This window comes from Pseudomonas sp. SZ57 (assembly GCF_009495975.1).
Lineage (GTDB): Bacteria > Pseudomonadota > Gammaproteobacteria > Pseudomonadales > Pseudomonadaceae > Aquipseudomonas > Aquipseudomonas syringae.
Map to the genome: position 1 here is coordinate 288,358 of NZ_WIBD01000007.1, position 56,806 is coordinate 345,163.

A 56,806-nucleotide genomic window follows, 5' to 3' on the forward strand; every position below is an offset into this window, starting at 1 on the left:
GTACCGAGTTGGTCGCCGATTTACGCGAGGAACCGGTACCGACCACGTCACCGACGTAGGCAATCGGGAAGCCCTGACCGCGCATTTCTTCGATCTGCTTCATCGGGCCGATGGCGCCCTGAACGTCAGGAACGATGCCGTCACGTGCCATTTTCAGCATGGCCAGTGCGTGCAGCGGGATGTCTGGACGCGACCAGGCATCAGGGGCAGGGGACAGGTCGTCGGTGTTGGTTTCGCCGGTAACCTTGAAGACGCGCAGGCTGATCTTGTCGGCCAGCGTCGGGCGCTTCTTGAACCACTCGCCGTCAGCCCAGGACTGCAGAACAGCCTTGGCGTGGGCATTGCCGCTCTTGGCTTTTTCGGCCACATCGTGGAAGGCGTCGAACATCAGCAGGGTGTGCTTGAGTTGTTCGGCAGCGACCGGCGCGAGGGTGGCGTCGTCGAGCAGTTCAACCAGGGTGACGATGTTGTAGCCACCTTGCATGGTGCCGAGCAGTTCGGTGGCGCGTTTTCTGTCGATCAGGGGAGAAGTGGCTTCGCCCTTGGCCAGGGCAGACAGGAAACCGGCCTTGACGTAGGCAGCTTCGTCAACGCCTGGCGGAACGCGATTGGTGATCAGATCGACAAGGAAAGCTTCTTCGCCAGCCGGGGGATTCTTCAGCAGCTCGACCAAGCCTGCAGTTTGTTCGGCGTTAAGCGGCTGGGGCACGATGCCCTGGGCGGCACGCTCTTCGATATGTTTACGGTAGGCTTCAAGCACAGTATTAACCCTCATCAGTGGTCCCAAATGGGTGTCCGGGACGCTCATCCAGAAATCGCCCGTACCCACGCAAGGCTTATTGAGCCTTGTTGGCAGGGTGTCGGTGATTCCTAACAGAAGCTGTTTTCAAAGTTTTACGCCTGCAGAGCGGGAGGGAGTGGCGGTCGACACGGCCATTCGTGATGAGGGAATGGCCTGTCGACGCCGCACTGCGGGATTAACTTGACTGTGCTCGTGACGCTTTGAAAACAGCTTCCAACGGACATTGGCGCCTTAAAAGGCTCGCTGATTCTACGCCAAAACTTTGCCAAAGGTAAGTTAGCCCCTACATCTTCGGGGGTGAACTTGCTTAGACAAAGGGCTAACATGAGCCCTTGTTTCGCCTTCCCCAGTCCTGCCTGACATGCCCGATTACATTATCAAAACCCCCTGCGTCGGCCTTTGCTCCACTGTTTACGGGGATCTGGTGTGCCGTGGCTGCAAGCGCTTCCACCACGAGGTCATCCACTGGAACGGCTATAACGAAGACGAAAAAAGAGCCGTCTGGCTGCGTCTGGAGCAACTGCTGGTCCAGGTGATGACTGCCAAGCTCGAAGTCTTCGATGCTGACAAGCTGCGTGCGCAGCTCACCCAGCGCAAGATCCGCTTCGTGCCGCACCAGTCCGAATATTGCTGGGCTTACCAGTTGATCGCCCGTGGCGCGCGGGTCATCAGCCAGGTCGAGGCCTACGGCTTCGTGCTGTTGCCGGAGTTTCGCGACTGGACGCTGCCGGAACTGCGCGATGCGATCGACCGCGAGTTTTTCCTGCTGTCCGAGGCGCACTATCAGCGCTATATCGCGCCAGGCTTTCTGCGCGACGCATTCGGCGCCTGACAAACCCGGCATGCTTTTGTGTCGCGAGGCATCGTTGCTGCTCGTATAATGCGCGGCCGTGCCTCTCCGTCATTCTGTGAGCCTATGTACCCGATCCCTGAAATCGAAGCCTTTCTGCTTTGCCGCACACCCGACAGCTGGGTCCAGGCCGCGCTGCGCAATCTGGACATCCTGCTGATCGACCATGCGAACAACGAGAAGAAGGCCGCCGGGGCTGCGTTCCAGTTCATGTTTCAGTACAACGACAAGTTTGACCTGTTGAGCAAGATGTCGCGTCTGGCCCGGGAAGAGCTGCGCCATTTCGAGCAAGTCATCAGCATCATCAGAAAGCGCCAGATCCCCATGGCCAACATCAGCTCGGCCCGTTATGCCGGAGCGCTGCGCAAGCTGGTGCGCAATCACAACCCTTACCGGCTGACCGATGCGCTGATCGTCGGTGCCATAGTCGAAGCTCGTTCCTGTGAGCGCTTTGCCGCGCTGGTGCCGCATCTGGACGAAGAGCTGGCCAAATTCTATGGCGGTTTGCTGAAGTCCGAAGCGCGGCACTTTCAGGACTACCTCAAGCTGGCTTACAGCTACGGCGACAAGGCTGATGTCGATGCCAAGATCGAGGAGATCCGTCTGGCCGAGCGTGAGCTGATCGAAAGCCCTGACGAAGAGTTCCGCTTTCACAGTGGTGTACCTGTCGCCGCCTGATTGCTCTCGCGTTCCCTCCAAAAACGACCGTCTTGCCAGCGGTCGTTTTTTTATGGGGATTTAGTAAGCACGCTAATAAATGCTTTGACAACGGCTGCCTAGGCAGTAATATTTTGCAATCACTGCCTAGGCAGCTATCTGGGTCAATCCGTGAAACATTTCAGCCCCGAAAATTTCGAATCCAGCCTCATCGGTCTGCTGGTCGGTCGTACCAATGCGCTCAAAGACCGCATGCTCGACAAGTACCTGCTGCCCTATGACGTGACGTTCGCGCAGTTCAAGGTGCTGATCATCATTGCCCAGTTTTCTACCGATACCCCCGTGGAATTGTGTCGGCACCTGTCACTGGACAGTGGTTCGATGACCCGCATGCTCGATCGCCTGGAACAGAAAGGGCTGGTGGTGCGCCAGCGCTCCGCGACCGATCGTCGTCAGGTGCGTCTGGCACTGACCGAGCAGGGGCAGGCGCTCTCCGATCTACTGCCGCAGATTGGCGCGGACGCGATGAACGACACGTTCGCGGCGCTCGACAGTGACGAGGTCGAGAGCCTGAAAAGAATTCTCACCAAGGTGCTGGTGGCGGCTGATGACCACATTACCCTGACTCGTTTGAGCTTCAACCCCAAAGCTAAAAGCTGAGCGGCCGACGTGCTGGCAGGCGTGAGCCTGATCGCCGTCGTTCCGTCGCTTCGCTGATAAAAGGTAACTGCCATGGCCACTGCTGCCGCTGAAAACACATCTGCCCAAGCTACTGAACAGCCGCCGAAGTCCGGCAAGCGCAAGTTCATGCTGATCGGGCTTGCCATTGTCGTGGTGATCCTCGCACTGGGCATCTGGGCCTGGTACGAGATCTACGGCCAATGGAGCGAAGAGACCGACGACGCCTATGTCAATGGCAACGTGGTCGAAATCACCCCGCTGGTCACCGGAACCGTCATCAGTATTGGTGCGGACGATGGTGATCTGGTGCACGCAGGGCAGGTTCTGCTCAAGTTCGACCCGAGCGATGCCGAAGTCTCGCTGCAAAGCGCCGAGGCCAATCTGGGCAAGGTTGTGCGCCAGGTGCGCGGCCTGTACAGCAATGTCGATGGCATGAAAGCGCAACTGGCCGCACAGCGTGCTGCCGTGCAGACCGCTCAGGACAACTACAACCGTCGTCGCAGCCTTGCAGCCGGCGGGGCGATTTCCCAGGAAGAGCTGTCGCACGCCAGAGACAGCCTGACCAGCGCGCAGAGCGCCCTGAACAACATTCAGCAGCAACTCAGCACCAGTGTGGCGCTGGTCGATGACACCGTGGTGTCCTCGCACCCGGACGTCAAGGCCGCGGCTGCGCAGCTGCGTCAGGCGTACCTGGCCAACGCTCGTTCGACGCTGGTGGCACCGGTCACCGGTTACGTCGCCAAGCGCACCGTGCAGTTGGGGCAGCGCATTCAGCCGGGCACCGCAACGATGGCGGTCATCCCGCTGGATCAGTTGTGGATCGATGCCAACTTCAAGGAAACCCAGCTGGGCAAGATGCGCATCGGTCAGCCGGTGGAGATCAGCTCCGACCTGTATGGCAGCGATGTGAAGTACAGCGGCACCATCGACAGCCTGGGGGCCGGCACCGGCAGTGCCTTTGCGTTGCTGCCTGCGCAGAACGCGACCGGCAACTGGATCAAGATTGTCCAGCGTGTGCCAGTGCGGGTGCACATCAACCCTGAAGAGCTGGCGAAGTACCCGTTGCGCATCGGCCTGTCGACCACGGTTGAGGTCAACCTGCACGACCAGAGCGGCCCGGTCCTGGCGCAACAGCCGCGCAAGCAGGCCGCTTTCAGCACTCAGGTGTACACCGAGCAACTGGCTGACGCCGACGCGCTGATCGCCCGCCTGATTCACGAGAACAGTGCGCCCGGTGGCAAGACTGCCGTTCAGCGCTGAACCGCCAATCCGTGAGCCCCGGCCTGCCGGTCGGGGTGTCGCATTCGTCTTCAGGGATTCGCGATGAGCAACAACGCCCCCGCTTCTTTTACCCCGCCAAGCCTGTTGCTGTGCACCATCGGTCTGTCGCTGGCGACCTTCATGCAGGTGCTCGATACCACGATTGCCAACGTGGCGCTGCCGACCATCGCCGGCAACCTGGGGGTCAGCTCGGAGCAGAGCACCTGGGTGATCACCTCGTTTGCGGTCAGCAACGCGATTGCCTTGCCGCTGACCGGCTGGCTCAGTCGCCGCTTCGGTGAGGTCAAGCTGTTCCTGTGGGCCACCATTCTGTTCGTGATCGCTTCGTTTCTGTGCGGTATTTCCCAGTCCATGCCGGAACTGGTGGGCTTCCGCGCGCTGCAGGGGATGGTCGCCGGCCCGCTGTACCCGATGAGCCAGACCCTGCTGATTGCGGTGTACCCGCCCGCCAAAAGGGGCATGGCCTTGGCATTGCTGGCGATGGTGACGGTGGTGGCGCCCATTGCCGGGCCGATCCTTGGTGGCTGGATCACCGACAGCTATAGCTGGCCGTGGATCTTCTTCATCAACATCCCCATTGGCCTGTTCGCTGTGCTGGTGGTGCGTAGCCAGATGGCCAAAAGGCCGGTCAGCACAGCCCGTCAGCCGCTGGACTACATTGGCCTGCTGGCGCTGATTATCGGTGTGGGCGCGCTGCAGATAGTGCTCGACAAGGGTAATGATCTGGACTGGTTCGAGTCGAACTTCATCATCTTTGGCTCGCTGATTTCGCTGGTCGCGCTGGTCTTCTTCGTCATCTGGGAAATGACCGACAAGCACCCGATCGTCAACCTGCGCCTGTTTGCCTACCGCAATTTCCGCATTGGCACGCTGGTCATGATCGGCGGCTATTCCGGCTTCTTCGGCATCAACCTGATCTTGCCGCAGTGGTTGCAGACCCAGATGGGCTACACGGCGACCTGGGCGGGGCTGGCCGTCGCGCCGATTGGCATCCTGCCGGTACTGATGTCGCCCTTTGTCGGCAAGTACGCGCACAAGTTCGACTTGCGTCTACTGGCCGGGCTGGCGTTCCTGGCGATGGGGCTGAGCTGCTTCATGCGTGCAGGCTTCAACACTGACGTGGATTTCGAACACGTGGCGATGGTGCAACTGTTCATGGGCATCGGCGTGGCGCTGTTCTTCATGCCCACCCTGAGTATTCTGCTGTCCGACCTGCCGCCCAATCAGATCGCCGATGGCTCCGGGCTGGCAACGTTCCTGCGCACCCTGGGCGGCAGCTTCGCAGCCTCGCTCACCACCTGGATCTGGATCCGCCGCGCCAACCAGCATCACGCCTACCTGAGCGAAAACATCAGCACCTTCGACCCCGCCACCCGCCACGCCCTCGACAGCCTGGGCGGTGCCAGTCCTCAGGCCTATGCGCAACTGGAGCAGACCCTCAACGCCCAGGCCTACATGATGTCCACCGTGGATTACTTCTACCTGCTGGGCTGGATATTCGCCGGACTCATCCTGCTCGTCTGGCTGGCCAAACCCCCATTCGCCGCCAAGGCCGGGCCTGCGGCAGGGGGCGGGCATTGAGATGGGTTTCTCGTGCCAATGGGATGGCATGCAGTTCGTGACTGCTTCAACTGCTTCAACTGCTTTAGATGTGCTTTTCTATCACGATGGCACTGACGACGCAGAGTGCGACGTAAGTGACGGCTGAGCCCTGGCGCTGATCCGGGGGTAACTCGGCAGGACGCCGAGTTAGCCGCACCGGGCCATGGAGGGCCCGTTGCGGCGACCCCCGGATCAGTGACAGGGCGAAGGAACCCGACGAAGTCGGGCCGGAAACGGAGCTGGGGGCTTTGGTCACTTTGGCCCCTTCAAAGTGACTCGCCGAGGGGCGAAAAGGTGACCTGAGCCGGACCCTAATCTACCTGACAAAGAAAACCCGCCGTGTGACGCAGAGCGTCACGAACTGCATTACCACGCGGAGCGTGGGAACGAGAATCCGATTCGACCTAAATCCACCTGAAGTCGCAGAACCCTCGTGTGACGCGGAGCGTGGTAATGAGAATCTGAGTCGAACCCCATCCACCTGATGTCGCAGAACAGCCGCATTCCCGCGCCATCAGTTCAGCAACGCAACCGTCTCCGGCACAAAGTCGAACGAACTCAGATTGAAACCCTGCTCATCCACCTGCAACACCCAGCCCTGACGATCCCAGTCACCCAGCACAATGCGTCTGGCCGCCTGATCGCCAATCTGCAACTTATGAATCGCCGGACGATGAGTGTGGCCGTGGACCAACGTACGCACACCGAACTGCTGCATGATCCGCGGCACCTCGTCCGGCGTCACATCGACAATATCATTGGCCTTCATACGGGTTTGCGCACGGCTCTCATTGCGCAACTTGCGCGCCAGCTTGTGGCGGGTGCCCAGCGGCAAATGGCGCAGAATGAACAGCGTCAGCGGATGGCGCAGATAGCGGCGCATCCGGATATAACCTTCATCGCGGGTGCACAGACTGTCGCCGTGCATCAGCAGCACCGGCTCACCGTTCAACTGCACGACACTGGGGTCGCCCAGCAGCGTGCAGCCCGCTGCCTTGCAGAAACCCTTGCCAAGCATGAAATCACGGTTGCCGTGCATCAGAAAAATTCGTGTGCCGCTGTCGCTCAATTCGCGCAGGGCCTTGCAGATCGAAAGCTGGAACGGCGACATCGCGTCGTCACCGATCCAGACTTCAAAAAAATCCCCGAGGATATACAGCGACTCGGCGTCGCGAGCGCGTCCTGCGAGCAGATCCAGAAACGCCCGGGTAATGTCCGGGCGCTCCTGTTCAAGGTGCAGATCGGAGATCAGCAGTATCACTCAACGATCTCGGCTTTCTCGATGATCACGTCTTCTACCGGGACGTCCTGATGGCCGGCCTTGCTGGAAGTCGCCACGCCTTTGATCTTGTCGACGACCTCAGTGCCTTCGATCACTTTAGCGAATACGGCGTAACCCCAGCCCTGGACGGTCTTGGCGCTGTGGTTCAGGAAGGCGTTGTCAGCGACGTTGATGAAGAACTGCGCAGAGGCCGAATGCGGCTCCATGGTGCGGGCCATGGCGACGCTGTACTTCACGTTCGGCAGACCGTTGTCGGCTTCGTTCTGGATGCTCGGGCGCTTGTCTTTCTTTTCTTTCATGCCAGGCTCGAAACCGCCGCCCTGAACCATGAAATTGCCGATCACACGGTGGAAAACCGTGTTTTCGTAGTGGCCGGCTTTAACGTATTCGATGAAGTTGGCAACGGTCAGCGGCGCTTTTTCTTCGTTCAGTTGCAGCACGATGTCGCCGTGGTTGGTAGTCAGCTTTACATTAGGCATTTGGGAAGTCGCTCTCTAGTCATGCATGAATGGGCAGATTATGACCCTGACGCGCAGTTTACAGACGAGGTTACATTTTTCAGCGCTTTTGCAGCTTTTATGCCTTCAAATACGCAGTCTGTTGTCAGGGACTTGACAGCTTCGGCTATGATAAGCGCTTTGATTTAGTCGGCCTACCCTGGCCGCGCACGTATGTCCAAGGATCCTATGAGCAAGCCCACTCCAGAACCCGCTGCCCATTCAAAGGCAGGTCCAGCCGTACCGACCAATTTCCTGCGTCCTATCGTGCAGGCAGACCTGGACTCGGGCAAGCACAGCAAAATCGTGACCCGCTTTCCGCCGGAGCCCAACGGCTACCTGCACATCGGTCACGCCAAATCGATCTGCGTGAACTTCGGTCTGGCCAAGGAGTTCGGTGGCGATACGCACCTGCGTTTCGATGACACCAACCCGGCCAAGGAAGACCAGGAATACATCGACGCCATCATGAGTGATGTCAAGTGGCTGGGCTTCGAGTGGGCGGGCGAAGTGCGCTACGCCTCGCAGTATTTCGACCAGTTGCACGACTGGGCGGTCGAGCTGATCAAGGCAGGCAAGGCCTACGTGGACGATCTGACCCCCGAGCAGGCGCGCGAATATCGCGGCACCCTGACCGAGCCGGGCAAGAACAGTCCGTTCCGCGAGCGTGGCGTCGAGGAAAACCTCGACCTGTTCGCGCGCATGAAAGCCGGCGAGTTCGAGGATGGCGCGCGTGTACTGCGCGCCAAAATCGACATGGCCTCGCCGAACATGAACCTGCGTGACCCGATCATCTACCGCATTCGTCATGCGCATCACCATCAGACGGGTGACAAGTGGTGCATCTATCCGATCTATGACTTCACCCACGGTCAGTCGGATGCCCTCGAAGGCATCACCCACTCGATCTGCACCCTGGAGTTCGAGAGCCATCGTCCGCTGTACGACTGGTTCCTCGACAACCTGCCGGTGCCGTGCAAGCCTCGTCAGTATGAGTTCTCGCGCCTGAACCTGAACTACACCATCACCAGCAAGCGCAAGCTCAAGCAACTGGTTGACGAGAAACACGTCAGTGGCTGGGATGACCCGCGCATGTCGACGCTGTCGGGCTTCCGTCGCCGTGGCTACACGCCGAAATCGATTCGCAATTTCTGCGAAATGATCGGCACCAACCGCTCTGACGGCGTGGTCGATTTCGGCATGCTCGAATTCAGCATCCGCGACGACCTGGACCACAGCGCGCCGCGCGCAATGTGCGTGCTGCGTCCGCTGAAAGTGGTCATCACCAACTACCCGGAAGGCCAGGTCGAGAAGCTGGAACTGCCGCGCCACCCGAAAGAAGACCTGGGCATGCGCGAGCTGCCGTTCTCGCGGGAACTGTACATCGACCGCGACGATTACATGGAAGAGCCGCCAAAGGGCTACAAGCGTCTTGAGCCCAATGGCGAAGTGCGTTTGCGTGGCAGCTATGTGATCCGTGCTGATGAAGCGATCAAGGATGCCGACGGCAACATCGTCGAGCTGCGTTGCTCCTACGACCCGGAAACGTTGGGCAAGAACCCTGAAGGTCGCAAGGTCAAGGGCGTCGTGCACTGGGTGCCGGCAGCCGAGAGCGTAGAGTGCGAAGTGCGTCTTTACGATCGTCTGTTCCGTTCGCCGAACCCTGAAAAAGCCGAGGAGGGCGCAAGCTTTCTGGACAACATCAACCCGGACTCCCTGCAAGTACTGACCGGTTGTCGCGCCGAGCCTTCGTTGGGCCAAGCGCAACCGGAAGACCGTTTCCAGTTCGAACGCGAAGGTTATTTCTGCGCGGACATCAAGGACTCCAAACCTGGTCGACCTGTCTTCAACCGCACCGTGACGTTGCGGGATTCCTGGACCTGATGCTGTACGTTTGAGGGGGAGCACGTGCTTTCTATCTACAACACGCTCACCAAGAGCAAAGAAGTTTTCAAGCCGCTGGATGGCAACAAGGTACGCATGTATGTCTGCGGGATGACCGTTTACGACTACTGCCACCTGGGCCATGGCCGCAGCATGGTTGCGTTCGATCTGGTGACGCGCTGGCTGCGTTTCAGTGGTTATGAACTGACCTATGTGCGCAACATCACCGACATCGACGACAAGATCATCAACCGGGCGCGGGAAAACGGTGAGTCTTTCGACGCACTGACCGCGCGCATGATCGATGCCATGCACGAGGACGAGGCGCGCCTCAACATCCTCAAGCCGGACATGGAGCCGCGTGCCACCGATCATATCCCTGGCATGCACGCCATGATCCAGACCCTGATCGACAAGGGTTATGCCTACGCTCCGGGTAACGGCGATGTGTATTACCGGGTCGGCAAGTTTCAGGGTTACGGCAAACTGTCGCGCAAGAAGATCGAAGACCTGCGCATCGGTGCTCGCATCGAAGTGGACGAGTCCAAGGAGGATCCGCTGGACTTCGTCCTCTGGAAAGGCGTCAAGCCGGGCGAGCCGAGCTGGGAATCGCCCTGGGGGGCAGGACGTCCAGGCTGGCATATCGAGTGCTCGGTGATGTCGACCTGCTGCCTGGGCGAGACCTTCGATATTCATGGTGGCGGCAGCGACCTCGAGTTTCCGCACCATGAAAACGAAATCGCCCAGAGCGAAGCGGCCACCGGCAAGACCTACGCCAATGCCTGGTTACACTGCGGCATGATTCGCATCAATGGCGAGAAGATGTCCAAGTCCTTGAACAACTTCTTCACCATCCGCGACGTGCTGGAGAAATACCACCCTGAAGTGGTGCGTTACCTGCTGGTGTCGAGCCACTACCGAAGCGCGATCAACTATTCCGAAGACAGCCTGCGTGAGTCGAAGGCGGCACTGGAGCGGTTCTATCACGCGCTCAAGGGCCTGCCGGTCGCCGAACCTGCGGGTGGCGAGGCGTTCGTCGAGCGTTTCAGCACGGCGATGAACGATGACTTCGGTACGCCTGAAGCCTGTGCGGTGCTGTTCGAGATGGTTCGCGAGATCAATCGTCTGCGCGAATCCGATATCGCAGCAGCGGCGAGTCTGGCGGCGCGCTTGAAGCAACTGGCCAGCGTGCTGGGTGTCCTGCAACTCGAAGCCGACGACTTTTTGCGCGCTGGCGCGGAAGGGCGAGTCGATGCAGCTGAAGTGGAGGCGCTGATTCAGGCGCGTCTGGCTGCGCGTGCCGCGAAAGACTGGGCCGAGTCCGACCGTATCCGCGACCAGATCACCGCCATGGGCGTGCTGCTGGAAGACGGCAAGGGCGGCACGACCTGGCGTCTGGCGGACTGATCAAGGACTGTTCCTGAAACACTATTGTGCCCATGCTCCGCGTGGGCATGCTGTTCTGGACGCTCCGCGTCCTGTCCTCGATGTTCCGCCTGACGAGCGTCGAACACTAAACGATCCGCTGCTCCCGCAACCGCTTGTACAGCGTGTTGCGGCTGACGCCCAGACGTTTGGCCAGCTGTGAAATATTCCCGCCTGCCGCTTGAAACAATTGGCCGAGGTCTTCGCTGGAGTGAAGGCGCGTGGCCGATTCCTGAGTCCTGACCGGGGCACGGCATTCCTCATCCGCGTGAGCATCGAGCAGAAAGTCCTCGGGCAGATGGTCAGTGCCGATCGGCTGTTCGTCGGCCAGTGCCAGCGCCACCTGAATCACACTGTTGAGCTGGCGCAGGTTGCCCGGCCAGGGGTGACGCTCGAACAACTCAAGCACTTCTCTGGAGAAGCCCGCGCGCTGATGAGCATCACGGTGCCGCTCCCAGATTCGCTGGACAAGCGCATGCTTGTCCGTCCGCTCGCGCAGGGGCGGGAGTTCAATGCTCAGCCCGCTGATCCGGTAATAAAGATCCTGGCGAAAAAGCCCCGCCTGGACCTGATCGCGCAGACCTCGGTTGGTGGCTGAAATCAGGCGTATATCGACCGGATACAGCTCGCTGCTGCCCAATGGCTGAACGCAGCGCTCTTGCAGCACGCGCAGCAGTCGCGCCTGTACCGGCATCGGCATGTCGCCCACCTCATCCAGAAACAGCGTGCCTTTGTCGGCCTTGCGGATCAGGCCGATGCTGCCTTTCTGGTTGGCCCCGGTGAAGGCACCTCTTTCATAGCCAAACAGCTCGGCCTCGACCAGTTCGGCCGGGATCGCTGCGCAGTTGACCGCGATCAGCTGCTGGCTGGCGCGCGCACTGGCCTGATGCAGGGCTTTGACAAAGACTTCCTTGCCGACCCCGGTTTCACCATGAATGAGCAGCGGGATGTCTTTTTCCAGCAGCCGCTGCGCCTGACGCACAGCCTTCTCGACCTTCGCATCGCCCAGACTGATGGCCTGCAGATCAAGGTTTCGTGGTGGTGCAGCAGGCACTTGCGCAGCCTGCACGCAATGCAGCTTCAGTGGTTTGCGAGTCGGGCGCTTGAGCAGGCATTGAAAGCGATTGTTGCCAAATGCATGCAGCGCAAACGGACGCGCTTCGGTTTCGCTGAGCAATTGCAGGATCGGACATTTGAATAGCGTCTCGATGCTGGCGCCGGCTGGAGTCTTCCCCAGCAGGGCGTCGGCACGCCGATTGGCGCACAGGATCTGGCCGCTTTCGTCAAAAATCAGCAGGCCGGCCCACTGGCTGTCGAGGTTGTTCAGACCGGTATTGAAGATCAGCTGGAAGTGGGAGTCGCGAAACTGGTCGAGGATCAGGCGGTTTTCCACCGACTGGCTCATCATTTTGACCATGCCCAGCGTGTGCGAGGGTGGCAGGAAGCTGTCACTGGACACATCCAGCACGGCAATGATGCGCCGATCGGCATCGAAAATCGGTGACGCCGAACCGGTCATGAAACGGTTGGCCTTGAGGAAATGCTCGTCCGGTTCGATATGAATGGCCTGCTCGCAGGCCAGCGCCGTGCCGATGGCATTGGTGCCCGTGCCACGTTCGCTCCAGCTGGCACCTGGCATGAAGCCCTGAGCCTGGGACGATTCGACGAAGCGTTGCGCACCCCATGACTTGAGCAACTGACCTTGAGGGTCGGCCAGCAGAATCAGACAGCTGGAATTGCTGAGAATGTTTTCGTAGACCGGCAGGACCTCCTGATGGGTGGTCTGTACCAGTCCGTTATGGCGCTCCAGCAGCCTGGAAACCTCCGCCCCCGGCAGTTGGCCGAATGACGGACGCGTCTGATGACTGAGGCCGAAGTCCCGGCAGCGGGTCCATGAATCCTGAATGATGATGTCGTGAGCAAGCGAAGCGCTGGTTTGAGACATGAGGATGCCTGCGAATATGACGTATTGTTTTTGTTTTTAGGTCCCGTCGGCGTGACCATCCTTGCCCGCAACGTCCGTCCAGTGTCGTTCAGTTTTGTTCAAAGTCAATGTTCATTTTGTTCAAGTGTTCAGTGTTTTCTGTTCATTATTGTTCAGCTGTGAAAGCCGTTTCGTCCCCTGAATACGGGCGAACGCTCTGTTTCGGGCTTCACCGGCAATCTGCCTGAGCTGGCACGAATGTCGCTATCTGCAAACAGTCACGCATTCACCCTTAAGAAAAAAACAACAAAGGGCACGCCATGTCACTCACGCTGGAGCATGTCAGTCGCGCCGTCGATGGCCAGGTCTGGATCGACGACGCTTCCCTGAGCTTTGAGCCGGGATCATTCAACGTTCTGCTGGGGCGAACCCTGTCCGGCAAAACCAGCCTGATGCGCCTGATGGCCGGGCTGGACAAGCCGGACAGCGGGCGAGTGCTGATGAACGGGGTCGATGTCACCCATCGTCCGGTTCGTCTGCGCAACGTCTCGATGGTTTATCAGCAGTTCATCAATTACCCGAGCATGACGGTGTTCGAAAACATCGCCTCGCCGCTGCGCCAGGCGGGTCTGTCCAAAGACGTGATCCACAGCCGGGTGCAGGAAACCGCGAAGATGCTGCGCATCGAAAAATTCCTGCAACGCCATCCCCTCGAACTGTCCGGTGGGCAGCAGCAGCGCACCGCGATGGCCAGGGCGCTGGTCAAGGACGCCGAGCTGATCCTCTTCGACGAACCGCTGGTCAACCTCGATTACAAGCTGCGCGAAGAGCTGCGTCAGGAAATGCGCGAGCTGTTTGCCGCTCGCCATACCATCGCCATCTACGCCACCACCGAGCCCAATGAAGCGCTGGCGCTGGGTGGCACCACCACCATCCTGCATGAAGGGCGGGTGGTACAGAGCGGCAAGACCCCCGAGGTCTATCATCGACCTGCGACTGTGCTGGCCGCCGAGCTGTTCTCCGAACCGCCGATCAACCTCATGCCGGGCCGTATAGAGGGCAATGAAGTCAGCTTCGCCAATTTCGTGCACTTCCCGCTCAACGTCGACCTGCGGGCCGTCGGCGATGGCGAGTATCGTTTCGGCGTGCGCCCCAGCCATTTGAGCCTGGTGCCGTCCAACGATGACGATCTGGAACTGGCGGTTACTGTCGAGCTGGCGGAAATCAGCGGTTCTGAAACCTTCCTGCATGTGCGCAACGAGCTGTTCTCGCTGGTCCTGCATCTGCCGGGCGTGCATGCCTACGACGTCGATGCGGCGATCCGGGTGTACATCCCGACCCACAAATTGTTTGTATTCGATCAGCAGGGCGGCCTGATTCAGGCGCCGGGCCTGCGCATGGCGAGGGTTGCCTGATGGCCGAGATCCGCTTGCAGAACCTCGCGCACAGCTACAGCGCCAAGCCTGGCCCTGACGACTATGCAATTCGCGAGATGAGCCATGTTTGGGAGCAGGGCGGTGCTTATGCGCTGCTCGGGCCTTCCGGGTGTGGCAAGTCAACGCTGCTCAATATCATTTCCGGCCTGCTCAGTCCGTCGCAGGGGCAGGTGCTGTTCGACTCGAAAGTGGTCAATGAGCTGCCTCCTGAGCGCCGTAACATCGCTCAGGTTTTCCAGTTTCCGGTGATCTACGACACCATGACGGTGTTCGACAATCTGGCCTTTCCATTGCGCAATCAGGGCATGGACGAGGCGCGGATTCTCATCAAGGTCAACGAAATTGCCGATGTCCTGGACCTGCAGCCGCTGCTGAAAAAGAAGGCGCGCAACCTCAGCGCGGACGAAAAGCAGAAGGTCTCCATGGGCCGCGGGCTGGTGCGCGATGACGTGTCGGCGATCCTCTTCGACGAACCGCTGACCGTGATCGATCCGCACCTGAAGTGGAAACTGCGGCGCAAGCTCAAGCAGATCCACGAGCAGTTCAATATCACCATGGTCTACGTCACCCACGATCAACTGGAGGCGTCGACCTTCGCCGACAAGATCGCCGTGATGTATGGCGGACAGATCGTCCAGTTCGGCACGCCGCGGGAGCTGTTCGAAAAGCCGTCGCACACTTTTGTCGGCTATTTCATCGGCAGCCCGGGGATGAATCTGATTGACGTCACGCCGCAGCCGGGCGGCGTCGGTTTTGCCGATATTCACCTGCCGCTGCCTGAGTCGTTGCAGCAAAAGCTCGCCAATACGCCGTGGAAAACGCTGAAAGTGGGTATTCGTCCTGAGTTCGTGCATGTCTGGGACGGACCTTACGATGATGCGATGTGTGCCGACGTGACCTATGTGGAAGACCTCGGCACCTACAAGATCATCACCCTGAAACTGGCCGGACAACTGCTGAAGGTGCGTCTGCAGGAAGACAAACCGGTGCCGCAAGGCCAGGCCTGGATCAGCTTTCCGGGGCAATGGCTGATGCTCTATGCAGATGATTACCTGATCGAAGCCGGCCCTGCCAGTGAGGTGTCCCATGCGTAAGGTTCAGAACAACAAGGCGTGGTGGCTGGTGATGCCGGTGTTTCTGCTGGTGGCATTCAGCGCGATTATCCCGATGATGACCGTGGTCAACTATTCGGTGCAGGACATTTTCGACCAGTCCAGCCGCTATTTCGTCGGCACCGACTGGTTCCGGCAGGTCCTGCAGGACCCGCGTCTGCATGACTCGCTGCTGCGTCAGTTCATTTATTCGGGCTGTGTGCTGCTGATCGAGATCCCGCTGGGCATCGCGATTGCCCTGACCATGCCGACCAAGGGGCGCTGGTCGTCGTTGTGCCTGATCGTGATGACCATTCCACTGCTGATCCCGTGGAACGTGGTCGGCACTATCTGGCAGATCTTCGGCCGTGGTGATATCGGCTTGCTGGGGTACACGCTGAACAATGTGCTGGGCATCAACTACAACTACGCCGCCAATGCCTCGGATGCCTGGGTGACGGTGCTGGTCATCGACGTCTGGCACTGGACCTCGCTGGTGGCTCTGCTTTGCTATTCAGGGCTGCGGGCGATTCCGGATGTGTATTACCAGGCGGCACGCATTGATCGGGCGTCCGGCTGGGCGATCTTCCGGCATATCCAGTTGCCGAAGATGAAAAGCGTGCTGCTGATTGCGGTGATGTTGCGCTTCATGGACAGCTTCATGATCTACACCGAGCCGTTCGTGCTGACCGGTGGCGGGCCGGGTAACTCCACCACTTTCCTCAGTCAGACGCTGACCACCATGGCGCTCGGGCAGTTCGACCTGGGGCCTGCGGCCGCGTTCTCGCTGGTGTATTTCCTGATCATTCTGTTGGTGTCATGGGTGTTCTACACCGCCATGACTCACAGCGAAAAGAATTGAGGGGCTGGTCATGAGTCTGCGCAAAATCATACCGCTGTGGATTTACCTGTTGTTTCTGCTGGTGCCGATCTACTGGCTGATCAACATGTCGTTCAAGACCAATACCGAGATCCTCGGTGGCCTGACCCTGTGGCCGCAGGATTTCACCCTGGCCAACTACAAGGTGATCTTCACCGACGAGAGCTGGTACAGCGGTTACCTCAACTCGCTGTACTACGTGTGCCTCAATACCGTGATATCGCTAAGCGTCGCATTGCCGGCAGCCTACGCGTTTTCACGCTATCGTTTTCTCGGCGACAAGCACCTGTTCTTCTGGCTGCTGACCAACCGCATGGCGCCACCGGCAGTCTTCCTGCTGCCGTTTTTCCAGCTGTATTCGTCCATCGGCCTGTTTGACACGCACATCGCCGTGGCACTGGCGCACTGCCTGTTCAACGTTCCGCTGGCTGTATGGATTCTGGAGGGCTTCATGTCCGGCGTTCCCAAGGAAATCGACGAAACGGCCTACATCGACGGTTACAGCTTTCCCAAGTTTTTCGTGAAGATTTTCATTCCACTGATTGGTTCGGGTATCGGCGTCACCGCGTTTTTCTGCTTCATGTTCTCTTGGGTCGAGCTGTTGCTGGCGCGCACCCTGACGTCGGTGAATGCCAAGCCGATCGCTGCGGTGATGACCCGCACCGTGTCGGCATCGGGTATCGATTGGGGGGTGCTGGCGGCGGCAGGGGTGTTGACCATTCTGCCGGGCATGCTGGTGATCTGGTTCGTTCGCAACCATGTGGTCAAGGGCTTTGCTCTTGGTCGTGTCTGAGGAGTCGAAAAAATGGAGTGGATGTCCTGGACACTGCCCACTGCGGCCTTCTTCATCAGCATTGCGCTGCTGCTGGCAGGGATGACCGTATGGGAATTGCGCTCGGCAAGTATCGAGCGTCGTGGTTTTCTGCCGATTGCCACCACCCGTGGCGACCGTCTTTTCATTGGGCTTCTGGGCAGCGCTTATCTGCATTTGCTGGTAATCGGCGCGACTGACTGGAGCATCTGGATCGCTTCGGGGGCTTCCCTGGTGTGGCTGTTGGTGGTGATGCGTTGGGGTTAGAGAGCGGCCGGGCGCGGTTGCCGGGGTGATCCGGTCGGCGGCATTGGAAAAGCGGGACTACATGAAAGCAACCTGGAGATGACTATGTTCAATAAGAAAAACAAGCTGCAACATAGCGTGACGCTGGCAACCATGATCATGCTCAGCGGGTTGAGTGTTTCAGCCTGGGCAGATCAGTACGAAGATAAGGCAAAGGAATGGGCGAAGGAGTTCAAGCCGAGTACGCTTTCCGATGACGAGCAGTTGAAAGAGCTGAAGTGGTTCATCGAAGCTGCCAAGCCGTTTCGTGGCATGGACATCAAGGTGGTGTCGGAAACCCTGACCACCCATGAATACGAATCCAAGACCCTGGCCAAGGCGTTCACCGAAATCACCGGCATCAAAGTCACCCATGACTTGTTGCAGGAAGGTGATGTCATCGAAAAACTGCAGACCGCCATGCAGTCGGACAAGAGCATCTATGACGGCTGGGTCAATGACTCGGACCTGATCGGTACGCACTTTCGCTACGGTAAGGCCGTTTCTCTCACGGAGATGATGGCCAAGGAAGGCAAGGACTTTACTTCGCCAACCCTGGATATCAAGGACTTCATCGGCACCTCGTTTACCACCGCTCCAGACGGCAATCTTTACCAGCTGCCTGATCAGCAGTTCGCCAACCTGTACTGGTTCCGTGCCGACTGGTTCGAACGTCCCGACCTGAAAAAGAAATTCAAGGACAAGTACGGCTATGAGCTGGGCGTTCCGGTCAACTGGTCGGCTTACGAAGACATTGCCAAGTTCTTCAGCGAGGACGTCAAGGAGATCGACGGCAAGAAAGTCTTCGGGCACATGGACTATGGCAAGAAAGACCCGTCACTGGGCTGGCGTTTCACCGATGCCTGGTTCTCCATGGCCGGCAGCGGCGACAAGGGTTTGCCTAACGGTCTGCCGGTGGATGAGTGGGGTATTCGCGTCGAAGACTGCCATCCGGTCGGCTCCAGCATTACCCGCGGTGGCGACACCAACGGCCCGGCGGCAGTGTTCGCTACGCAGAAATACATCGACTGGCTGAAAGCCTATGCGCCGCCGGAAGCGGCGGGCATGACCTTCTCCGAATCCGGACCAGTGCCTTCGCAGGGTAACGTCGCGCAACAAATCTTCTGGTACACCGCCTTTACCGCCGACATGACCAAGCCAGGCCTGCCGGTGATGAATGCTGACGGCACGCCGAAGTGGCGCATGGCGCCTTCGCCGAAAGGCCCTTACTGGAAAGAAGGCATGAAGCTCGGCTATCAGGACGTCGGTTCATGGACGTTCCTGAAGTCGTCCGACGAGAAAAAGCGTCTGGCCGCCTGGCTGTATGCGCAATTCGTGACCTCGAAGAGCGTTTCGCTGAAGAAAACCATCGTAGGCCTGACGCCGATTCGCGAGTCGGATATCAATTCCAAGGAGATGACCGAGCTGGCGCCTAAACTGGGTGGTCTGGTGGAGTTCTATCGCAGCCCGGCACGCGTGCAATGGTCGCCTACCGGCACCAACGTGCCTGACTATCCGAAGCTGGCACAGCTGTGGTGGAGCCATGTGGCCGAGGCGGTCACTGGCGAGAAGACTGCGCAGGAGGCCCTCGACGGTCTGGCCAAGGACCAGGATGCGATCATGACGCGCATCGAGCGTTCCGGGGTTCAGAAGGCCAGCAATTGTGCGCCGAAGATGAATCCGGAAACCACTGCAGAAGCCTGGTACAAGAAGGCCGAAGAGAGCAACGGCAAGTTCCTCGCGCCACAGCGCAAGCTGGCCAACGAGAAACCCAAGGGTGAAACCATCGCTTACGCTGACCTGCTGAAAAGCTGGGAGGCAGCCAAGAAGTAAGGGTTTGTCGAGGTAAAAAAAACGGCACCTTCAAGGTGCCGTTTTTTATTGCCGCAGGCTGATCAGTCGTGCAGGGTTTCTGCCGCGTACAGCGTGTTTTCCAGCAGGCAGGCGCGGGTCATGGGGCCGACGCCGCCAGGAACCGGGGTGATCCAGCCGGCGCGGGGCAGGGCGGTCTCATAAACCACGTCGCCTACCAGCTTGCCGTCTTCCTGGCGATTGATGCCGACATCGATGACGATAGCACCCTGTTTGATCCATTCGCCTTTGACAAGGCCCGGCTTGCCGGCGGCAACCACCACCAGATCGGCACGACCCACGTGGCCTGCCAGATCCTTGGTGAAACGGTGGGTCACCGTGACGGTGCAGCCCGCCAGCAGCAGTTCCATCGCCATCGGGCGGCCGACGATGTTGGAGGCGCCGACGACGACGGCATCCAGGCCGTACAGGTCGACACCGGTGCTTTCGAGCAAGGTCATGATGCCCTTGGGGGTGCATGGACGCAGCAGTGGAATGCGCTGAGCGAGACGACCCACGTTATAAGGATGGAAGCCGTCCACGTCCTTGTCCGGGCGAATGCGCTCCAGCAGCAGCGAAGCGTCAAGGTGCGCAGGCAAGGGCAGTTGCAGCAGGATGCCGTCGACAGCGGCATCCTCATTGAGGCGGTCGATCAGATCGGTCAGTGCTGCCTGAGTGGTCTCGGCGGGCAGGTCGTAAGCCTGGGAGATAAAGCCGACTTCCTCGCAGTCCTTGCGCTTGTGAGAGACATAGACCTGGGAGGCGGGGTCGCTGCCGACCAGAATCACCGCGAGGCCCGGCGTACGCAGACCTTGCTGGCTACGTTCGGCGACACGTTTGGCGATCTGCTGGCGCAGGCTGGCGGCGATCGCCTTGCCGTCGATTAGTTTTGCAGTCATGACGCGTGATTAACCATCGAGAGGAAAAAAATGAGCGCGCATTCTCTCATGACATGGCGCGAGGGCAAAGGCGATTGCTTTGCATATTCAGCTAACTCCTTTATCTAGCTGAATTTTTTTCAAAAAAAGGTTGACGACCCGAGGGGGCGTCTATAAGATTCGTCGCACTTGCCGGGCAGAGCCCAGCACTGGTTAAGCTAGCACTGGTTGATTCGGTCAGGCAGAGTTGCAAATCAGCTCGGTGTGATCGATTGAAAGCCTTTTAGTTTGTTATCGCAAGAGTACAAATTATATAAGTGCCCGTAGCTCAGCTGGATAGAGCATCCGCCTTCTAAGCGGATGGTCGCAGGTTCGAGTCCTGCCGGGTGCGCCATTTAAGGCAGCTTTGGCACAGCAAGTAAGTTGTATCGTCACGCGCAATATGGTGGGCGTAGCTCAGTTGGTAGAGCACAGGATTGTGACTCCTGCGGTCGTGGGTTCGAACCCCATCGTCCACCCCATATTAAGAAGGGCGCCAGATTCATAGTCTGGCGCCTTTGCTTTAAAAGTCTGAAATGCGGATGTGGTGGAATTGGTAGACACACTGGATTTAGGTTCCAGCGCCGCAAGGTGTGAGAGTTCGAGTCTCTCCGTCCGCACCAGATGTACTTTCGTCGGGTTCCAGTGAGCACCGCGAAAGTCAAGAGAAGCCCGCCCAGTGCGGGCTTTTTGTTGTCCTGGATTTCTCATTAGGCAGTTTTATCTGCGGTTTTGGCTGTGTCTGTGAGGTGGTGCGAATTTGGATCTGGTCGGCGATGGCTGAGGGGGAGAGGCTGCGACGGCGCGAGCGGTAGTTCATGCTCGCGGCGCGCTGGACTGCAATTTCAGCCTGATGGCGGCTGTATGCTTATTCGATAACCAGCAAAACCCTGGATTGGCACAGAAGTGATGAGTGCTCGCCCGGAATTTCAGTGACTACGCTGTAGCCGCCGGATTCCAGTGAGGATAAATCGGCAGAGAATGAAAAGCCTGATTTCAGGAAGTTTTCATTGCCGAACGCTTTGATCAGATCAGGGCGGTCCACGATCACAGGATCTTTGAACGTGACGGGGGTGCCTTTGTAGCCCGTCAGGCGAAGTCTGATTTCCTTGGGGGCGCGCTGGTTGGCTGTGTCGATGGCCCATCCGTTGAATTGGGCCATGCCTTTGGCTAAATAGACAGTTGAGCCGGTCTTTCCGCCAATCGAGTCGATAGCGCACTTGTCTGTTGCATAGTTTGTGACTTTGGCTGCGCTTTCTTTGCTCCCGTCTTTATCATTGCACCCCGTCATGATCGCTGAAGTTATAGCGAGAACACTTACTGCAGCAATCATCTTGAGCATGATTTTTCCTGGGAGATGTCGATGTTGTGGGGAGGGGCTGAGTGGTTTTAACGGTTTGGCAGCGCATTGACGCGAGGCGGAGATTATATGATTCATCGTCGTCGCAGCCTCTGTCCCCGCTGCTCGGGCAGCAAAATCAGGGGTCGGATTATGGAGTGCTAAGCCCTGCAGCACAAGGGTGCAGGGTCGCCAGGCTCCGGGGTTGACCAGGTTCTCCCGTTGAATGATCCAGGCGATCCGGCTGGCTTGATCTTCCCGTGCGTCAGGTGGGAGGCCGGCTTTGCGTGCCGCTCGCTGCGATCCATCGCTTTCAGGCGAATTGACATGAAAGTCCCGCTGTTATGAGCTTGTGTCGAGGTGGTTATAAAAGTTCAGGTGTTTCGTGTGTCGATATTTTGTAGGTTTCAGGTCAGCCAAAAGTTGTCTTGTCCCCGATAACTTGCAGCGTCGTCGCCTGGATGCTTGATAGGTGCGAAGTGGGGTTATTGCCATAAGTTTCAGTTATTGATGAGCGGAGGGCGATCGCCGAGCCGGGGTGTATTTGCACCCCCTGTTCGTTATCGGGCGGTTGCGCGACCCGCCTGAGTAAAAAAGGCCAGTCCGGTCAATTGCTTGCCATGGGTGGCGCGGCATCGCTGCGTTGTGTACGATGCGCGCCGGGTTGAATAAGGCTTCGAAGTTGGAGCAGGCATTTGGTTGATTTTGTAATCGCCATCCGCCGGAGCCTGGATTGCCGGGGCGAGAGCTCCTCGGCTGCACGAAATGGCCGCCTTGAGCGGTTTTTTTGTTTCAAGGTATTCGTTTTAACGTTTCGCTGGTTCGGTGGTCACATTACCACTGGTCGAGTGGGGCGCTGTGTAGATGGAGTCGGTAATCGTCTTGTGCGGATGCGTCCTTATATAAAGGAAGCTGTGCCAGACCTGTCGCGGTTAGTGAGAGGGTCATTTCCATCTCGCCCGGCTGTAGGCCGATTCCTTCTTGTTAACCCGCCCTTTTTCAGTAGGGTGACTTCTTGAGTTTGACCCACTAGAATGCATGCCCTTGATTCTGGGGTCGGAAACGGCCGGCTAACGTCTGTGCAACGAGGAATATCCATGCAAGTTTCTGTTGAAAACACTTCCGCTCTTGAGCGCCGCATGACCATTGGTGTACCTGCCGAGCGCATCGAGACTGAAGTCAACAAGCGTCTGCAACAGACCGCGCGCAAAGCCAAGATCCCGGGCTTCCGCCCTGGCAAGGTGCCTATGAGCGTGATTCGTCAGCGTTACGAGGACGGCGCACGTCAGGAAGCGCTGGGCGATCTGATTCAGGCTACTTTTTATGAAGCTGTGGTTGAGCAGAAGCTGAACCCGGCCGGTGCTCCTGCTGTTGAGCCCAAGTCGTTCGAAAAAGGCAAAGATCTGGAATACGTGGCTACTTTCGAAGTATTCCCGGAATTCACCGTTGCCGGCTTCGACAGCATCTCCGTAGAGCGCCTGTCTGCCGATGTGGCCGACAGCGATCTGGACAACATGCTCGAAGTGCTGCGCAAGCAGAACGTTCGTTTCGAAGTGGCTGATCGTGCTGCCCAGAACGAAGACCAGCTGAACATCGATTTCGTCGGCAAGGTCGACGGCGAAGTGTTCGCTGGCGGTTCCGCTACCGGTACCCAGCTGGTTCTGGGTTCCGGCCGCATGATCCCTGGTTTCGAAGACGGTCTGGTTGGCGCCAAGGCCGGTGAAGAGCGCGTTCTGAACGTGACCTTCCCAGAGGACTATCAGAACCTCGAGCTGGCCGGCAAGGCTGCCGAGTTCACCGTGACCGTCAACACCGTTTCCGAGCCAAAGCTGCCTGAGCTGAACGAAGAGTTCTTCAAGCAGTTCGGTATCAAGGAAACCGGTATCGAAGGCTTCCGCACCGAAGTTCGCAAGAACATGGAGCGCGAGCTGCGTCAGGCGATCAAGTCCAAGGTCAAGAATCAGGTCATGGACGGTCTGCTGGCCGCCAACCCGATCGAAGTGCCTAAAGCGCTGCTGGAAAACGAAGTCAACCGTCTGCGTGTGCAGGCCGTTCAGCAGTTCGGCGGCAACATCAAGCCTGACCAGCTGCCGGCAGAGCTGTTCGAAGAGCAGGCCAAGCGCCGCGTCGAGCTGGGTCTGATCGTTGCCGAGGTCGTCAAGCAGTTCGACCTGAAGCCTGATGACGCTCGCGTTCGCGAAATGATTCAGGAAATGGCCTCCGCCTATCAGGAGCCTGAGCAGGTCGTTGCCTGGTACTACAAGAACGAGCAGCAAATGAACGAGGTACGTTCTGTTGTGCTTGAAGAGCAAGTTGTAGATACTGTTTTGCAGAAAGCTAGCGTGACCGACAAATCGGTCTCCTACGAAGAAGCTGTCAAGCCGGTGGAAGCTCCAAAAGCCGACTGATTTCTCTTTTCGTGCGAAAACACCCACAAGCCAGCCTTCGCGCTGGCTTGTGCGTATTCAAGACTCGACTATTTGGGAGTGAATGCAGGACATGTCCCGCAATTCTTATATTCAGCAGAACTCTGACATCCAGGCCGCTGGCGGCCTGGTCCCGATGGTTATCGAGCAGTCCGCCCGTGGCGAACGCGCCTATGACATCTATTCGCGCCTTCTCAAGGAGCGAGTCATCTTTATGGTTGGTCCGGTAGAGGACTACATGGCCAACCTTATCGCGGCACAGCTGCTCTTCCTTGAAGCGGAAAACCCGGACAAGGATATCCATCTCTACATCAACTCGCCGGGCGGTTCGGTGACTGCAGGCATGTCGATCTACGACACCATGCAGTTCATCAAGCCGGACGTGTCGACCATCTGTATCGGTCAGGCTTGCAGCATGGGTGCATTCCTGCTGGCCGGCGGTGCAGAAGGCAAGCGTCATTGCCTGCCCAACTCGCGGATGATGATTCACCAGCCGCTGGGCGGTTTCCAGGGTCAGGCGTCGGACATCGACATCCATGCCAAGGAAATCCTGCACATTCGTCATCGTCTCAACTCGCTGCTGGCGCATCATACCGGCCAGAGCCTCGAAACCATCGAGCGCGATACCGAGCGTGACAACTTCATGAGCGCAGAGCGTGCGGCCGAATACGGCCTGATCGACTCGGTGATCAACAAGCGTCAAATGCCTGCCTAAGCGGCTCAAAATGTAGGGGGTCGGCACAACCGACCGCCTGCGGACTTGAAAAAGCCCGCAATAGCCTTCATCTTGTGTTGCAAGCCTACCGGATTGGATCGATCGAATGACTGACACCCGCAACGGCGAGGACAACGGCAAATTGCTCTATTGCTCCTTCTGTGGCAAAAGCCAGCATGAAGTGCGCAAATTGATTGCCGGCCCCTCGGTCTTTATCTGCGACGAGTGCGTCGACCTGTGCAATGACATCATCCGTGAGGAGGTGCAGGAAGCTCAGGCCGAAAGCAGCGCGCATAAATTGCCTTCGCCTAAAGAAATCAGCGGCATCCTTGACCAGTACGTCATCGGTCAGGAACGTGCCAAAAAGGTTCTCGCAGTAGCGGTGTACAACCACTACAAGCGTTTGAATCAGCGTGACAAGAAGAACGACGACGTCGAACTGGGCAAGAGCAACATCCTGCTGATCGGCCCTACGGGCTCCGGCAAGACGCTGCTGGCCGAAACACTGGCTCGCCTGCTCAACGTACCGTTCACCATCGCTGACGCCACCACCCTGACCGAAGCCGGTTATGTGGGTGAGGACGTCGAAAACATTATCCAGAAGCTGTTGCAGAAATGTGATTACGATGTCGAGAAGGCCCAGATGGGTATTGTCTACATCGACGAAATCGACAAGATTTCGCGCAAATCCGACAACCCTTCGATCACTCGTGACGTGTCCGGTGAAGGCGTGCAGCAAGCCTTGCTGAAACTGATCGAGGGCACCGTGGCTTCCGTTCCGCCTCAAGGTGGTCGCAAGCATCCGCAGCAGGAATTCCTGCAAGTGGACACGCGCAATATCCTCTTTATCTGCGGTGGCGCCTTCTCGGGCCTGGAAAAGGTCATTCAGAACCGTTCCACCCGTGGCGGAATCGGCTTCAATGCCGAGGTTCGCAGCAAGGAGGAGGGCAAGAAGGTTGGCGAGTCGCTGCGTGAAGTCGAGCCTGACGATCTGGTCAAGTTCGGTCTGATCCCCGAGTTCGTGGGCCGTCTGCCGGTGCTTGCGACGCTGGACGAGCTGGATGAGGCTGCTTTGATACAGATCCTCACCGAGCCGAAGAACGCGCTGACCAAGCAGTATGCCAAGCTGTTCGAGATGGAAGGTGTGGACCTCGAGTTCCGTACCGATGCGCTGAAATCGGTTGCCCGTCGCGCGCTGGAGCGCAAGACCGGTGCCCGTGGCCTGCGTTCGATCCTCGAAGGCGTGCTGCTCGACACTATGTACGAAATCCCGTCGCAGAGCGACGTGAGCAAGGTGGTGATCGACGAAAGCGTTATCGATGGCGCGTCCAAGCCGCTGTTGATCTACGAAAACAGCGAGCCGCCTGCCAAGGTTGCTCCCGACGCATAAACGCATGTTCATATGCGTGTGAAGTAATACTGAAGGGGGCCTTTTTGGTCCCCTTTTGCATTTTTAAGCCGTTCATTCGTTTTGTATGAAGAAACTGATCTTGGCGGGTCGCGCCTCTAGAGCTTGTTTTTTTTGGACGCTACCCCCATCTTGGCTTCAAGCTAATTCCATCTGTCCCGGCCAATTGGCCGCCGTAGAGGCGAAATCATGAAGACCACTATTGAATTGCCTCTCTTGCCATTGCGTGATGTCGTGGTTTATCCGCACATGGTTATCCCGCTGTTCGTGGGGCGCGAGAAGTCTATCGAAGCCCTTGAAGCGGCAATGACAGGCGACAAGCAGATCCTGCTGCTCGCGCAAAGAAACCCGGCTGACGACGATCCTGATGAAAAGGCTCTGTACAGCGTCGGTACCATTGCCACCGTATTGCAATTGCTCAAGCTGCCCGATGGCACCGTCAAGGTACTGGTCGAAGGCGAGCAGCGTGGTTCGGTAGAGCGTTTCATCGAAGTCGATGGCCACTACCGTGCAGACGTCGCGCTGATCGACGAAGTCGATGCGCCGGATCGTGAATCCGAAGTATTCGTGCGCAGCCTGCTGGCTCAGTTCGAGCAGTATGTGCAACTGGGCAAGAAAGTCCCTGCAGAGGTCCTGTCGTCGCTTAACAGCATCGATGAGCCTGGCCGCCTGGTTGACACCATGGCAGCGCACATGGCGCTCAAAATCGAGCAGAAGCAGGAAATCCTCGAGATTATCGACCTGTCAGCCCGTGTCGAGCACGTGCTGGCCTTGCTGGATGCCGAAATCGACCTGCTGCAGGTCGAAAAGCGCATTCGCGGTCGTGTGAAGAAGCAAATGGAGCGCAGCCAGCGCGAGTACTACCTGAATGAGCAGATGAAGGCCATTCAGAAGGAACTGGGCGATGGCGACGAAGGCCACAACGAAATCGAAGAGCTGAAAAAGCGCATCGACGCTGCGGGCCTGCCCAAGGACGCTCTGACCAAGGCGAATGCCGAGCTGAACAAGCTCAAGCAAATGTCGCCAATGTCGGCCGAAGCGACCGTGGTGCGCTCCTACATCGACTGGCTGGTTCAGGTGCCGTGGAAGGCGCAGAGCAAAGTGCGTCTGGACCTTGCGCGTGCCGAAGCGATTCTCGATGCCGACCACTATGGTCTGGACGAGGTCAAGGAACGCATCCTCGAATACCTCGCCGTGCAGAAGCGCGTGAAGAAGATTCGCGGCCCTGTGCTGTGTCTGGTAGGTCCACCGGGTGTGGGTAAAACCTCCCTGGCCGAATCCATCGCCAACGCGACCAATCGCAAATTCGTGCGTATGGCACTGGGTGGCGTGCGTGACGAGGCTGAAATTCGTGGTCATCGCCGGACTTACATCGGTTCGATGCCAGGAAGATTGATACAAAAAATGACAAAGGTGGGCGTTCGCAACCCGCTGTTCCTGCTTGACGAAATCGACAAGATGGGCAGCGACATGCGTGGCGATCCGGCGTCGGCATTGCTTGAGGTGCTTGATCCCGAGCAGAACCACAATTTCAACGATCACTACCTTGAGGTCGACTACGATCTTTCGGACGTGATGTTCCTCTGCACGTCGAACTCGATGAACATTCCGCCCGCGCTGCTGGACCGGATGGAAGTCATTCGCCTGCCGGGCTACACCGAAGACGAAAAGATCAATATCGCCGTCAAGTACCTCTCGCCCAAGCAGATTCAGGCCAACGGCTTGAAGAAAGGCGAGATCAGCTTTGACGAGGAGGCGATCCGCGACATCATCCGTTATTACACCCGTGAAGCGGGCGTGCGCGGGCTGGAGCGTCAGATTGCCAAGGTCTGCCGCAAGGCGGTCAAAGAGCACGCGATGGAAAAACGTTTCGCGGTGCAGGTCACGGCCGACATGCTCGAGCACTTCCTGGGCGTGCGCAAGTTCCGCTACGGGCTGGCAGAGCAGCAGGATCAGATCGGTCAGGTCACCGGCCTGGCGTGGACTCAGGTGGGCGGTGAGTTGCTGACCATCGAGGCTGCCGTGGTATCGGGCAAGGGCCAGTTGATCAAGACCGGTTCGCTGGGTGATGTCATGGTCGAATCCATTACCGCAGCCCAGACCGTGGTTCGCAGCCGAGCCCGTAGCCTGGGCATCCCCGCTGATTTCCATGAGAAACACGACACGCATATTCACATGCCGGAAGGCGCCACGCCGAAGGATGGACCGAGCGCTGGCGTGGGCATGTGCACTGCACTTGTTTCGGCACTTACACAGATCCCCGTGCGGGCGGATGTGGCAATGACGGGCGAAATTACCCTGCGTGGTCAAGTGCTGGCGATTGGTGGTTTGAAGGAAAAACTTCTGGCAGCACACCGTGGCGGAATCAAGACAGTGATCATTCCAGAAGAAAATGTGCGTGATTTGAAGGAGATTCCTGACAATATCAAGCAGGATCTGCAGATCAAGCCCGTTAAATGGATTGACGAAGTCCTGCAAATTGCGCTGCAATACGCGCCGGAGCCTTTGCCGGACGTGGCTACAGATCTGGTCGCCAAGGAAGAGAAGCGCGAGTCTGACTCTAAGGACAGAATTAGCACGCATTAAGTCTGGGCAGGCTTCCTTGACAGCTTTTTAGAGCCCTTGTTATAAAGCGGCTCTTTAAAGCAATCACAGGCAAGCCTTCCAGCGCTCGTTTTGCTTAACACCTAAAACTTAGAAACATACTCAATATAGAGATAAGGGGACTTAGAGTGAACAAGTCGGAACTGATTGATGCTATCGCTGCATCTGCTGATATCCCGAAAGCTGCTGCTGGCCGCGCGCTGGACGCAGTGATCGAATCCGTCACTGGCGCTCTGAAAGGTGGCGACCCGGTTGTTTTGGTTGGCTTTGGTACGTTCTCTGTGACTCACCGTCCTGCTCGTACCGGTCGTAACCCTCAGACAGGGAAAGCGCTGGAAATCGCTGCTGCCATGAAACCAGGTTTCAAAGCCGGTAAAGCTCTTAAAGAAGCTGTCAACCAAACTGACAAGTAAGCCTCTTTACGCCTTGCCCGCTGGATCGGGTCTGTCCTGATCCAGTAGTGGAGCGGTGGTGCATTCGGTTGCGACACCGAAGGGTTCGAGCCCTACCGCTTCGTCAGTTACGAGAAGGCGCATCCTCGGATGCGCCTTTCTTCTATCCGCTTTCTACCCACGCTCCGCGGTTGGTTAGTCAGTACAACCGTTTTGGGGGACGCAATGCTGCAGAACATCAGGGACAATTCACAAGGCTGGATTGCCAAGACAATTATCGGACTCATCATCGCCTTGATGGCCTTCACCGGCATTGAAGCGATGTTTACCGCTACCAGCAACAAGCAGAACGCGGCTGAAGTCAACGGCGAGGACATCTCTCAGAATGAGTTGAGTCAGGCCGTGGACATGCAGCGCCGTCAGTTGGCTCAACAGCTTTCGCAACAGCTGGGCAAGGATTTCGATCCTGCCATGCTGGATGAAAAGCTGTTGCGCGAATCAGCGCTCAAGGGCCTGATCGACCGCAAGCTGCTGCTGCAAGGCGCGGCGGATGCCAGGTTCTCGTTTTCCGACGCGGCACTGGATCAGCAGCTTTTGCAGACGCCTGAATTTCAGGTGGATGGTAAATTCAGCGCAGACCGTTTCGATCAGGTCATTCGCCAGTTGGGTTACAGCCGTCTGCAGTTCCGCCAGATGCTGGGTCAGGAAATGCTCATCGGTCAGGTACGTGCAGGTGTTGCCGGCAGTGCTTTTGTAACCGACGCACAGGTTGAAGCTTTCGCACGCCTCGAAAAGCAGACCCGTGATTTCGCGTCGCTCACCCTGCCTGCCGATACCTCGGCGGTCAAAGTGACCGATGACGAAGTCAAGGCTCACTACGACGAGCATGCCAAGGAGTTCATGAGCCCTGAGCAGGTGGTACTCGACTACATCGAATTGAAGAAGTCGTCCTTCTTCGACAAGGTGCAGGTCAAGGACGAGGACTTGCAGGCGGCTTATCAGAAGGAAATCGCCAATCTGTCCGAACAGCGTCGTGCGGCACACATCCTGATCGAAGTGAACGACAAGCTGAATGACGAGCAGGCCAAGGCGAAGATTGAAGAAATTCAGCAGCGTCTGGCCAAGGGTGAGGATTTCGCGGCACTGGCCAAGGAATACTCGCAGGACCCGGGTTCGTCGAACAAGGGCGGTGATCTGGGCTACGCAGGCAAGGGTGTCTATGACCCGGCTTTCGAAGAGGCGCTGTATGCCTTGAACAAGGACCAGGTTTCGCAGCCGGTGCGTACCGACTTCGGCTGGCACCTGATCAAGCTGCTGGGGGTTGAAGCACCTTCTGTGCCGACCTTTGCCAGTCTGAAAGGCAAGCTGACCAACGATTTGAAATCGCAGCTGGTCGAGCAGAAGTTTGTCGAAGTGACCAAGCAGCTGGAAGACTCGGCGTTTGAATCGTCGGACTTGTCCCAGCCAGCACAGGACCTGGGCCTGAAGGTTCAGACCACTGCACCGTTCGGTCGTGAAGGCGGCGAAGGCCTGACGGCCAACCGCGCGGTCATCCAGGCGGCATTCAGCCCTGAAGTGCTGGAAGAAGGCGCCAACAGCAACACGCTGGAGCTGGATCCGGAAACCGTCGTGGTGGTGCGCTCCAAAGAGCACCTGCAACCGCAGCAGTTGCCACTTGAGAGCGTTGCCAGCTCGATTCGCGCTCAACTGGTCAAGGAGCATGCTTCGGCCGCTGCCAAGGCCAAGGGCGAGGCGCTGCTGGCCGGTCTGCGTGAGGGCAAGATTCCGTTGGCGGCCAAGCAGGAAGGTCGTGACTGGAAGATGATGGAAGCGGTCACTCGCAGTCAGGAAGGGGTTGACCCTCAAGTGCTGCAGACGCTGTTCCGCATGCCCAAGCCGACAGGTAAGGACAAGCCGGAGTTCGCCAGCATCACTGCTTCCGATGGCAGCTTCGTGATCGTCCGTCTCAATGGCGTCAATCAGGCGGCTGCGCCGACTGATGCCGAGAAGGCACAGTATCGTCGCTTCCTTGCCTCCCGCGAGGGGCAACAGGATTTCGCGGCGTACCGTGCACAGCTGGAAAGCAAGGCGAAGATCGAGAAGTTCTAATCTCGAAACGCGCAAACAAAGAAGGCCGCTCATTGAGCGGCCTTTTTTTTGAGTCCGGGAAAGTGCCGCTCGCGAGGAGCAGCGTTTACCGTATTACTCGTCCATGCTGCCCATCGCGGTGGTGTTGAAGCCGCCGTCGACGTACATGATTTCACCGCTGATGCCCGACGCCAGGTCGGAGCACAGGAACGCGCCGGCGTTGCCGACTTCGTCGATGGTGACGTTGCGGCGCAGAGGGGTCTGCGCTTCGTTGGCAGCCAGCATCTTGCGGAAGTTCTTGATGCCTGACGCGGCCAGGGTGCGGATCGGGCCGGCCGATACAGCATTGACGCGAGTACCATCCGGGCCGAGGCTGCCGGCCAGGTAACGAACGCCGGCTTCCAGACTGGCCTTGGCCATGCCCATGACGTTGTAGTTGGGCATGGTGCGCTCTGCGCCCAGGTAGGACAGGGTCAGCAGGCTGCCGTTACGGCCTTTCATCATCTCGCGACCGGCCTTGGCCAGGGCCACGAAGCTGTAGGTGCTGATGTCATGAGCGATGCGGAAACCTTCGCGGGTGGTGGCGTTGGTGAAGTCGCCATCGAGCTGGTCGCCAGGCGCGAAGCCGACCGAGTGAACGATCGCGTCCAGGCCGTCCCACTTCTTGCTCAGCTCTTCGAAGACCTTGTTGATCTCTTCGTCGCTGGCCACGTCGCAAGGGAAGCACAGCTCAGGGCCCGAACCCCAGCCTGCGGCGAACTCTTCGACACGACCCTTGAGTTTGTCGTTCTGGTAGGTGAAGGCAAGCTCTGCGCCTTCACGATGCATGGCGGCGGCAATGCCGTATGCGATGGACAGTTTACTGGCGACACCGACGATCAGGACGCGCTTACCGGCGAGAAAACCCATGTGTTGTTCCTCTTCAGGTTAATCGACAGCTACCGGCGCCAAAAAGGCGGCCTCCAGCAGCTGCTGTGTATAAGGATGTTGCGGTGCGGCGAAGATATCCTGCGCTGCACCCTGTTCGACCACTTGGCCTTGCTTGACCACCATCAACTGGTGGCTCAGCGCTTTGACGACAGCCAGGTCATGGCTGATGAACAAATACGTCAGGTTGTACTTGGTTTGCAGCGAGCGAAGCAGCTCGACGACCTGACGCTGTACGGTCCGGTCGAGGGCCGAGGTCGGCTCGTCCAGCAAAATCAGCGCCGGCTTCAAGACCAGCGCACGTGCAATGGCGATCCGCTGGCGTTGACCACCGGAGAACTCGTGAGGGTAGCGGTGCCGGGTATCCGGGTCCAGACCAACTTCCCTGAGTGCTTCGATGATCGCCGTCTGCTGTTCGGCGGCCGTACCCATGCCGTGGATTCGCAAGCCTTCGCCAACGATTTCAGATACCGACATACGCGGGCTCAAACTGCCAAACGGGTCCTGGAAAACCACTTGCATCTGCCTGCGCAGCGGACGGATCTGCTGTTGCGACAGGGATTCTAGCGCGTTGCCCTTGAACCGTATGGTGCCCTGACTGCCGATCAGTCGAAGAATCGCCAGGCCCAGCGTCGATTTGCCCGACCCGCTTTCACCCACAATACCCAGTGTTTGCCCTTGTGGCAGGCTGAAACGTATGCCGTCCACCGCCTTGACGTGGTCGACGGTGCGCTTGAGCAGGCCTTTTTTGATCGGGAACCAGACTTTCAGGTCCTCGATTTCAAGCAGCGGAGCGCCTGCGGGGTTGGTCGAAGGACCGCCGCTGGGCTCGGCGCTGAGCAACACTTTGGTGTAAGGATGTTGCGGCGAACGGAACAATTCTTCGCACGATGCCTGTTCGACGATGCAACCGCGCTGCATGACACATACTCGGTTGGCTATTTGCCTTACGACGTTCAGATCGTGGCTGATAAGCAGCAGTGCCATGCCCAGGCGAGCCTGCAACTGCTTGAGCAATTCGAGGATTTTCAGCTGTACCGTCACATCCAGCGCGGTGGTCGGCTCATCGGCAATCAGCAGCTCGGGTTCGTTGGCCAGGGCCATGGCGATCATGACACGCTGCCGCTGGCCGCCTGACAGCTCGTGTGGCAGTGCTTTGAGGCGTTTGTGTGGCTCAGGTATACCAACCAGATCGAGCAGCTCCAGCGTGCGCTCGGTGGCCGCCTTGCCAGTCAGGCCCTTGTGCAGGCCCAGCACCTCGTTGATCTGTTTTTCCACCGAATGCAGCGGATTGAGCGAGGTCATCGGCTCCTGGAAGATCATGGCGATCCGGTTGCCACGGATCGTGCGCAGTTTTTTCTCTTCCACTTTCAGCAGGTCTTCACCCGCGTAGCGAATCGTGCCGCTCGGGTGGCTGGCGATGGGGTAGGGCAGCAGGCGCAGGATCGAGTGCGCGGTGACTGACTTGCCCGAACCGCTTTCGCCGACCAGCGCAAGCGTTTCACCGCGGCGAATATCGAAGCTGATGTTCTCGACCACGCGTTGCCGTGAGTCGCCCGTCACGAACTCGACCGCCAGATCGCGGATTTCGATCAGATTGTCATTGTTCATCTTATTTCCTTGGGTCGAAAGCATCGCGGGCGGATTCGCCGATGAACACCAGCAGGCTCAGCATGATGGCCAGCACAGCGAAGGCGCTGATGCCCAGCCAGGGTGCCTGCAGGTTGGATTTGCCCTGCGCCACCAGCTCGCCCAGCGACGGCGAGCCGGCGGGCAGGCCGAAGCCCAGAAAGTCCAGCGCCGTCAGGGTGCCGATGGCGCCGGTGAGAATGAAAGGCAGAAAGGTCATGGTCGACACCATGGCGTTGGGCAGGATATGGCGGAACATGATCGCGCCGTTCTCCATGCCCAGCGCCCGCGCGGCCCTTACGTATTCCAGATTGCGGCCACGCAGGAACTCGGCGCGTACCACGTCCACCAGGCTCATCCAGGAAAACAGCAGCATGATGCCCAGCAACCACCAGAAGTTGGGTTGTACGAAGCTGGCGAGGATGATCAGCAGATACAGTACCGGCAGGCCCGACCAGACCTCGAGGAAGCGCTGGCCCAGCAGGTCGACCCAGCCGCCATAGAAGCCCTGCAAGGCACCGGCGATGACGCCGATGATCGAGCTGAGGATGGTCAGGGTCAGGGCGAACAGTACCGAAATCCTGAAACCGTAGATCACCCGTGCCAGTACGTCTCGGCCCTGATCATCGGTGCCCAGCAGGTTCTCCCGCGAAGGCGGCGCCGGGGCAGGGACTTTCAGGTCGTAGTTGATGCTCTGGTAGCTGAACGGGATGGGCGCCCACAGGGTCCAGCCATCCTTCGCGGCGAGCAGTTCCTTGATGTACGGGCTCTTGTAGTTGGCTTCCAGCGGGAATTCACCGCCAAAGGTGGTTTCCGGGTAACGCTCGAATACCGGGAAGTACCAGCTGCCGTCATAACGCACGGCCAGCGGTTTGTCGTTGGCGATCAGTTCGGCGCCCAGGCTCAGACCAAACAGAATCAGGAACAGCCACAATGACCACCAGCCACGCCTGTTGGCCTTGAAGCGTTCGAAGCGACGGCGATTGAGAGGAGACAGCTTCATATCAATGCTTCCTGCTTTCGAAGTCGATGCGCGGGTCCACGAGGGTGTAGGTGATATCACCGATCAGCTTCACCACCAGCCCCAGCAGGGTGAAGATGAACAGCGTACCGAACACCACCGGATAGTCGCGGTTGATCGCGGCTTCAAAGCTCATCAGGCCCAGGCCGTCCAGCGAGAAGATCACTTCCACCAGCAGCGAGCCGGTGAAGAAGATGCCGATGAACGCTGACGGGAAGCCGGCGATCACCAGCAGCATTGCGTTGCGAAACACATGGCCGTAGAGCACCTTGTGGTTGCTCAGGCCCTTGGCTTTGGCCGTGGTCACGTATTGCTTGCTGATTTCGTCGAGAAAGCTGTTCTTGGTCAGCAGCGTCATGGTGGCAAAGTTGCCAATCACCAGCGCGGTGACGGGCAACACCAGATGCCAGAAGTAATCGAACAGCTTGCCCAGCGTGCTCAGTTCGTCGTAGTTGTTGGAGGTCAGTCCGCGCAGTGGAAACCAATTGAAGTAGCTGCCCCCGGCAAACACCACGATCAGTAGAATCGCGAACAGGAATGCTGGAATGGCGTAGCCGACAATGATTGCCGAACTGGTCCATACGTCGAACTGGCTGCCGTGGCGCGTGGCCTTGGCAATCCCCAGCGGGATCGACACCAGGTACATGATCAGGGTGCTCCATAACCCGAGGGAAATGGACACCGGCATCTTCTCGACAATCAGGTCGATGACCTTGGCATCGCGAAAGAAGCTGTCGCCGAAATCCAGCGTGGCGTAGTTCTTGATCATGATCCACAGGCGTTCCGGCGCCGACTTGTCGAAACCGTACATGCGTTCGATTTCCTTGACCAGTGCCGGGTCCAGGCCTTGCGCGCCGCGGTAGTTGGAGCCGGCCACCGATACTTCGGCGCCGCCTCCGGCAATCCGGCTGGTGGCGCCATCGAAGCCTTCGATCTTGGCGATCATCTGTTCGACCGGGCCACCGGGCGCAGCCTGAATGATGACGAAGTTGATGATCAGGATGCCGAGCAGGGTAGGGATGATCAGCAGCAGCCGTCGCAGAATATAAGCCAGCATGTTATTGCTCCGCGTTCGCAGGCTTGGCCTGATCAGGGACTGACGGGGTCGCGGTCGCCGGTTTGACATCCGGCTTGGCCCACCAGGTCATCAGGCCGATATCGGAAAGCGCTTTGGCCTTGGGATGGTCAAGGTGGTTCCAGTAAGCCACGCGCCAGGTCTTGATGTGCCAGTTCGGGACGACGTAAAAGCCCCACAGCAGTACGCGGTCCAGCGCCTTGGTATGGGTGATCAGGCTTTGCCGTGAGTCGGCGTTGATCAGGCCGGTGACCAGCGAGTCTACCGCAGGGTCCTTGAGGCCCATGAAATTGCGGCTGCCCGGGTTGTCGGCGCTGGATGAGTCGAAGTACACGCGCTGCTCGTTACCGGGCGAGCTGGACTGCGGATAGCCCGTGACGATCATGTCGTAGTCCCGCGAGCGCAGGCGGTTGATGTATTGCGACACGTCGGCCCGACGAATCACCAGTTCGATACCCAGGTCACTCAGGTTGCGCTTGTAAGGCAACAGAATGCGCTCGAACTCGGTCTGGGCCATCAGAAACTCGATTTTTACCGGGTTGCCCTGCGCGTCGACCATCTTGTCGTCGACGATCTTCCAGCCCGCTTCCTGCAACAGCTGGAAGGCCCGGCGTTGCTGCGGCCGGATCATGCCGCTGCCATCGGTAACCGGCAGGGTGAAGGGTTCGCTGAACACGCGATCCGGAATCTTGCCGCGCAACGGCTCCAGAAGCTTGAGTTCTTCGGCAGACGGCAGGCCGCTGGCGGCCATTTCCGAGTTGTCGAAATAACTTTTGGTGCGGCTGTACGAACCATTGAACAGCTGTTTGTTGGTCCACTCGAAGTCCAGCAGCAGAGTCAGCGCCTCGCGGACCCTGACGTCCTGAAACACGGGTTTGCGCAGGTTGAAGACAAAACCCTGCATGCCGGTCGGGTTGCCGTTGGGCAGCTCTTCCTTGATCAGCCTGCCGTCGCGCACTGCGGGCGTATCGTAGGCGGTCGCCCAGTTCTTGGCACTGGTTTCCATCCAATAGTCGAATTGCCCGGCCTTCCCAGCCTCCAGCGCTACCGTATTGTCGCGGTAGTAGTCGGTGGTCAGCACGTCGAAGTTGTAGAAACCCTTGTTGATCGGCAGGTCTTTTGCCCAGTAATCCTTGACCCGCTCATAACTCACCGAGCGACCGGCCTTCACGTCGGCGACCTTGTAAGGTCCGCTGCCCAGCGGGAAGTCCAGGTTGCCCTTGCTGAAATCGCGATCTGCCCAGAAATGCTTGGGCAGCACCGGCAACTGGCCAAGGATCAACGGCAACTCGCGGCTGCCCTTGTGCTTGAATTTGAACAGCACGCGCAACGGATCTTCGACAATCACCTGATCGACGTCGGCGTAGTAGCCCTTGTACATGGGCGAGCCGTGCTCCATGAGGGTCTTGAAGCTGAACTCGACATCGTCGGCGCGGATCGGGTGACCATCATGAAAGCGCGCTTCGGGGCGCAGATAGAAACGCACCCAGCTGTTGTCCGGGGACTTCTCGATCTTGCCCGCGATCAGTCCGTATTCGGTGAACGGTTCATCCAGGCTCGAGCGGGCCAGGGTGTCGTAGATCAGACCGATGTCGTCTGCCGGTACGCCCTTGTTGATGAACGGGTTGAGACTGTCAAAGCCGCCGAAGCCTGCCTGGCGCAGCGTGCCGCCCTTGGGGGCATCCGGGTTTACGTAGTCGAAGTGCTTGAAATCAGCCGGGTACTTCGGCGCTTCGTCGTACAGCGTCACGCCATGCTGAGGCGCAGCCTGTACCGTGCAGGCGAGGCTGGCCAGCAGCAGGCCGGCTGCCTGCGAGCGCAGGGAGTACAGAGGGTTCATCGGGGCTTCTCCAGAGTCTTGAGCCACCACGCACGCAGCCCCAGGGTGTAGGGCGGGGTAGTGACCATGGCGAATCGGTTGCGATAGGCAAGCCGATGATTGTTCAGGTACCAGTTGGGAATGCTGTAGTGCTGAGACAGCAGGACACGGTCCAGCGCCCGCGCCGCGGCGACCTGGTCGTCCCGGGTCTGCGCGGCCAGCAGTTTGTTCAGCAGGACATCGACCACGGGGTTGGCGATACCCGCGTAGTTCTTGCTGCCGTTGATCGCGGCCTGACTGGAATGGAAGTACTGCCACTGCTCCAGACCGGGGCTCAGGGTCTGCTGCAGGGTCATCAGAATCATGTCGAAATCGAAACGGTCCAGACGTTGCTTGTACTGGGCGCGGTCGACGGTGCGCAGCCCTGCATTGATCCCCAGGCGGCGCAGGTCTTCGATGTAGGGCTGCAGAATGCGTTCAAGGTTGGGGTTGACCAGCAGGATCTCGAAGCGCAACGGTTGCTTGTCGGCATTGAGCAAACCCTTGTCCGACAGCGTCCAGCCAGCCTCGGCAAGCAGCTTCAGGGCCTTGCGCAAGGTTTCGCGCGGTATCCCGCCGCCATCGGTTTTCGATGGGCTGAACGGCTGGGTGAACAGGCTGGCGGGCAACTGATCGCGGTAGGGCGCCAGGAGCAGCCATTCGGCCCCGGTCGGCAGGCCCGTCGCGGAAAATTCGCTGTTGGGGTAGTAGCTGGTCGAGCGGTCATAGGCGTCGCTGAACAGCGTGCGGTTGGTCCATTCGAAATTGAACAGCAGCCCCAGTGCTTCGCGCACGCGGATGTCAGCGAAGGCGGCGCGCCGGGTGTTCATGAACAGGCCCTGGGTCTGGGTCGGTATGCGGTGGGGAATCTGTGCTTTGATCACCTGACCGCTGGCGACTGCGGGGAAGTCATAGCCATTGGCCCAGTTCTTGGCCTGATGCTCGATGTAGATGTCGAATTCACCCGCTTTGAAGGCTTCGAACGCCACGTCGCTGTCGCGGTAGAACTCGACCTCGACCCGATCGAAATTGTATTTGCCGCGGTTGACCGGCAAGTCCTTGCCCCAGTAATCCTTGACCCGTTCGAACACCAGTTGTCGACCCGGCTGCACGCGGGTGATGCGGTAGGGGCCACTGCCCAGCGGCGGTTCGAAGGTGGTCGCCTTGAAGTCCCTGTCTTTCCAGTAATGCTGCGGCAACACCGGCAGTTCGCCCAGGCGCAGGATCAGCAGCGGATTGCCCGAGCGTTTGAAGACAAAGCGGATGCTATGACGGTTGAGAATGTCGACGCGCTGCACTTCCTGCAAGGCGGTGCGGTATTGAGGGTGACCGTCCTTGAGCAGTGTCCGGTAGGAAAACGCCACGTCGTAGGCGGTGATGGGCTTGCCGTCATGGAAGCGCGCCTGCGGGCGCAGGTTGAACACCACCCAGCTGCGGTCCTCGCTGTATTCCACGGACTGGGCGATCAGCCCGTAACTGGAGGTCGGTTCATCGCCGGACGGGTCGTACTGGCCTGTGCCGACCATCAGCGGTTCGTTCAGCTCGTTGACGCCATACTGCAGGAAGTTGCCGGTCGAGACCGGGCTGCTGCCCTTGAATGTGTAGGGGTTGAGCGTGTCGAACGTGCCGAAGGCCATCATTCTCAGGGTGCCACCTTTCGGCGCCTCGGGATTGACCCAGTCGAAATGAGTGAAGCTGGCCGGGTACTTGAGAACACCAAACTGCGCGTAACCATGACTTTCAGTGATGGCTGCGTTGGCGCAGAAGCTCAAGGCCAGGCTGAGGGTTAGCAGGAAGGGACGTATCACGATCCAGGCGGCTTGGGCTTTCGGGTCGCTAACAGTAACAGCTTGTTCCAGCTGGAAAAAGACTGCAGGTGATGGCGCTGCCGGGGCTGCGTCGGCCACCCGCCCCAAGGTTATCGAAGGGCAAGTGGCCGCGCGCATCAGTGTGGCAGGTAAACGGTCAGGGTCTGGCCGGGTTTGAGAGCCTGCCCGCTACGTGGATTCCAGCGCTTGAGATGTTGCATCTCGACGTTGAAGCGCTTGGCGACCAGGTACATCGAGTCGCCTTTCTGGATCTTGTACTGCATGGATTTCTTTTCGCTGTCCTTGCCACCGGTGCTGGCGACCGCCTTGCCGGCGGCTTTACCTGCAGGTTTGCTGGTGTCCTGCATGACCAGCGTCTGGCCGACCTTGAGCTTTTTGCCGGTCAGCTTGTTCCAGCGTTGCAGGTCTTCGACATCAACCTTGTTGGCTTGCGCGATGTTGGTCAGGTTGTCACCGCTGCGCACCTTGTAACTGCGGGTACGTGACGGCTTGTCGTTGCTGGCCAGCGCTTCGAACACGGGCTGTGAATTCTGCATGCCCGGCTTGACCGGTATGCTCAGCGACTGACCGATCTTCAGGCGGTTGCCGGACAGCTTGTTATTGCCCTTGAGCGAGCTGACCGTGACCTGATAACGACTGGCCAGGCTTTCCAGAGTATCGCCCTTGCGCACCCGGTAAGGCTGCCAGGCGACCAGTTCTTCCTGTTTCATGGTCAGCAGGCTGGCCGTCAGCAATTGCGCCTTGGAGGTAGGCACCAGCAGGTGCTGGGGGCCATCGACGGTCAGGCGCTTCTTGTAGGCGGGGTTGAGCTGAATAAGCTCGTCTTCGTCGATGTCGGCGGCGCTGGCCACTTTCGACAGGTCGACACGCTTGTTGAGCTCGACGACTTCGAAGTAAGGCTGGTTGGCGATCGGGTTCAGATTGACGCCATAAGCTTCCGGCGACAATACAACCTGGGACAGCGCCAGCAGCTTGGGTACGTAATCGCGGGTTTCCTGCGGCAGCGGCAGGTTCCAGTAGTCGGTCGGCAGGTTGAGCTTGTCATTGCGCTCGATGGCGCGACTTACCGTGCCTTCGCCGGCATTGTAGGCTGCCAGGGCCAGCAGCCAGTCACCGTTGAACATGTCATGCAGGCGGGTCAGGTAATCCAGTGCCGCAACGGTCGAGGCCTGGATGTCGCGACGTCCGTCATAAAAGCTGGTCTGGCGCAGGTTGAAGTAACGCCCGGTCGACGGGATGAACTGCCAGAGGCCGACCGCCTGGCTGCGCGAAACGGCCATCGGGTTGTAGGCGCTTTCGATGACCGGAAGCAGCGCCAGTTCCAGCGGCATGTTGCGTTCTTCGAGGCGCTCGACGATGTAGTGCATGTACAGGCTGCCGCGCTCGCCAGCATTTTCCAGAAAGGAAGGGTTGTTGGCGAACCACAGGCGCTGTTGATCGATGCGGGGGTTCTGATCGTTGCCTTGTTGCAGTTGAAAGCCCTGACGCATGCGCTCCCAGACATCCTGTGGCGGTGCGAGAGGGGTAGCAGGCTTGTGCGACAGAAAAATCGGTTTTTGCTTGATTCCGGCGGCCAGGTTAGGCGCGCGATGATTGCTGGCCGGGTCGACACTGGCGGTGCTCTGGCAACCGGCCAGAAGGGCACTCGCGGTGACGGCCATGGCCTGAGCCAACCGAGTCAATGCGTCCGAATGTGAAGGCTTGCTGGTAGATGACGACATTGTTCGGGGGGTACATCCAGACGAAAATGTCGGGCGATTCTAGGAAGCGGCCTGCCGTCGGTCAACCTTTCAGAATTTTATTGCGGTTTTAGGGTCGGGTCAGAACTTATCTTTCCATGCCCTCAGGCTTGCAAAGACCGCACTCTGCGAGGTGTTTTGCCCGCCGCTCCGTTCGTCCGCTTTTTCTTTAACGGATGTTTCCCCGGTACGCAGGAAGGGGTTGGTGCGTTTTTCCAGTGCCATATTCGAAGGAAGACTGATGCGATTTTCGCTGCGCCAGCGCGTCACTTCGGCCAGGCGTTCGGCAATATCGACGTTGTCGGGTTCGACGGCCTGTGCAAAGCGCAGATTGCTCAGCGTGTATTCGTGAGCGCAGTAGATCAGCGTGCTGTCCGGCAGTTCGGCCAGGCGGCCGAGAGAATCGTGCATCTGTTGCGGCGTACCCTCGAACAGCCGTCCACAGCCGGCGGCAAACAGCGTGTCGCCGCTGAACAGCAGGGGTGTTGTGGCGTCCTCGTGATAAAACGCGATATGCCCCAGCGTATGACCAGGAACCGCATGCACCACAAATTCCAGGCCCAGCACGGTCAGCCGGTCATTGTCGACCAGCGCGATGTCGCGCGCCGGTATGGTCTCGGCCGCAGGGCCCAGCACGCGCGCGCCGGTCGACTGCTTGAGTTCCGCGACACCGCCCACATGATCATTGTGGTGGTGCGTGATCAGGATATCGGTCAGCCGGTAGTCGGGATTCTGCGCCAGCCAGCCCAGCACCGGCTTTGCGTCGCCCGGATCGACGACAGCGCACTGCTGGCTCGAAAGGTCTTGTAACAACCATATGTAGTTGTCATTGAAAGCAGCAAGGGCGTGGATCTGTATCATGGCGCAGTTCGCATAGCGGCGGACAATGGTGCATCTTAGAGTCTGTTGCCGCTGTATGCGAGCACCTCTGGAGGAGAACTCATGACCGATGAAGCGTTCGCTCAGGCTGATCCTGAGTGGCTTGCATTGATCCGCGCTGCCCGTGAATGGCTTTCCGGGCCGCTCGGGCAGCTTCTGCTCGAAGAGGAGCGGCGCATTCTCGACGAAGAACTGGGGCGGTATTTCGGTGGCTATCTGGTGCATTACGGGCCATCGGCGCAAAGCCCGCCGGTGGCGCCCCAGGTGCAGCGCAATGTACGCCTTGGTGCGCCGTTGCCGGGTGTCGAGATCGTCTGTGAGGAACAGGCGTGGCCATTGAGTGAGCACGCGGCCGATGTCGTGGTACTGCAGCACGGCCTGGATTTCTGCCTGTCGCCCCATGGCCTGTTGCGCGAAGCGGCCAGCAGCGTGCGCCCGGGCGGGCACTTGCTGATTATCGGCATCAACCCCTGGAGCACCTGGGGCATACGCCACGTTTTCGCTCGGGATGCGTTGCGCAAGGCACGCTGCATTTCATCCTCGCGGGTCGCTGACTGGCTGAATCTGCTGGGCTTCGCGCTGGAGAAACGGCGCTTCGGATGCTATCGTCCGCCCCTTGCTTCAGCAGCATGGCAGTCGCGTCTTGCAGGGCTTGAACGCCTTGGCGAGGGACGTCAGAGCCCCGGTGGCGGCTTCTATGTACTGGTGGCGCGCAAACTGGTGGTAGGTCTCAGGCCCTTGCGTCAGGTGCGCCGTGACCCCATCGGCAAGCTGATCCCCATGCCGATGGCCAAGGTCAGCCGTAACACTCAGGACCAGGCTTGAATAACGCCTTGCTGCACATGAAGCCCATCATTCTGGAAAGGTCGTAATGAGCGATAGCGTTGAACTCTTCACCGACGGTGCCTGCAAGGGTAATCCCGGCCCGGGCGGGTGGGGTGCCCTGCTGGTATGCAAGGGCGTCGAAAAAGAGCTGTGGGGTGGCGAAGCCAATACCACCAACAACCGGATGGAACTGACCGGTGCGATTCGCGGCCTTGAAGAACTCAAGCGCCCCTGCGAAGTGACGCTGGTGACCGACTCTCAGTACGTGATGAAAGGCATTACCGAGTGGATGGTCAACTGGAAGAAGCGCGGCTGGAAAACCGCTGCCAAGGAGCCGGTCAAGAATGCCGATCTGTGGCAGCTCCTGGATGAACAGGTCAGTCGCCACACGGTGAAATGGCAGTGGGTGCGTGGGCACATCGGCCACCCTGGCAACGAGCGTGCCGACCAGCTCGCCAACCGTGGCGTCGACGAAGTGCGCGGCATCCGGCACGGCTAGACGCGCACGGGCTTGCAACGGCCGCTGCGTGCTAGAATCGCGGCCTGTACATGAGGCAACAGTCAATGGCATTGCAAAACCTGGATAACAGATCCATCGTCCTCGATACCGAAACCACCGGTATGCCGGTGACGGATGGTCACCGCATCGTCGAGATCGGTTGTGTCGAGTTGATCGGTCGCCGCCTGACCGGTCGGCATTTTCACGTTTACCTGCAACCTGATCGCGAGAGTGACGAAGGCGCGATCGGTGTTCACGGTATCACCAACGAATTTCTGGTCGGCAAGCCGCGATTTGCCGAAGTCGCCGATGAATTCTTCGAGTTCATCAAGGGCGCACAGCTGATCATTCACAACGCAGCGTTCGACGTTGGCTTCATCAACAACGAATTTGCCTTGATGGGGTCGCAGGACAGGGCTGATATCACCCAGCACTGTTCGGTTCTCGACACCCTGATGATGGCGCGGGAGCGCCACCCGGGTCAGCGCAACAGTCTGGATGCGCTGTGCAAACGCTACGGCGTCGATAACTCGGGCCGCGAACTGCACGGCGCATTGCTCGACTCCGAGATTCTGGCCGACGTCTACCTGGCGATGACCGGCGGGCAGACCAGCCTGTCGCTGGCTGGCAATGCCTCCGATGGCAACGGCTCGGGCGAAGGCTCTGGCAACCGCGCCAGCGAAATTCGCCGCCTGCCGGCCGATCGCAAGCCTTGCCGCATCATTCGCGCCTCTGAAAGCGAGCTGGCCGAGCACGAAGTGCGTATGAGCACCATTGCCAAGGCTTGTGGTGCTCCTCCGCTCTGGGTACAGATGCTGGAAGCCGGAGCACAGGCATCTTCCTGACAGCAAGCGGCAAAGGTGAACTGAACGTGGCACATCCTGCTTTGAGCATTCGGGTTGCAGACGAATGCTTCGAGGACTACATCCTCAACAGCGAATTCACGTTTACAGTGCTCGGCTATGCCCAGCCGATTATCGGCGAGCGCGTGGATTCATGGCCGGTCGAGCTGGTCGAGCCGTACAGCAAGAATTATGGCATCGACTCTCAGGAGTTTGCCGATCATCGTGACGCCCACACCAGTTCGGTGATGGTTGCCTGGCTGGATGACCACCCCGTCGGCCATATCGTGATGAGCACTCACTGGAGCGGCTTCGCTTACATCGATGAGCTGGCGGTAGACGAGTCGGCGCGCCGTCATGGCGTCGCACGTTCATTGCTCGACGCCGCGCAATTCTGGACGCGCAAGCGCAGTCTGCCGGGCATCGTTCTGGAAACGCAGAACAATAACCTGGGCGCCTGCAGGCTGTACGAGAGTTGCGGGTACGTGGTCGGCGGGGTGGATCACATGCGCTATCGGGGCATCGATCCGAACACTCGTGAAACGGCGATTTTCTGGTATCTGATCTTTTCGGATTAACAGCTTCCCGCTGGCCGTGCAGCCAAAGCGGGAATGCTGCCGGTATTACGTGGGTGTACGGGTAATTTTTATGCCCGATTGCACCAGCTCGAAGTCCTCACCACCCAAATGCTTGACCCGGTCGCCGATTGCCAGCCTGTAGGTGATCACCGGCTGCCCGCCCTGCGCCTCATTCGGCTGCGATTCCTGGAACTCATGAACCGGATAAACGCGACCTTCGGCGTCCCTGGCATGAAATTGTCCGACGAGAACTGAAGCCATTTGCTCTGTAACCTCTGAAACTGAATATAACTGCTGGTTTACGAATCCATCGAGGCTAGTAGACCACTGATCTATAGGTGAGTTTGCCTTTGAGGGAAAAAATAATCCCTGCTGTTCAAGTGAGTGGGGAATTGACTGGCGCACAGGTCGTCTAAACCCGGCTTCTGTTCTATACCTAACCTTCCCTTGAATCAGATGACGGATATTTTCATGAGCCAGGTTCATACCATTGCCGTATTGGTCGGCAGTCTGCGAAAAGAGTCCATCAACCGCAAGATCGCGCTTGCTCTGGCAGAACTGGCACCTGCCAGCCTGAAACTGAATATCGTCGAGATCGGTGACTTGCCGTTGTACAACGAAGACATCGATGGCGACTCACCGCCGCCTGCATACACCACTTTTCGTGAGCAACTGGGCGCTGCCGACGGCGTGCTGTTTGTCACCCCGGAATACAACCGCTCGGTGCCGGGTGCCCTGAAAAACGCCATCGACGTGGGCTCGCGTCCTTACGGTAAAAGTGCCTTCAGCGGCAAGCCGGGCGCAGTGATCAGTGCCTCGCCGGGTGCTGTCGGTGGCTTTGGTGCCAACCATCACCTGCGCCAGTCGCTGGTGTTTCTGGACGTGCTGTGCCTTCAGCAGCCCGAAGCCTACCTGGGCGGCGCCGGGAGCTTTTTCGACGAGTCCGGCGCGTTGTCCGATAAAACCAGGCCCTTCCTGCAGAAGTTCATCGATGCCTTCGCCGCCTGGGTCGAGAAGAACGGCAAAGCTGCCGCCAACTGATTTTTTTTGACGAAGCGCGTCTGCCGATCGATTGCTTTATGTAACGCAGGCGCTTCGGTTCATTCTCATACGCTGTTTCCTTTTTCTCTGCCACGCGCCTGGGCGCCGTGCGCAGAGGCGCCCTCCAAAGGAAACAGTACATGTCAGCAGCTCCCTATTTTTCCAGCGACGCTCTGCGCGCGCGATTCACACAAGACATTCAGGACGCCATAGCACAGTCTCGAATCAGCCGCGACGACGGCGCGTGGTTGCAGCTATTGACTGCCGAAAGCACCGAGCCAACCAACGATGCGGTCCCCCGAGTCGACAGACTGCTGATAAACGACCAGTTGCCCGTCAATGCGGAACTGGCCGCGGCCTTGTTCATCAGCGATGCCGCCAACCCCTCGGCACGGGTCTTTCTCAGTACCCTGACCGTCGGCATCGAGCAATTCGAGAGTCGCCGCGCGCTGTTCAGCGCCTTGCAGCAACGATTCGACGATATCACTGCCTTGTCGATCGTCGAGAGCGAGCGCATCGAGGGCTCGCTGTTTGATGCGTGCACGCAGACGGTCATGCGCCAGCAGGCCGGGCATCTGCAGCGTCTGGCGGTCAGCCTGGAGGCGCTGCCCGATCTTCGAGAGGCGACTGGCAAGGCTTTTCAGGACGTGCTGGTAGAAAGGGGCATCGACGTCGTTGCCCAGACTGTCCAGCTTGTGCACACGGCGCCCGGTGCTGCTCCGGCAACGTCAACAGTCGTCGGGACTCAATACCTTGCCGATGCCGCCATGCAGGCGTTTTCCTACGAAGCCCTGCCGCAAGGCCAGACACGTCGCTATCTGGATACCAAGGGGGCGGCGTTGCCCGCGGCACAGGCGATCGTTTTCGATCAGGCGCTGGCAGACTCGGCTGCTTCGGTCGGCACCGTGTATGAGCAGTTGCTGTCTGACTACTGGATGTCTCAGGGGCAGGGCGGGCGCACGCGTCGCGACCTCACCGCTGATGCGCTTGCAGAGTGCTTTCGCCAGCATCTGTTATCGAGCAGGGCGCACCGCAACATGACCGAGGCTGAATACCGCTGGCTGCTGAGCCTGCTGCCTTCGCAGCCTGGCGCGCCCGTGGCGCCGGTGCCGAGGGTACGCAGGTTATCCGTCGTCGTGGCCGGCCAGGACCCGGTCAAGCTGGTCGGCGTATTCTTCATCGATTTCCCCGGAGAAGCGTCACCTGCGGTGTTTCTCTATTCGTCATTGCCGGGCTTCCTGCGCTTCGGCGATCAGGCTCAGGCCATCGAGCATGTGCTGAGGGGCCCTTCACGCGCCGGATTGTTGTTTTACTCATCGCTGAATGATCATTCCGTCATCAGCCTGGAAGGTCAGCTCGAGCTGCGTCATGACACGCTCACCGAGGACTTTTTCAGCGAATTCATCGATGCCCTGATCGCCTTGCAAGAGCGCGACCTGCGCTATGTACTTGACCTGCCGGCCCTGCATTCCGAAAAAAATCCGGCGCGGATCGACGATGCACTGGACATCCGCAAGCTGCTCGATGGTCGGCTATTGAACATGCACGACGCAGGGCGCTGGCGTCAGGACCGGCTGAGCTTTGACAGCGTCTGGGGGGCGGCTGCCCAGAGCAGTGTCAGTGAGCGGCCGAACTTGATTTCAGACCCGTCCTACAACTGGATGGGCAAGTTGAAAAAGCTCGACGCCTTGCTCGACAGCGTCGATGCCATGCATCCCGGTGCAGATGGCTGCATGCATCGCGCGCTCAACCTCTATCTGGCCCTGATCGGCGGTCCGCCTCTGGATGCCCGCAAGCTTTGGGTGCAGGCGGGTGTCGCTGAGGCGGAGCCGGTGCCAGTGTTGACGCTGGCGCTTGAACGGGTGTGCGGTTACGCAAGCGCCTCATTGGCTGACAGCGTCGTTCTCGCCGGGCAGATCACGCCGGTGGCGGATCAACCGGTGCAGCGTCTGTCGCTGGCATTGCTTGAGCAGATACTGATCTGCGTGCAGGCAGATTTTGCCCAGCGCTTCGAGGGGCAGATCAGCGAGTTCTACTCACGCACGATTCGCCAACGCGATACCAGCCTGCATCCCGGCGTGATATCCGCTCTGGTCCGGGAGTATTCGCTGCGCCTTGAATTGCTGGTCGAACGACGCACGGCCACGCTGCCTGTCGCTTTCCTCGACAACGTACAGCAGGTCCTCGACAGGCCGTTGCCAGCACTTCGGGAGGCGTTGGGCGAGGCGTGCGTCGATGCTTTCGGGGTGACGGTTCAGTACGACCCGCAGGCGCCCGTGGTCAAGGTACCCAATGCGTTTGTGGTCACTGGCAGGCTTCCCGACAGTAAGCCCATTCTGTGGATCCTGGATCAGGGGCTCGTCGGTTTCGAAACCCTGCAGGCGCTGGAAGAGTACGTCGCCGGGCGACTGACAAGCATGGAGCTGGGCTCGCAGGTGTCAGGTGTTATCGCTGAACCTGACCGGCGCATGTTACTCGGCCAGCGTGACCGTCGAGGGACGCTTGAGCTCAAGGTCGTCCTGCAACCCATTGAGGGGCATTTCATCGAGGCATTGCAGCGCGACGAGGTCGAGCGCCAGCAGCGTACGGTGGCCGATCTTTATCGGCAGTCCATCGCCTGGCAGGTGCCGTCGGAACTGTTCGTCAACCTGCTGAGTGCCGCAGAGCGGGATGACCGAAATCGCCAGGCCCTCAATTCTCTGGGGGTCGCGATTCAGTTCATCATCTATCGGGCGCTCGTACCTTCATGGGTCAGCGAGGCGTCGAAGCGTGATCAGGTAATGCTGGTCGAGGTCCTGCGACGGTTTTATGTGACCTGTGTCGGCGAGAAGGACTTTCTGTTCGATATTCCAAGCTTCTACGATTATTCCCTCGAGCAGCTCAAGCGCAGGTTCGACAAGGACTTCGCAGAGCCTCGGCCTGATCCTGAAAACGTGCGTGTTTCCCTGACGCACTATGTTCCGGCACCGGTGGCGCCGGGCGAGTTGCCTCAGTCGATACCAGCGGCGACCCAGGCCGTCAGCGAAAACCTGGTCGAGTTTGCAATCAACCGCTTTCTGTCCAGGCAGGACGGCGTCATTCTGCTCTCCTCAAAGGATGACACGCCGCTGAACGCGGCCCTGACACCGGCGTATCTGCGCGACCTGGTGAGGTCGCTGGACATCGCCGCGAGTTACCGCACGATGCTGAACTCGGTGCTGGCCGAGACGACGCCGGAATATCTCGAGCGCCGCAAACTGTTCGTCGAGCAGGTTCCTTCGCTGGATATATTGCGAGCCTTTGCTTTCAAGCTGAAAAACGAGCTGTCCGAGCAGGCGTATCGGATTATCGAAAACGTGCTGACCATGCCTGATGCGGTCGCGCGCCTGCCGGTCGACGGTTGCCAGATGATCCTCAGCCCCTTGAAACTGCTGCCGGCCAGGGAGGGCTGGGAGCCGACCGTCGTGCTCAATACGTACCTGATGGGGCCAAAGGAAAATCAGCCGGGACCGTGGGTGCTTTACGCGCCCCTGAATGACGAATTCGTGTTCAAGGAGTACGCCGACCAGGCTGCGCTGGTCCTTGATATTCACACTTCAGCCTATTTTCAAGCGTACATTCTGGACCGTATCGACCCGGATATGCGCAAGATTTATGACAAGGGTGGCTTTGTGGAGCCGCACCTGCCTTTCAGCGCCGAGTCCTCTTTCGATCTGCCGTTCGAGCGTCCTGCACCTGTCACCGTGCAAATCGATCCTTATGAGGGCAACTGCCTGTTGCTGATGTTCAAAGGCGCGCTGGATATCCTGAAGCTGCAGGTCAAGCAGTACAGCGTCACCAATGCCGAACATCGCCGCGCGGCGACCCAGTACCTGTTCACGCTGGGCGCAGAGCAATTCATGGCACTCATGCCTGGGCGCCTGGGGGCGCTGATCGGCATCATTCAGGGGCAGACATTGTTGAACCTGTCGCTCATCTCGGCAACGGATCAGCAATGGGGCCAGGCCATCTCGGAGTTCATGACGGCCCTGAGCGTGATGATTTCTTCCGGGCAGAACCCTGCGGAAGCCGCCTTACTGACGGCTCATGAGACCAGCGCCTTGCTGGATGATGCCACGTCGCCCGACCCGCTTGTGCAATTGATCGATGGCGCTGATACGTTCGAGTTCTCCTGGAGCAACGGTTCTCTGACGCAACAGATACGCGAGCGTTTGCGCGAGTTCGAAGTTCACGACATCGCCTTGTACACGTTGCAACGCGATGAACTGTTAAGCGTCTACCGCGATCCTGTTACCAGCAGGGCGTATGCAGCCATCGGCGGGAAAACCTATGAGGTGCAGTCCGATGAGGACGGTTGGTTCATCGTGTCGGGCAGCAAGATCGGTCCCTCGGTGAGCCTGGATGCGGATCAGCAATGGAAGCTGGACATCCCTGGCGGGCTGCGCGGTGGAGGCGGGGCGCTGACCCGAATGGAGGGCAGCCTGGTCGACGATCTGGTCGACGAGATCATGGTTGTCAGCGCTCGAGGCATGCCCGAGATTCGTCATCGCCACCGTGACATGGCCCAGGCCATCGAAGATGCCTGCCTGCAGGCGCAGCGCTATCTGGAAAACGCGCTGGACAACCTGACCCGACGCTCGCCGGACAACACGCTGGATCCGCGTACGGAGAAAATATTGAGCGATTTTTTTGCGCAGAAGGCGCCTGACGATCGATTGCGCGATGTCACTAAAAAGGCGGTCACCGACCTGTATCAGGAGTTGATTGACCCTTCGATGTCGCCCATCGACTCGTCGCGCTATGTCGTCGGTGTCAATCGAATAGGCAACGAGTCGGCCAGCGCTTTCATCTTCGAAGCCGACCCGGCGCGGCGGGTTTTTCTGACAGAGCAGTTCTTTCGACTGCCGACCTATCGATTGAAGCTCAGCGCGCAACGGGCCGGGGAGTTCAAGTTTGCCCAGCATTACCGGGGCGCCATCCTGATTCACGAGTTATCGCATATGGTGCTGAAAACGGACGACATCGCTTATGTGGACTCACAAGCCCCGTTCATTGATTTGCTCGAAGACGCACCCGCCTATCGACTGCGCATCAGAAACGAAACGACATATCAGCAGCAAAAGACCCTTTCCTTTCACACGGATCGGGACAAGTTGTTCAAGCAACTGGACGAAGATGTGTGGCGCGATCTGAGGCGCAGGGACGGCAACGGAAAGCAGACAGTTCTGCGCATCGCCGGCAAGAGCACGCTCGAAGAAGCGCGTGACGTGTTTTACGAAGACGTCCACAAGCGAACCGACATCATGCTCAAGAATGCCGACTCGGTGGCCTTGCTGGTGACGTTGCTGGGGCGAGAGCGATTCGTGAAGCCCTGACGCGCTGCCCCTGCATACCGTATCGCCCGGCCTCTACGTCAGACCAGATAATGACGCAGTTCCCGGGCGATCAGCAGGCGCTGGATCTCGCTGGAGCCTTCGTATATCTGAGTGATGCGCGCGTCCCGGTAGTAACGCTCAACCGGGTAGTCCTCCAGATAGCCATAGCCACCATGAATCTGGATCGCCTTGGAGCACACCCACTCGGCCATTTCCGACGCGAACAGCTTGGCTTGGGAGGCTTCCGACAGGCACGCTTGCCCGGCGCTGCGCAGCCGCGCGGCGTGCAGGGTCAGCAGGCGGGCGGCGTTGATGCGGGTGTGCATGTCGGCCAGCAGGTTGGCAATGCTTTGATGTTCGATGATCGGTTTGTCGAACTGCACACGTTCCCGGGCGTACGCCAGCGCTGCTTCGAAGGCGGCGCGGGCAATCCCCAGTGCCTGCGCGGCGATGCCGATACGCCCGCCTTCCAGATTGGAGAGGGCGATAGACAGGCCCTTGCCACGCTCACCCAGCAGGTTGGCTGCGGGGATTCGGCAGTTGTTCAAGGTGACCGCGCAGGTGTCCGATGCGCGGATGCCCATCTTGTGCTCGCTGCGGTCCACCACGAAGCCTGGGTTGTCGGTCGGCACCAGAAACGCCGACAGGCCCTTTTTGCCGAGCGTCGGGTCGGTCACCGCAAACACGATCGCCAGGTGTGCCCGTTTGCCATTGCTGACGAATTGCTTGGCGCCGTTGATGACCCACTCATCGCCCTGCAATTCTGCGCGAGTCCGCAGGTTGTGGGCTTCAGAGCCTGCATGCGGTTCGGTCAGGCAGAAACAGCCGATGGCCCGGCCTGTGGCCAGTTTTTCCAGCCACGCGTGCTTCTGCTCGTCGGTCCCGTAGTTGAGAACCGGCCCGCAGCCCACCGAGCTGTGTACGCTCATCAGTGTGCCGGTGGCCGCGTCGGCGGCGGAGATTTCCTCAACCGCCAGTGCATAGGCAACGTAGTCGATGTAGGTACCGCCCCATTGCTCCGGCACCACCATGCCCAAAAGGCCCAGCTCACCGAGCTTGGCAACCAGCGCGTCATCGATCCAGCCGGCCTTTTCCCAGGCCTGGGCATACGGCGCGATTTCATTACGCGCAAAGTCGCGCGCCATGTCGCGAATCATTACCTGCTCTTCACTCAATTCAAGGTCGTGCACGACTCAATTCTCCAGACCGCTGAAGAAACTCTGCACCTGCGCGGCACTGACGTCCTGCGCGCTGGCGTGTTTCCATTGCGGCTTCTTGTCTTTATCGATGATCAACGCGCGTATGCCCTCGATCAGGTCACCGCGTTCGAACCATTGGCGGTCCAGGTGCAACTCCATGGCGAAGCAGGCCGGCAGCGGCAGATGACGACCACGGCGCAGCATTTCCAGAGTCACGGCCATGCCCAGCGGCGAGTGAGCTTTCATTCGGCTGACGGTATCCAGCGCCCAGTCCCTGGTGTCGCCGATGACCACCTGCTGAAGCTGTTCGAGCATGCTGGGGACATCCGGCAAGCCGAAAAAGTGGTCGATGGCGTGGCGCAGGGCCTCCAGCGGCGGGGAGGGCAGACGCTGGGTAGCCAGCTTGGCCAGCGCACCCTGCAGGTCCTTGAGTGGGCTTGACTTCCACTTCAGGTGATCAAGCATATGGTCGAGGCGCGGCAGCAGTTCGCTGTTCATGGCCCAGTTGGCAAGGCCGCAGTACAGTGCGTCGGCAGCACCGATCTGCGACCCGGTCACGCCCAGCCAGGTACCCAGTTCGCCAGGCAGCCGCGAGAGAAAATAACTGCCGCCGACATCAGGAAAATAACCAATGGCGACTTCGGGCATGCCGAGGCGGCTGCGTTCGGTGACCACCCGCAGGTCGGCCCCCTGGACCAGCCCCATGCCGCCGCCCAGCACCAGACCATCCATCATTGCCAGTACCGGCTTGCGATAACGGTGAATGGCCAGGTCCAGCTCATACTCTTCGGCAAAGAATGTGTGATGCTGATCCTGGCCGTTCTGGTGGCTTTCATACAGCGAACGGATATCGCCACCGGCACAGAACGCCTTGCCCCCTGCGCCGCGCAAGACCACTGCATGAACCGAGGGATCATCGGCCCACCGGTCAAGTTGCTGGCGAAGTGTGCGGACCATGTCCAGATCGATTGCGTTCAGGCCTTCCGGACGATTGAGGGTCAAGTGTCCGATGTGATTACGCACGTCGATAACGATCGAATCCCGGCTGGCGGATGGTCGAACCGAGCGGGCCGATGAAACCTGTGAACTCATTCTGAACTCCTTGTTCGGTTGCGCTTTTTTCTTATTCGAGCATTCGAGCGTCGCAGAAGATCCTAGCAGCGCAAATGTGCAAAGCAAAACTGCGTTTAAGCATAGTCTGAAGTTTCAGATAGCCACTGTTTAGAGCATTGGCGAATGCCTGAGCGTTGCTGTATCGGGCTGACCGACGCGAATCATTGCCTGGCGGATGAGTATTATGAGTGTCATTAATGTCACAAAAGGGAATTCCTCAGGTGTACCCCATGAACGTCCGCGTGCCAGTCATTTATGAGCGATAAGTATGCCCCGCGCGAGTGGGCCGCCCACGAGCGTCCGACCATGCCCGGCTCGCCGTCGACGCCGCTGCATTCGACTGCGCGGCGTTGGGCGTTTGCTGTCGTAGGGGTGATCGTCGCGCTGACCGGCGGGCTCGGCAACGCGCTGGTGGTCGCCAACCTGCCGTATCTGCAGGGCGCACTGGGGGCGACCTCGCAGGACATCGCCTGGCTGCCGGCGGCCTACATCATGACTAACGTGTCGATGAATCTGCTGCTGGTGAAGTTTCGTCAGCAATTTGGTCTGCGCGCATTCACCGAGCTGTTTCTGGTGCTGTACGCGCTGGTGACACTGGCGCATCTGTTCGTCAACGACATCGATTCGGCCATCGCTGTACGTGCGGCACACGGTATGGTCGGCGCTGCGCTCAGCACTCTGGGCCTGTATTACATGATTCAGGCTTTCCCGCAGAAATGGCGGCTCAAGGCGCTGGTATTGGGGATTGGCACCGCCCAGCTGGCAACACCGCTGGCCCGGCTGGTGTCGGAAGACTTGCTGCAGATTGCCCAATGGCGTGGCCTGTATCTGTTCGAACTGGGCATGGCGCTGCTCTCGCTGGGCTGCGTACTGATGCTCAAACTGCCGCCGGGCGATCGTTTCAAGGCGTTCGAGAAGCTCGACTTCCTGACCTTCGGCCTGCTGGCCACCGGCTTTGCGCTGTTCTGTGCGGTGCTGTCACTGGGGCGTATCGAATGGTGGCTGGAAGCGCAATGGATTGGTATTGCCTCAGCGGCCTCGATTGCGCTGATCTGCGCCGGACTGGCCATTGAACATAACCGCAGCAATCCGTTGCTGATCACGCGCTGGCTGGGCAGTGGCGCGATCCTACGTCTGGGCCTGGCGGTTATCCTGTTTCGCGTGGTGTTGTCCGAACAGTCGGTCGGCGCTGTCGGTTTTCTGCAGGCGCTGAACATGGGCAGTCAGCAGTTGCACACCTTGTATCTGGTGATGTTGCTCGGCAGCGTTTCGGGGCTGGCGGTCAGCGCGCTGACCATCAATCCTGCGCATCTGATCAAACCTTTGCTGATCTCCCTGGCGATGATGGCAATCGGGGCCTGGATGGACAGTCATTCCACCAACCTGACCCGCCAATCGAACATGTACCTCAGCCAGTTTCTGTTGGCGTTCGGTGGCACGTTCTTCCTCGGGCCCACCCTGGTGCTGGGGATCAGCGGGGTGTTGGCGAACCCGCGCAACATGGTCAGCTTTTCGGTGTTGTTCGGGATCACGCAGAACATCGGCGGGCTGATCGGGTCTGCTGCATTGGGCACCTTTCAAGTGGTGCGCGAGAAGTTTCATTCCAGCCACGTCGTCGAACACCTGAGCCTCATCGACCCGCTGGTTCAGGCCCGGCTGCAGAGCTACAGCGCCAGTTACAGCTCGGTGATCGCCGACCCGTCGTTGCGCAACAGTCAGGGTATCCGCGCGATGGCCACGGCCGCGACCCGGGAAGCCAACGTGCTGGCCTACAACGATGTATTCATGCTGATCGCGCTGATTGCCGTGCTGACCATGATCTGGATTTCAGCCCGGGTCCTGTGGCTGAAAATGACCACTCAACCTCTGGCGCTGGCACCCGTTGCACCTGCTGCTTCGCCCACCGTATCCAACTCCGGCGTTAAATCTTCATGACCGAATCCAAGACCCCAGATACCGAAGCCCCTCGTAACTCGCCGCCACCGGCACCGTTAACGTCCCCGGTGACCAGCAAGCCGCGCTCGACCCGCAAGCGTGTCGTGTCTTCCGTGATTTTCGGCGCCGTCGCCCTGGCCGGAGTACTGGTGGTGCTGTACGCCTGGCAACTGCCTCCGTTTGCCAGCCCGATCGAGAGCACCGAGAACGCGCAGGTCAAGGGCCAGACCACGCTGATCGGGCCGCAACTGAGTGGGTATGTCTACGAAGTACCGGTGCAGGACTTTCAGTTCGTCAAGGCCGGTGATCTGCTGGTGCGTCTGGATGACCGTATCTATCGTCAGCGCCTGGACCAGGCCGTCGCACAACTGGCGGTGCAGAAGGCCTCGCTGGCCAACAATCTGCAACAACGGCGCAGTGCCGAAGCCACCATCGGCCAGCGCCAGGCCGAACTGCAGAACAGCATCGCCCAGAGCCGCAAGAGCGCTGCCGATCTGCGGCGCAATCAGGCGCTGGTGACCGACGGTTCGGTTTCGAAAAGCGAGCTGGATGTGACGCGTGCCGCCGACGCGCAGGCAAATGCCGCCGTTGCCGAAGCCAGGGCTGTCTTGCAGATCGCCCGTGAGGACCTGCAAACCGTCATCGTCAACCGCGGCTCGCTGGAAGCCTCGGTCGCCAATGCGCAAGCGGCTATCGAACTGGCGCGCATCGACCTGGACAACACGCGTATCGTTGCCCCGCGTGACGGGCAGTTGGGGCAGATCGGCGTGCGTCTTGGTGCCTATGTCAATTCCGGTGCGCAACTGATGGCGCTGGTGCCCGAGCAGCGCTGGATCGTGGCGAACATGAAAGAAACCCAGATGGCCAACGTGCGCCTGGGCCAGCCGGTGAGCTTTACCGTCGATGCGCTCGACGGCCACGAGATGCACGGCCACGTACAAAGAATTTCGCCCGCCGCCGGCTCGGAATTCAGCCTGCTGCCCGCCGACAACGCCACCGGCAACTTCGTGAAGATTTCCCAGCGCATTCCGGTACGCATCGTGGTCGATGCCGATCAGCCCATGCTTGAGCACTTGCGGCCAGGGATGTCGGTGGTGGTGAGCATCGACACCAGCGCGGACGGCGACGTGCCGCCTGATCCGGCGGTGCGCTGAGCCTTTGGATGATCATGACAGCAGGGACTTTGCTCACTTTGAATATCGTGCCGACGCTCTGCGTCGGCATGCAGTTCCTGACGCTCTGCGTCATCCACCTCTGATGCGAAACAACTTCATGCGTTACTCGCAGCCGCTGCCAACGCAGTGCTTTTCAACCGCGATGGCACAGACGACGCAG

General features: G+C 59.1%; 44 protein-coding genes and 3 tRNA genes (1 of these 47 cut by a window edge). 30 read left to right on the forward strand and 17 right to left on the reverse strand.

The genetic code is table 11. The annotated features are described in order from the left end of the window. On the reverse strand, positions 1 to 760 hold the start of the coding sequence (gene acnB / locus GE543_RS10870; RefSeq protein WP_371927150.1) for a bifunctional aconitate hydratase 2/2-methylisocitrate dehydratase. The gene continues 1,841 nt to the left of window position 1, outside the view; only the first 760 of its 2,601 coding nucleotides appear in the window; its start codon is at positions 758 to 760; its stop codon lies off the left edge, out of view. A gap of 403 nt (positions 761 to 1,163) precedes the next feature. On the opposite strand from acnB, the gene GE543_RS10875 reads away from it, so the two are divergent. The 5 genes from GE543_RS10875 to GE543_RS10895 all read left to right on the forward strand — a co-directional run bounded on the left by GE543_RS10875 (position 1,164) and on the right by GE543_RS10895 (position 5,852). Beyond that, on the forward strand, positions 1,164 to 1,634 hold the full coding sequence (locus tag GE543_RS10875; RefSeq protein WP_002554470.1) for a DUF1289 domain-containing protein: 471 nt from the start codon (positions 1,164 to 1,166) through the stop codon (positions 1,632 to 1,634). 84 nt (positions 1,635 to 1,718) lie between these two features. Then, positions 1,719 to 2,330: a tRNA-(ms[2]io[6]A)-hydroxylase gene (locus GE543_RS10880; RefSeq protein WP_003368536.1), complete on the forward strand. Its 612-nt coding sequence runs from the start codon at positions 1,719 to 1,721 to the stop codon at positions 2,328 to 2,330. Positions 2,331 to 2,480: 150 nt separating this feature from the next. Then, positions 2,481 to 2,969: a MarR family transcriptional regulator gene (locus tag GE543_RS10885; RefSeq protein WP_249722042.1), complete on the forward strand. Its 489-nt coding sequence runs from the start codon at positions 2,481 to 2,483 to the stop codon at positions 2,967 to 2,969. Positions 2,970 to 3,041: 72 nt separating this feature from the next. Beyond that, entirely contained in the window at positions 3,042 to 4,250 is a 1,209-nt protein-coding gene (locus GE543_RS10890) for an HlyD family efflux transporter periplasmic adaptor subunit (RefSeq protein WP_003415738.1), read from the forward strand. A 42-nt stretch (positions 4,251 to 4,292) separates the two neighbouring features. After that, positions 4,293 to 5,852, forward strand: coding sequence for a DHA2 family efflux MFS transporter permease subunit (locus GE543_RS10895; RefSeq protein ID WP_258042002.1), 1,560 nt, complete (start codon positions 4,293 to 4,295; stop codon positions 5,850 to 5,852). Positions 5,853 to 6,387: 535 nt separating this feature from the next. Here the strand turns inward: GE543_RS10895 and lpxH are convergent. Together lpxH and GE543_RS10910 are read right to left on the reverse strand one after the other, a co-directional pair. Next, positions 6,388 to 7,134, reverse strand: a complete 747-nt coding sequence (lpxH, locus tag GE543_RS10905; protein ID WP_058399088.1) for a UDP-2,3-diacylglucosamine diphosphatase — start codon at positions 7,132 to 7,134, stop codon at positions 6,388 to 6,390. Next, positions 7,131 to 7,634 (reverse strand): peptidylprolyl isomerase, encoded by a 504-nt coding sequence (locus tag GE543_RS10910; RefSeq protein WP_153221431.1) that lies wholly within the window; start codon positions 7,632 to 7,634, stop codon positions 7,131 to 7,133. The genes lpxH and GE543_RS10910 overlap by 4 nt, the downstream gene beginning before the upstream one ends. A gap of 207 nt (positions 7,635 to 7,841) precedes the next feature. Between GE543_RS10910 and GE543_RS10915 the strand changes: the two genes are divergently transcribed. Together GE543_RS10915 and cysS are read left to right on the forward strand one after the other, a co-directional pair. Then, positions 7,842 to 9,536: a glutamine--tRNA ligase/YqeY domain fusion protein gene (locus tag GE543_RS10915; RefSeq protein ID WP_003409722.1), complete on the forward strand. Its 1,695-nt coding sequence runs from the start codon at positions 7,842 to 7,844 to the stop codon at positions 9,534 to 9,536. Positions 9,537 to 9,560: 24 nt separating this feature from the next. Beyond that, positions 9,561 to 10,943: a cysteine--tRNA ligase gene (cysS, locus tag GE543_RS10920; protein WP_371927146.1), complete on the forward strand. Its 1,383-nt coding sequence runs from the start codon at positions 9,561 to 9,563 to the stop codon at positions 10,941 to 10,943. A 106-nt stretch (positions 10,944 to 11,049) separates the two neighbouring features. On the opposite strand, the gene GE543_RS10925 is transcribed toward cysS, so the two are convergent. After that, positions 11,050 to 12,906: a sigma-54-dependent Fis family transcriptional regulator gene (locus GE543_RS10925; RefSeq protein WP_153221432.1), complete on the reverse strand. Its 1,857-nt coding sequence runs from the start codon at positions 12,904 to 12,906 to the stop codon at positions 11,050 to 11,052. 299 nt (positions 12,907 to 13,205) lie between these two features. On the opposite strand from GE543_RS10925, the gene GE543_RS10930 reads away from it, so the two are divergent. The 6 genes from GE543_RS10930 (at position 13,206) to GE543_RS10955 (ending at position 19,221) form a co-directional block, all read left to right on the forward strand. Continuing rightward, positions 13,206 to 14,300 (forward strand): ABC transporter ATP-binding protein, encoded by a 1,095-nt coding sequence (locus tag GE543_RS10930; RefSeq protein WP_003409725.1) that lies wholly within the window; start codon positions 13,206 to 13,208, stop codon positions 14,298 to 14,300. Next, the gene (locus GE543_RS10935) at positions 14,300 to 15,415 is read left to right on the forward strand and encodes an ABC transporter ATP-binding protein (protein ID WP_003390667.1); all 1,116 of its coding nucleotides are present in this window, start codon (positions 14,300 to 14,302) and stop codon (positions 15,413 to 15,415) included. The genes GE543_RS10930 and GE543_RS10935 overlap by 1 nt, the downstream gene beginning before the upstream one ends. Next, positions 15,408 to 16,274, forward strand: a complete 867-nt coding sequence (locus tag GE543_RS10940; protein ID WP_002552729.1) for a carbohydrate ABC transporter permease — start codon at positions 15,408 to 15,410, stop codon at positions 16,272 to 16,274. Before GE543_RS10935 ends, GE543_RS10940 begins: the two co-directional genes overlap by 8 nt. A 10-nt stretch (positions 16,275 to 16,284) precedes the next feature. Next, positions 16,285 to 17,085, forward strand: a complete 801-nt coding sequence (locus GE543_RS10945; RefSeq protein WP_003315280.1) for a carbohydrate ABC transporter permease — start codon at positions 16,285 to 16,287, stop codon at positions 17,083 to 17,085. 12 nt (positions 17,086 to 17,097) lie between these two features. After that, positions 17,098 to 17,370, forward strand: a complete 273-nt coding sequence (locus GE543_RS10950) for a DUF2160 domain-containing protein (protein ID WP_003415748.1) — start codon at positions 17,098 to 17,100, stop codon at positions 17,368 to 17,370. An 84-nt stretch (positions 17,371 to 17,454) separates the two neighbouring features. Further along, on the forward strand, positions 17,455 to 19,221 hold the full coding sequence (locus GE543_RS10955; RefSeq protein ID WP_153221433.1) for an ABC transporter substrate-binding protein: 1,767 nt from the start codon (positions 17,455 to 17,457) through the stop codon (positions 19,219 to 19,221). A 62-nt stretch (positions 19,222 to 19,283) separates the two neighbouring features. On the opposite strand, the gene folD is transcribed toward GE543_RS10955, so the two are convergent. Next, positions 19,284 to 20,138 carry a bifunctional methylenetetrahydrofolate dehydrogenase/methenyltetrahydrofolate cyclohydrolase FolD gene (gene folD, locus GE543_RS10960; RefSeq protein WP_003415751.1) on the reverse strand — a complete coding sequence of 285 codons (855 nt, stop codon included), beginning with the start codon at positions 20,136 to 20,138 and terminating at the stop codon, positions 19,284 to 19,286. Between the two features lie 296 nt (positions 20,139 to 20,434). Between folD and GE543_RS10965 the strand changes: the two genes are divergently transcribed. From GE543_RS10965 to GE543_RS10975, 3 genes are all read left to right on the forward strand, one after another. Next, positions 20,435 to 20,511, forward strand: a tRNA-Arg gene (locus GE543_RS10965). Positions 20,512 to 20,562: 51 nt separating this feature from the next. Then, positions 20,563 to 20,638 (forward strand) — tRNA-His (locus GE543_RS10970). 56 nt (positions 20,639 to 20,694) lie between these two features. Further along, positions 20,695 to 20,779 (forward strand) — tRNA-Leu (locus tag GE543_RS10975). A gap of 245 nt (positions 20,780 to 21,024) precedes the next feature. On the opposite strand, the gene GE543_RS10980 is transcribed toward GE543_RS10975, so the two are convergent. Continuing rightward, a complete protein-coding gene (locus GE543_RS10980) occupies positions 21,025 to 21,498 on the reverse strand; it encodes a hypothetical protein (protein WP_003404470.1) in 474 nt (157 codons plus the stop codon). Between the two features lie 1,094 nt (positions 21,499 to 22,592). On the opposite strand from GE543_RS10980, the gene tig reads away from it, so the two are divergent. The 6 genes from tig (at position 22,593) to GE543_RS11010 (ending at position 31,149) form a co-directional block, all read left to right on the forward strand. Beyond that, positions 22,593 to 23,903 carry a trigger factor gene (gene tig / locus GE543_RS10985; protein ID WP_003315274.1) on the forward strand — a complete coding sequence of 437 codons (1,311 nt, stop codon included), beginning with the start codon at positions 22,593 to 22,595 and terminating at the stop codon, positions 23,901 to 23,903. Positions 23,904 to 23,994: 91 nt separating this feature from the next. Then, positions 23,995 to 24,636: an ATP-dependent Clp endopeptidase proteolytic subunit ClpP gene (clpP, locus tag GE543_RS10990; RefSeq protein ID WP_002552734.1), complete on the forward strand. Its 642-nt coding sequence runs from the start codon at positions 23,995 to 23,997 to the stop codon at positions 24,634 to 24,636. Positions 24,637 to 24,742: 106 nt separating this feature from the next. After that, the gene (gene clpX, locus GE543_RS10995) at positions 24,743 to 26,026 is read left to right on the forward strand and encodes an ATP-dependent Clp protease ATP-binding subunit ClpX (RefSeq protein ID WP_153221434.1); all 1,284 of its coding nucleotides are present in this window, start codon (positions 24,743 to 24,745) and stop codon (positions 26,024 to 26,026) included. Between the two features lie 207 nt (positions 26,027 to 26,233). Further along, positions 26,234 to 28,630 carry an endopeptidase La gene (gene lon, locus GE543_RS11000; RefSeq protein ID WP_003409729.1) on the forward strand — a complete coding sequence of 799 codons (2,397 nt, stop codon included), beginning with the start codon at positions 26,234 to 26,236 and terminating at the stop codon, positions 28,628 to 28,630. Between the two features lie 146 nt (positions 28,631 to 28,776). Beyond that, positions 28,777 to 29,061, forward strand: coding sequence for an HU family DNA-binding protein (locus tag GE543_RS11005; protein ID WP_046236528.1), 285 nt, complete (start codon positions 28,777 to 28,779; stop codon positions 29,059 to 29,061). Between the two features lie 204 nt (positions 29,062 to 29,265). Further along, positions 29,266 to 31,149: a SurA N-terminal domain-containing protein gene (locus GE543_RS11010; protein WP_153221435.1), complete on the forward strand. Its 1,884-nt coding sequence runs from the start codon at positions 29,266 to 29,268 to the stop codon at positions 31,147 to 31,149. A gap of 93 nt (positions 31,150 to 31,242) precedes the next feature. Here GE543_RS11010 and fabI read toward each other — a convergent pair whose 3' ends face one another. The 8 genes from fabI to gloB all read right to left on the reverse strand — a co-directional run bounded on the left by fabI (position 31,243) and on the right by gloB (position 42,067). Beyond that, positions 31,243 to 32,037: an enoyl-ACP reductase FabI gene (fabI, locus tag GE543_RS11015; protein WP_003409730.1), complete on the reverse strand. Its 795-nt coding sequence runs from the start codon at positions 32,035 to 32,037 to the stop codon at positions 31,243 to 31,245. An 18-nt stretch (positions 32,038 to 32,055) separates the two neighbouring features. Further along, positions 32,056 to 33,666, reverse strand: a complete 1,611-nt coding sequence (locus GE543_RS11020; protein WP_003415757.1) for an ABC transporter ATP-binding protein — start codon at positions 33,664 to 33,666, stop codon at positions 32,056 to 32,058. 1 nt (position 33,667) lies between these two features. Continuing rightward, on the reverse strand, positions 33,668 to 34,687 hold the full coding sequence (locus GE543_RS11025) for an ABC transporter permease (protein ID WP_003315267.1): 1,020 nt from the start codon (positions 34,685 to 34,687) through the stop codon (positions 33,668 to 33,670). Position 34,688: 1 nt separating this feature from the next. Next, the gene (locus tag GE543_RS11030; protein WP_003409733.1) at positions 34,689 to 35,762 is read right to left on the reverse strand and encodes a microcin C ABC transporter permease YejB; all 1,074 of its coding nucleotides are present in this window, start codon (positions 35,760 to 35,762) and stop codon (positions 34,689 to 34,691) included. A gap of 1 nt (position 35,763) precedes the next feature. After that, positions 35,764 to 37,620 carry an extracellular solute-binding protein gene (locus tag GE543_RS11035; RefSeq protein ID WP_003415758.1) on the reverse strand — a complete coding sequence of 619 codons (1,857 nt, stop codon included), beginning with the start codon at positions 37,618 to 37,620 and terminating at the stop codon, positions 35,764 to 35,766. Continuing rightward, positions 37,617 to 39,446 carry an extracellular solute-binding protein gene (locus GE543_RS11040; RefSeq protein WP_371927147.1) on the reverse strand — a complete coding sequence of 610 codons (1,830 nt, stop codon included), beginning with the start codon at positions 39,444 to 39,446 and terminating at the stop codon, positions 37,617 to 37,619. The genes GE543_RS11035 and GE543_RS11040 overlap by 4 nt, the downstream gene beginning before the upstream one ends. A gap of 137 nt (positions 39,447 to 39,583) precedes the next feature. Next, positions 39,584 to 41,188 carry a LysM peptidoglycan-binding domain-containing protein gene (locus tag GE543_RS11045; protein WP_032702719.1) on the reverse strand — a complete coding sequence of 535 codons (1,605 nt, stop codon included), beginning with the start codon at positions 41,186 to 41,188 and terminating at the stop codon, positions 39,584 to 39,586. Between the two features lie 99 nt (positions 41,189 to 41,287). Next, positions 41,288 to 42,067: a hydroxyacylglutathione hydrolase gene (gloB, locus tag GE543_RS11050; protein WP_153221436.1), complete on the reverse strand. Its 780-nt coding sequence runs from the start codon at positions 42,065 to 42,067 to the stop codon at positions 41,288 to 41,290. 81 nt (positions 42,068 to 42,148) lie between these two features. Between gloB and GE543_RS11055 the strand changes: the two genes are divergently transcribed. The 4 genes from GE543_RS11055 (at position 42,149) to GE543_RS11070 (ending at position 44,829) form a co-directional block, all read left to right on the forward strand. Beyond that, complete coding sequence (locus GE543_RS11055) at positions 42,149 to 42,910, forward strand: methyltransferase domain-containing protein (protein ID WP_003404449.1); 762 nt, start codon at positions 42,149 to 42,151, stop codon at positions 42,908 to 42,910. A 46-nt stretch (positions 42,911 to 42,956) separates the two neighbouring features. Next, positions 42,957 to 43,409, forward strand: a complete 453-nt coding sequence (rnhA, locus tag GE543_RS11060; RefSeq protein WP_003368579.1) for a ribonuclease HI — start codon at positions 42,957 to 42,959, stop codon at positions 43,407 to 43,409. Between the two features lie 65 nt (positions 43,410 to 43,474). Then, positions 43,475 to 44,254: a DNA polymerase III subunit epsilon gene (gene dnaQ, locus GE543_RS11065; RefSeq protein WP_003390621.1), complete on the forward strand. Its 780-nt coding sequence runs from the start codon at positions 43,475 to 43,477 to the stop codon at positions 44,252 to 44,254. 20 nt (positions 44,255 to 44,274) lie between these two features. Then, entirely contained in the window at positions 44,275 to 44,829 is a 555-nt protein-coding gene (locus GE543_RS11070; RefSeq protein WP_032698202.1) for an N-acetyltransferase, read from the forward strand. Between the two features lie 45 nt (positions 44,830 to 44,874). Here the strand turns inward: GE543_RS11070 and GE543_RS11075 are convergent, their stop codons facing one another. Beyond that, entirely contained in the window at positions 44,875 to 45,090 is a 216-nt protein-coding gene (locus GE543_RS11075; RefSeq protein WP_003342876.1) for a hypothetical protein, read from the reverse strand. A 210-nt stretch (positions 45,091 to 45,300) separates the two neighbouring features. Here GE543_RS11075 and GE543_RS11080 point away from each other — a divergent pair, with 210 nt between their 5' ends. Both GE543_RS11080 and GE543_RS11085 read left to right on the forward strand, forming a co-directional pair. Then, on the forward strand, positions 45,301 to 45,870 hold the full coding sequence (locus GE543_RS11080) for an NADPH-dependent FMN reductase (protein WP_032698203.1): 570 nt from the start codon (positions 45,301 to 45,303) through the stop codon (positions 45,868 to 45,870). 140 nt (positions 45,871 to 46,010) lie between these two features. After that, entirely contained in the window at positions 46,011 to 51,224 is a 5,214-nt protein-coding gene (locus GE543_RS11085; protein WP_153221437.1) for a dermonecrotic toxin domain-containing protein, read from the forward strand. A gap of 38 nt (positions 51,225 to 51,262) precedes the next feature. On the opposite strand, the gene GE543_RS11090 is transcribed toward GE543_RS11085, so the two are convergent. Beyond that, entirely contained in the window at positions 51,263 to 52,414 is a 1,152-nt protein-coding gene (locus tag GE543_RS11090; protein WP_003409742.1) for an acyl-CoA dehydrogenase family protein, read from the reverse strand. 3 nt (positions 52,415 to 52,417) lie between these two features. Then, on the reverse strand, positions 52,418 to 53,515 hold the full coding sequence (locus GE543_RS11095) for an enoyl-CoA hydratase/isomerase family protein (RefSeq protein WP_153221438.1): 1,098 nt from the start codon (positions 53,513 to 53,515) through the stop codon (positions 52,418 to 52,420). A 276-nt stretch (positions 53,516 to 53,791) separates the two neighbouring features. Between GE543_RS11095 and GE543_RS11100 the strand changes: the two genes are divergently transcribed. Beyond that, entirely contained in the window at positions 53,792 to 55,471 is a 1,680-nt protein-coding gene (locus GE543_RS11100; RefSeq protein WP_153221439.1) for an MFS transporter, read from the forward strand. Continuing rightward, the gene (locus tag GE543_RS11105; protein ID WP_003409745.1) at positions 55,468 to 56,625 is read left to right on the forward strand and encodes an HlyD family secretion protein; all 1,158 of its coding nucleotides are present in this window, start codon (positions 55,468 to 55,470) and stop codon (positions 56,623 to 56,625) included. The genes GE543_RS11100 and GE543_RS11105 overlap by 4 nt, the downstream gene beginning before the upstream one ends. Positions 56,626 to 56,806: the final 181 nt, after the last annotated feature.

What these genes read in the sequence shown, in the direction of transcription:
- GE543_RS10875 (WP_002554470.1), top strand. Translation starts at nt 1,164, where the DNA reads ATGCCCGATTACATTATCAAAACCCCCTGCGTCGGCCTTTGCTCCACT.
- GE543_RS10880 (WP_003368536.1), top strand. Translation starts at nt 1,719, where the DNA reads ATGTACCCGATCCCTGAAATCGAAGCCTTTCTGCTTTGCCGCACACCC.
- GE543_RS10890 (WP_003415738.1), top strand. Translation starts at nt 3,042, where the DNA reads ATGGCCACTGCTGCCGCTGAAAACACATCTGCCCAAGCTACTGAACAG.
- GE543_RS10910 (WP_153221431.1), bottom strand. Translation starts at nt 7,634, where the DNA reads ATGCCTAATGTAAAGCTGACTACCAACCACGGCGACATCGTGCTGCAA.
- GE543_RS10915 (WP_003409722.1), top strand. Translation starts at nt 7,842, where the DNA reads ATGAGCAAGCCCACTCCAGAACCCGCTGCCCATTCAAAGGCAGGTCCA.
- GE543_RS10925 (WP_153221432.1), bottom strand. Translation starts at nt 12,906, where the DNA reads ATGTCTCAAACCAGCGCTTCGCTTGCTCACGACATCATCATTCAGGAT.
- GE543_RS10930 (WP_003409725.1), top strand. Translation starts at nt 13,206, where the DNA reads ATGTCACTCACGCTGGAGCATGTCAGTCGCGCCGTCGATGGCCAGGTC.
- GE543_RS10935 (WP_003390667.1), top strand. Translation starts at nt 14,300, where the DNA reads ATGGCCGAGATCCGCTTGCAGAACCTCGCGCACAGCTACAGCGCCAAG.
- GE543_RS10940 (WP_002552729.1), top strand. Translation starts at nt 15,408, where the DNA reads ATGCGTAAGGTTCAGAACAACAAGGCGTGGTGGCTGGTGATGCCGGTG.
- GE543_RS10945 (WP_003315280.1), top strand. Translation starts at nt 16,285, where the DNA reads ATGAGTCTGCGCAAAATCATACCGCTGTGGATTTACCTGTTGTTTCTG.
- GE543_RS10950 (WP_003415748.1), top strand. Translation starts at nt 17,098, where the DNA reads ATGGAGTGGATGTCCTGGACACTGCCCACTGCGGCCTTCTTCATCAGC.
- GE543_RS10955 (WP_153221433.1), top strand. Translation starts at nt 17,455, where the DNA reads ATGTTCAATAAGAAAAACAAGCTGCAACATAGCGTGACGCTGGCAACC.
- folD (WP_003415751.1), bottom strand. Translation starts at nt 20,138, where the DNA reads ATGACTGCAAAACTAATCGACGGCAAGGCGATCGCCGCCAGCCTGCGC.
- GE543_RS10980 (WP_003404470.1), bottom strand. Translation starts at nt 21,498, where the DNA reads ATGCTCAAGATGATTGCTGCAGTAAGTGTTCTCGCTATAACTTCAGCG.
- tig (WP_003315274.1), top strand. Translation starts at nt 22,593, where the DNA reads ATGCAAGTTTCTGTTGAAAACACTTCCGCTCTTGAGCGCCGCATGACC.
- clpP (WP_002552734.1), top strand. Translation starts at nt 23,995, where the DNA reads ATGTCCCGCAATTCTTATATTCAGCAGAACTCTGACATCCAGGCCGCT.
- clpX (WP_153221434.1), top strand. Translation starts at nt 24,743, where the DNA reads ATGACTGACACCCGCAACGGCGAGGACAACGGCAAATTGCTCTATTGC.
- lon (WP_003409729.1), top strand. Translation starts at nt 26,234, where the DNA reads ATGAAGACCACTATTGAATTGCCTCTCTTGCCATTGCGTGATGTCGTG.
- GE543_RS11010 (WP_153221435.1), top strand. Translation starts at nt 29,266, where the DNA reads ATGCTGCAGAACATCAGGGACAATTCACAAGGCTGGATTGCCAAGACA.
- fabI (WP_003409730.1), bottom strand. Translation starts at nt 32,037, where the DNA reads ATGGGTTTTCTCGCCGGTAAGCGCGTCCTGATCGTCGGTGTCGCCAGT.
- GE543_RS11020 (WP_003415757.1), bottom strand. Translation starts at nt 33,666, where the DNA reads ATGAACAATGACAATCTGATCGAAATCCGCGATCTGGCGGTCGAGTTC.
- GE543_RS11025 (WP_003315267.1), bottom strand. Translation starts at nt 34,687, where the DNA reads ATGAAGCTGTCTCCTCTCAATCGCCGTCGCTTCGAACGCTTCAAGGCC.
- GE543_RS11030 (WP_003409733.1), bottom strand. Translation starts at nt 35,762, where the DNA reads ATGCTGGCTTATATTCTGCGACGGCTGCTGCTGATCATCCCTACCCTG.
- GE543_RS11035 (WP_003415758.1), bottom strand. Translation starts at nt 37,620, where the DNA reads ATGAACCCTCTGTACTCCCTGCGCTCGCAGGCAGCCGGCCTGCTGCTG.
- GE543_RS11045 (WP_032702719.1), bottom strand. Translation starts at nt 41,188, where the DNA reads ATGTCGTCATCTACCAGCAAGCCTTCACATTCGGACGCATTGACTCGG.
- gloB (WP_153221436.1), bottom strand. Translation starts at nt 42,067, where the DNA reads ATGATACAGATCCACGCCCTTGCTGCTTTCAATGACAACTACATATGG.
- GE543_RS11055 (WP_003404449.1), top strand. Translation starts at nt 42,149, where the DNA reads ATGACCGATGAAGCGTTCGCTCAGGCTGATCCTGAGTGGCTTGCATTG.
- rnhA (WP_003368579.1), top strand. Translation starts at nt 42,957, where the DNA reads ATGAGCGATAGCGTTGAACTCTTCACCGACGGTGCCTGCAAGGGTAAT.
- dnaQ (WP_003390621.1), top strand. Translation starts at nt 43,475, where the DNA reads ATGGCATTGCAAAACCTGGATAACAGATCCATCGTCCTCGATACCGAA.
- GE543_RS11075 (WP_003342876.1), bottom strand. Translation starts at nt 45,090, where the DNA reads ATGGCTTCAGTTCTCGTCGGACAATTTCATGCCAGGGACGCCGAAGGT.
- GE543_RS11080 (WP_032698203.1), top strand. Translation starts at nt 45,301, where the DNA reads ATGAGCCAGGTTCATACCATTGCCGTATTGGTCGGCAGTCTGCGAAAA.
- GE543_RS11085 (WP_153221437.1), top strand. Translation starts at nt 46,011, where the DNA reads ATGTCAGCAGCTCCCTATTTTTCCAGCGACGCTCTGCGCGCGCGATTC.
- GE543_RS11095 (WP_153221438.1), bottom strand. Translation starts at nt 53,515, where the DNA reads ATGAGTTCACAGGTTTCATCGGCCCGCTCGGTTCGACCATCCGCCAGC.
- GE543_RS11100 (WP_153221439.1), top strand. Translation starts at nt 53,792, where the DNA reads ATGAGCGATAAGTATGCCCCGCGCGAGTGGGCCGCCCACGAGCGTCCG.
- GE543_RS11105 (WP_003409745.1), top strand. Translation starts at nt 55,468, where the DNA reads ATGACCGAATCCAAGACCCCAGATACCGAAGCCCCTCGTAACTCGCCG.